The organism is Burkholderia sp. Ax-1720, from assembly GCF_011753035.1.
In the GTDB taxonomy this organism is placed as follows: Bacteria; Pseudomonadota; Gammaproteobacteria; order Burkholderiales; family Burkholderiaceae; genus Burkholderia; species Burkholderia gladioli.
Map to the genome: position 1 here is coordinate 1 of NZ_VWWK01000044.1, position 46,337 is coordinate 46,337.

The window sequence follows — 46,337 nt, forward strand, 5'->3', positions numbered from 1 at the left end:
GGCGGTGCAGCGCCGCGCCGCGACCCCCGACGAGATGGTGTGAACGGCCGCGCGCGCCCGCTCAGGCGCTGGTGCGCGGTGTCCAGCCCAGCTCGCGCCGGGCTTTCCGGTTGGAGACCTGCTCGTTGTCGTCGACGATGTTGAAGATGCCCGTCGCGTTGCCGCGCAGCGCCAGCAGCGCGGCGCGCGCCGCGTCCTCGACATGCACGGCCGGCGCGCCCGGCGCCGTGTCGGCGCCGGTATCGGGGCCGTACAGGCGCCCGTAGCGCAGCACCGTGCCGCGCAGCGGCGAGGTGGCCAGCACCGCATGTTCCAGGGCGACCACGCCGCCCACCGAGATGCGCCGCGCGCCTTCGGCGTCGGTGTCGAGCGGCTGCTCCTCGCGATACGGCTGCTCGCCCGGCGCGTAGGCCCAGGCGATGCTCTGCGCCACCATGCGGCGGCAGCCGGCCGTCAGCGCGGCCAGCACCAGGTTGAAGCTGCCCTGGCTGCGGATCCGCGCGTTGTCGACCACCGCCTGCGCCATGCGCGCCGGATCGAGATCGCGCGGCAGGTCGGTCAGCTGGTGGATCACCGCGTCGGGGGCGATGCGGCCCAGTTCGCGCGTGAGCGCGTCGACGTCGAACACGTCGACCACCACCGGCCGCGCGCCGAGGCTTTCCAGTTGCGCCGCGCGCTCGGCCCGGCGGGTGGCGCCATGCACCTCGTAGCCGGCCTCGACCAGCAGCGGCACCAGCACACGGCCGATCACGCCGGAGGCGCCGGCGACGAACAGTCTTTCACTCATGAGGGGACTCCCGAACGGTTGCCGGCCGCCGCCGGGATCGGGCGCGAAGCGCGCGAGGCGGCGAACCATCGGGACTAGCGTAAGGGCGGGCATGGCCTGTGCGATAGAGCCAATTTCGATCGAAACGGGCAGGACATGGTCCATGACGCGAAACCCGCCTTCGTGCTTCGTTGCACGCGCGGGAGCGATGTGCCAACCTTGACGGCCGGATCACGCGGCGCCCGGCGCCGCCCCTCAGGAGTGCACCGAATGCGCAATTCATGCCGGATCGAGACCAAGCTGCCGCAAAGCGGCATTTCCGTCTTTTCCAGCATCGCGGAGCTGGCCGCGAAACACGATGCCGTGAACCTCTGGCAGGGCGCGCCCTCGTTCCCGACCGACCCGGCGCTGCTCGCCATGGCCGGGCGCGCCATGCAGGCCGGCTTCAACCAGTACGCGCCGATGGCCGGCTATCCGCCGCTCAAGGCGGCGCTGGCCGAGAAGACCGAGCGGCTGCACGGCGCGCGTTATCGGGCCGACAGCGAGATCACCGTGACCGCCGGCGCGAGCGAGGCGATCTACGCCGCCATCACGGCGCTGGTGCATGCCGGCGACGAGGTGATCTTCTTCGAGCCCGCCTTCGAGGTCTACGAGCCTTCGATTCGCCTGCAGGGCGCCACCCCGGTGGCGATCGGCATCCACCTGGATACGCTCGCGATCGACTGGGACGAAGTGGCCGCCGCGATCACGCCGCGCACGCGGATGATCATCGTGAACACGCCGCACAACCCGACCGGCGCGCTGTTCGGCGCCGAGGACATCGCGCGGCTGATCGCGCTCACGCGCGACACCGACATCGTGATCCTGTCGGACGAGGTGTACGAGCACATGGTGTATGACGGACGCGAGCACCTGAGCCTGGCGCGCTACCCGGAGCTGGCCGAGCGCAGCGTGATCGCGCTCTCGCTGGGCAAGACCTATCACGCCACGGGCTGGCGCGTCGGGTATTGCCTGGCGCCCGCCGAGCTGAGCACCGAGATCCGCAAGGTGCACCAGTACGTGGTGTTCTCGGCACCGGCGCCGTTGCAGGCCGCGCTGGCCGAGCGGCTGGCCGAGCCGCGCAGCTATCTCGACCTGGCTGCCTTCTACCAGGCCAAGCGCGATCGGCTGGCGGCCGCGATGGCCGGCTCGCGGCTGGAACTGCTGCCTTGCGGCGGCAGCTTCTTCATGCTGGCGCGCTTCGATCATTTCTCCGAACTCGGCGACCAGGACTTCGTGTTCGAGCTGCTGCAGAAGCACGGCGTGGGCGCGATCCCGCTGGCCAGCTTCTACCAGGACCGGCGCGATACCGGCATCATTCGCCTGAGCTTCTGCAAGGACGACGCCACGCTCGACGAGGGCGGGCGCCGGCTCGCGGCGGTCTAGCCCCCATCATGGCGACGCGCCGCCCGGCGCTGCGTCAGCAGTTCATCAGGATCTTGCCGATCGCGTTGCGGCTTTCCAGGAAGCGATGCGCCTCGCCGCCTTCCGACAAGGCGTAGCGCGCGGCGATCACCGGGCGCACCTCGCCCGCGCGTATCTGCGCGAACAGCTCGGCGGCGCGCTCGCGACGGATCTCGGCGCTGGTCAGCACGTTCCATAGATCGCCGCCCGTCAGCGTCAGCGAGCGGTCCATCAGCAGGCGCGGATCGACCGGATCCGGGTCGCCCGCCGCCATCCCGTAGAACACCACCGTGCCGCCGATGCGCGCGGCCGCCAGGCTCGCGCCCAGCGTGCGGCCGACCGAGTCGTAGACCACGTCGGCACCGCGCCCGTCGCCCAGCGTGGCGAGTGCGGCCGGCCAGTCGTCGTAGCCGGCCACCACGTCGGCGCCGGCCTCGAGCACGGCCTGGCGTCGCGCGCCGCTCGAGGCGATGCCGAGCACCGTGGCGCCCAGGCACTTCAGCATCTGCGTCAGCAACAGGCCCACGCCGCCCGCCGCCGCGTGGACCACGGCCAGGTGGCCGCTCGCGACGCGGAAGCTGTCGCGCACCAGGTATTGCGCGGTCAGGCCCTGCAGCAGCGTGGCCGCCGCGATCTCGGCGCCGATGTCCTCGGGCAGCGGGATCAGGCGATCCACGTCGACCGCCACCAGTTCGGCGTTGGCATAAGGCATGTCGGCGAAACCGACGCGCGTGCCGCGCGGGAAACGCGTATCGCCCGCGGCGGCCGCTTCGATCACGCCCGCGCCTTCGTAGCCGAGGATCCAGGGCGCGCTGCCGCTCAGGTGGTAGTTGCCGTTGCGGCGATAGACGTCGGCGAAGTTCAGGCCGACGCTCTCGATGCGCACCAGCGCCTGGCCCGGCCCCGGCACGGGATCGGGACGCTCGCCCCACTGCAGGACTTCGGGGCCGCCGAATCGGTCGAAAAACAATGCGTGCATGGATGCGCCTCGTGGACGATGGACGGGCTGCGCGCCCGGCTGATGGAAACGGGTGCCGTCGTGCGGCTGCGAGAGCGTAGCGCATCGGCACGGTAGCGTCGATGCGCGCGGCACCGCGATGGTGCGCACGCGCACCATCGCGGGAGCGGCCCGGGGCGGCGGCGCTTGCGTGCTGGCGCCCGGCGGGCGGGTCGCTGGATAGGCGGCTTGGCAATTTCCCTTGTGGATACAAGAGCCTGGCGATGACCATATTCACCATCTGGGTAAATTGGTCTGGTGTTTGCTTGGAAACGACGGAAACAGCAGAAACAACAAGCAAGGCAACCGCATTACCTACGGGCGACACCACCATGGCCAATCCACGCGCAATCGTCGACCTGACGCACGAAGTCAGGCGCCTCGCCACCGGCAAGATCGGCGACATCAACGACATCAATCGCGAAACCACCTTCCTCGCGCTCAACGCGCTGATCGAGGCGGCGCGCGCCGGCGAGGCCGGCAAGGGGTTCGCCGTGGTGGCCAACCAGGTGAAGCATGTCTCGAAGCGGATCGGCGAGATCACCGACATCCTCAACAAGGAACTGGCCGGTTCGCTGACGCGGCTGACCGAGCTCGGCGACAGCATGATCGATCGCATGCACGCGCACGACGGGCAGCGTTGTGCCGATCTCGCGCTGAACATGATCGATATCGTCGACCGCAACCTCTATGAACGCTCCTGCGACGTGCGCTGGTGGGCCACCGATTCGGCGGTGGTGGATTGCGTGACCTACGACAGCGAGGAGATGAGCCGGCACGCGAGCGAGCGGCTGTCGGTGATCCTCGACAGTTATACGGTCTACAAGGATCTGTGGGTGGTGGACGCGCAAGGCACGGTGATCGCCAGCGGGCGCGGCGAGACGTATCCGGTGGTCGGGCAGCAGGTGGGCGGCGCGAAGTGGTTCGAGGCGGCGCTGGCCACCGGCAGCGGGGCCGATTACGTGGCGTTCGACGTGGAGGCCCTGCCGCAGTTGAGGAATGCGCAGGTGGCGACCTATGCCACCGCGATCCGCGAGGGCGGCGAGGCGAACGGGCAGGTGCTCGGGGCGCTGGTGATCTTCTTCGATTGGGCGCCGCAGGCCGCGGCGGTGGTCAAGGGCGTGAGGCTGAGCGAGGAAGAGTGGGCGAGGACGCGCTGCCTGATCGTGGACTCCTCGTTTCGGGTGATCGCGAGTTCGGATGGGGAAGGGGTGTTGCAGGAGACGTTCCGGTTGAAGACTCATGGCGAGGCGACGGGGTTTTATCGCGAGGCGGATGGCGGGACGGTGTCGTTCGCGGCGACGCCGGGGTATGAGACGTATCGGGGGTTGGGGTGGTTCGGGGTGGTGTGTCAGCGGGCGGTGGGGGCTGGGGCGGCTGAGTTGATTTGAGTGCAAGGTCGCTTGCCGGGTTGCTGGGCTGGGCGATGCCTGGATTCAGAGTGGATTGGGCAAGGCGTTGGCTGCGCAGAGCGGAGGCGTGTCGAGTAGTGCGGCCTTGGCGGCGAGCAGGCCGGCTTCGTCGGTTTCGAAGCGGCATAGCCAACTGTTCGTGGCTGCCGGGGTGTTGTAGACGGGGGCGTCGCCGTTGATGGTGCCGCGTTGCAGGTTTGCCATCGCACTGCTGCGGATTGGCCGCAGGGCAGCGTCGAGGATGACGTAGGCGGGTGGATTGGACGGTGGTGTGCTCTCGTCGTTCGAGATGCCGCTTTCCGGCAAGACGCCGCCCCGGATGACGACGCCTGAACCGTAGTCGCCGATCGAAAACCAGTTCGGAGGCAGATGAGCGCGAAGCGGTTTCAGGCCGCCCGCGGCTTCGAGCATCGGCTTGCTGATTGCGGTGAGCCAGTCGATCGTTTTCAGTTGTCCCTTGAGCGCTCGGACCGATAAGTCCGCGGGGAAACCGACATCGAGGCCGGGCATTGTCTGACTCGCCCAATACTCGGTGGCCTCGTTTTCCTCGCGCGCGGTGGGCGAGAGATTGGCGGCGATGCCGGCATGGCCGTGCGACGCCTCGAGCCATGTCGCGGCTTCGTGGAAAAGCTTCGCGAACGCATCGGGGCGCTCCTGTACGGCGAACACTGGCCACGAGAACCACAGGACATTGAGGCCGCGATTGCCGAGCGCTTCTTGCCATCGGCGCTGGCCGCCGATATGGAATTCCCACAAGCTTGCGTCGGTCGGGAGTTTGCCGCTCATGAAATCGAAGTCGAATCGATCTTCAGGGCCGAGGCGCGTCGCGGCAGCGCGCAGGGATTTCACCTTCGACATCGGCTGGGCGGCTTTGCCATTGCTCCACATGTAGCTGAGCTTCTCGCTGCCCATCGATATCACGAACTCGTCGAATGTTCGGGCGAGCGCTTCGCGGACGACCGGGTCGAATGCGTGTTCGAAATAGAGGCATGCGCGGACTACGAAGGCTGCGCCAATGCCGTCATGCGGACAGCGAGGTTCGAGGAGGGCGTTGGCGACCAATGCGCGGGATTGGTTCGCCTTGGCCCATTTCAGAAAATCCTGTGTCGGGTTTGCCATCGGGAAAGGGCTCGAATCCGGTTATAGAGGCGCGGGAAGTGGCGGAGTTACCGGCGGCATGCCGAACCTCTGCGTTGGCGGCCTCGAATTGAGGAGCGCCCGAAGTGAGCGTCCAAGTTCGGAAAGTGCGTCTGACACGACTGCCCTGACCGGATTTTCGCCTTTGTCGTCGTTGGAGCAGTCGCAGTTTTGTGGCCTTAGGACGACAAGCTTGTCTGGTGATCCGGCGATCGTGGCGTAATCTTCGGCCTGCCCGAGATCGGGAGCCTGTGGTGGAAACTTTACTTCGACGAGGCTTTTTATATTGTCCTGCGTAGGCGGCAATGAGCCATTCTTCACGATCACGACGTCCGGTCGACGGATGGCACCGGAGCCTGCCCGATAAGCCTTCTGCCCGCCGAGCCAGTATTTCGCGATCCAGCCGGGAAGGTAGGGATGAGCTTCGAGAGGAGGGTGGGAGCGCATGATGGGAGCGGGCGGTACCTGCGACATGTCGTAATTGACCTCGGCCTTATACGGACTTTGCCAGTCCATGCTTCGATCGACATCGCGGAGATTGCGAGACACGCATTGCTGTTTGAGGTGCTGACCGGATGCGCCTCTGTCTGGCTCGCGCGAACAGACACAGATCGCTTTGCATACCACTTTCTTGTCTATCGGATCGAGTCCCACCGTGCGAAGCTGGACCGACGTTGTTCGACCGCCTTGCGCTGTCGATCCTGAGGCGGAGCCGATTCCATATGCGCTTCCGCTCATTGGTCGCCTGCTCCTCCTCTGACTTGTGTCGATGGGGACGCGAAACGTAACGAGGCCGGCGATTCTGCTTCATGCCATTGGGTATAACCGTTTTCGTCTGTTCGTCCCGAGATCACGCTGCCGTCGGATGCGTGCAGTGTGTATGGATGGTTTGCAATCGATCGGCCGGTTGCCTCGTCCATGACATGGAATCGGCCCTGGTATAGCCCGGGGTTGTCGTTCACCGTTTGGTGGCTCACCGCGGGGCTTTTGACGCGCCACGGCTTTTGCGTGGGCTCCGCCGTGGCGCTTGCCTGGGATGCGATCAAACGCGCGCCGCAAGCGGTCCTGTCGCCTTCGAAGGCGGGCGGTTTCCCGTCCATGTCCATGCCGCGCGGCAGAATGTGGACGATGGGATAGACGCCATCGCACATGGGACAGAACACCATGTCGCCCAGCCTCGCGACGGGCTTGCCGTCGATGAGTTGAGCTTGGGAACAGTCAAGGACCCGGCCGCCGTGATCGGTGGTGTCGCCCTCGCGAATAAAAGCGCTCATGGCATTTTCCGGTTATGGAACGCCGCAACTCTACGCTCGATTGTTTGATTAATAGCGAGATAAGGGCGGGCGCGAGAAAATGCCGCAAGTTGGTGGGGGTGAGTGAGGTGGAGTGGGCAAGGTGCGATGAGAGATATGCGGTTGTGGAAGGGGGCAATCGCCGAACAGGTGGACATCGATAAAGCGGTGGGCACCATGCGCCTGCTGGTTGGCGGCGATCTCCAGTATTTCGTGGATTTCAGTCACTCGCACAATGCGCCCGTAAAAGAATGGATAGAGAAGCAATTGGCGGCCGGCTTGCTCAAGGCTCGTAAAACGAACTGGAATGACGTCACGCTGCCCGGTGAGGCGGAGGCCCACGCGCTGATGCTGGAAGAGCGCGAGCGATCGGCCAAGATCAGGCAAGAGGGCTACGCCCGTCGCGCGGCCGCCGTCACGGGCAAACAATCAATGGATGGACGAGCGCAATGATGCTGAACACGTTAACGATGACCGAGGCACAAGAGCAGGACGCGCGCGCCAAGGCGTTCTATCTGATCAAGAAGTGGACGAGCCTCACCTACCTGGAGCACGCCGTCCAGTTGTATCGGGATTTTCTCGACGCCTACGCCAAACGGATGGACTCGCCGAGCCCCAATCAGGACGAACTCGAGAAAGCTTACACATATGACTTTCTCGGCGCGTTGGTGCAGATGGATCAAGGTATTGATATCTTGCGCCGAGGCTTGGACAAGCGATCGGCCTACGGCGCGTTGATTGCCGGGAGCGCGGAAGTCGGCGATGTCTTGTTTGGGCGAACTGCAGATGAAGTTGGCAGAAAATACGATCCGTTTTTTCTGGTCTTGGGCTTGAAGAACAACACCTACAGCGACCCAGAATTTGCCAAAGGGTTGGTACACGGTGTCTGGATCCAGCAATTGATGTGCTACGCACTGGATTGCTCGATCGCATTTGGTTTTGAAGGGCTGATGGCCTACGAAACAGACACGGATACCGGAACTCGCGTGTTCGAGTATTGGACCTATGAATCCCTGTTTCAGGATGTACCGCTTCCAGCTTGGAAGTATTGGCCGCCGGGGCGTAAGTATCCAGCCGATCTTCCCGCATGCCCCGCCAAGAACGAATCCCGGGTCGGCGAAGTCGCGAGCGGCGAGGAAATCCCCATCGAGGGAATCTGGGAGCCATGGTTTCCGGCTGGCAAGGTTGGCTGCCCGAATTACTTCCTCAAGGGCAGTGTCGCCCACACGTATTTATTGGAAGGCACGAACGACGAGTACGAGGTACGCTGGCGCTTGCTATGGGAAGATACCCGCTATCGGGACGGTAGCATCCCTGAGGAAGAGTCGACCTACTTCCCCCAATCCGTCGCGCAGACGAGTTTGCGCGCCTTGCCCGGGGAAGCGTGTCCGCGTACTGGTCGTTGGCAAAGTCCGGCTGTGAAGGATTCGGTTCATGTCGAAGCGGGAGAGCCGATGCCAGGCCCTCAGCACACCTCATGGGGCATGGTCATTTGGCACTATGTGGATCCGCAACCGCAGGCCTGAATCTCTCCGGATGGTCGGAGTGTGGCAGTAACCGCGAAATTCTACGCACATAGCGCCCCAGCCTGAGAAACGTCACGCTTGCGTCCGCAACCTCCACACTTGCGGACGCAGCCACGATGACACTAGACGCGATTGACCTCGACCTCCTGCCTCTGACGGCGACGCATGTCTTCCCGAACGGCAAACGATCATTTGACTTAGACGGCAGACGTCGCCTGGTCGAGGCGTGCCTCCAACCCGATGCATCGCTGCCGGGCTTGCCCTCAAGGCCGGAGCGAACACAAAACAGTTGCGCAAATGGGTCGTTTTTTGCCGCGCGTAGACGCGAGGAGGCGACAGGAAAGGCGATGGGATCGGGGAAGAGCTTGCGAAGAGGGTAGGATCGGCGATAGAGAAGCAGTGCAAGGCTGCCGGCTACACGCAGATCCGAGTCGCGGATGCTCTAGATCTGGGGAAAGAGACGGTTTGCCGGCGCGAACGAGCCGGAAGTAAAACACGCCGTGGCGCGATTTGAACAGGTGCGGCAGCTTGTGCATCGGCGGATGGCTCACAAGATCGCTCACCGCGCGCGCAAAGACAAAGGCCCGCGTCTCTTTCGAGAGCGGGCCTTCGCGTAATGATGGTGGCGAATCAGGGATTCGAACCCCGGACCTGCGGATTATGATTCCGTCGCTCTAACCGACTGAGCTAATTCGCCAACAGAAGAAAGATTATGCAGAAGGCTCCGAATCCTGTCAACAACTTTGTCGAAGAATTTTCACGAAGCGGCCGGGACGCCCGCCCGGCCCGGCTTCTCCCAACCCCGCCTCAGTCCTGCGAGTAGATGTTGGAGCCCTTCGTCTCCTTGACGAACAGCAGCCCGATCACGAAGGTCACCAGCGCGATCACGATCGGATACCAGAGCCCCGAGTAGATGTTGCCCTTGGCCGCCACGATCGCGAACGCGGTGGCCGGCAGGAAGCCGCCGAACCAGCCGTTGCCGATGTGATAGGGCAGCGACATCGAGGTATAGCGGATCCGCGTCGGGAACATCTCCACCAGCATCGCCGCGATCGGCCCGTACACCATGGTCACGAAGATCACCAGGATGGTCAGCACCACGATCGCCATCGGCCAGTTGATCTGCGAGGGATCGGCCTTGGCCGGGTAGCCGGCGCCCTTGAGCGTCGCGGCCAGCGTCTTGTCGAACGCGCCGGCCTTCGCCTTGGCGTCCGCGGCCTTGCCGTCGTAGGTGTCCACCGCGATGTCGCCCACCTTGATCTGCGCGAGCGTGCCCGCCGGCGCGGCCACGTTCTCGTAGTTCAGGCCGGCTTTCGACAGGGCCGCCTTGGCGACGTCGCAGGAGGTCGTGAACTTCGCCGTGCCGACCGGGTTGAACTGGAACGAGCATTCGTCCGGGTTCGCGATCACGGTGATCGGCGCCTTCTGCGTGGCCGTTTCCAGTGCCGGATTCGTGTAGTGCGTGAGAGCCTTGAACAGCGGGAAGTAGGTCAGCGCGGCGATCAGGCAGCCGGCCAGGATGATCGGCTTGCGGCCGATCCGGTCCGACAGCGAGCCGAAGAACAGGAAGAAGGGCGTGCCGATCAAGAGCGCCACGGCGATCAGGATATTGGCCGTGGTGCCGTCCACCTTCAGCGTCTGCGTCAGGAAAAACAGCGCGTAGAACTGGCCCGTGTACCAGACCACCGCCTGGCCGGCGGTCAGCCCGACCAGCGCGAGGATCACGATCTTCAGGTTGCGCCATTGGCCGAAGGCTTCCGTGAGCGGTGCCTTCGAGGTCTTGCCCTCGGCCTTGATGCGCATGAACACCGGCGATTCGTTCAGCTGCATGCGAATCCAGACCGACACGGCCAGCAGCAGGATCGAGGCGATGAACGGGATGCGCCAGGCCCAGGCGCCGAAGCTCTCCTCGCCCACCAGGGTGCGCACGCCGACGATCACCAGCAGCGACAGGAACAGGCCGAGCGTCGCGGTGGTCTGGATCCAGGCGGTGTAGAAGCCGCGGCGGTTGGCCGGTGCATGCTCGGCCACGTAGGTGGCCGCGCCGCCGTATTCGCCGCCCAGCGCGAGCCCCTGCAGCAGCCGCATGGCGATGAAGATCACCGGCGCGGCGATGCCGATGGTGGCGTAGCCGGGCAGGAACCCGACCACGAAGGTCGAGATGCCCATGATCACGATCGTCATCAGGAAGGTGTACTTGCGGCCCACCATGTCGCCGAGCCGGCCGAACACGATCGCGCCGAACGGGCGCACCGCGAAACCGGCGGCGAAGCCGAGCAGGGTGAAGATGAAGGCGGCGGTCGGATTGACGCCGGAGAAGAAGCTCTTGCTGATGTAGGCCGCGAGGGAGCCGGCCAGATAGAAGTCGTACCACTCGAACACGGTGCCGAGCGAGGACGCGAAGATCACGCGTTTTTCGTCGCTCGTCATCGGCGAGTGCGAGATATGCCCGCCTACAGTCGCCATGAGTCGTCTCCTGAATCTTGATATCGGTGTCGGTTCGCCATCCTGACGAACTGGCGTCGATTATTGGCGGGCAAACTTACGGAGGTCTGACTGGAGCGGGGATCAGGGTTTGTCGGGAGTGCTTCCCGCTTGTTCGGCGAAAATTTGGCGAACGTCGACGATCGATGGCCGATGTTCCGGCAACATCGCTGACTGCGCCTTGCAGACCAGGCCGGCGGCGCTCGCCTCAGGGTTATTCCGGGGCGGCCTCGCGCAGTGCGAAGCTGACGCGCACCAGCGTGCCGGCCAGGTGCGGCGTGTCCTGGTAGACGTGATCGTCGATCGCCAGCGCGCCGCCGTGCTGGGTGACGATCTCGCGCACGATGGCCAGGCCCAGCCCGCTGCCCTCGCCGTCGCGGCCGAGGATCCGGTAGAAGCGTTCGAGCACGCGGCCGCGTTCGTGGGCCGGAATGCCGGGGCCGGTGTCTTCCACCTCGATATGCGCGACGCCCGCCTGGCCGGCGCCGGCATTGTCGAAGGCACGCACCACGGCGCCCGTCGCGTCGAGCCGCACGCCGGGCTCGACATGCAGGCGCACGGTGATCCGGCCGCCCTCGGGCGTATAGCGGATCGCGTTGTCAATCAGGTTGCCGAGCATCTCGCGCAGCATCACGGCATGGCCGTCGATGATGGGCGCCGGCGCTTGAACGTCCTGGTCGTCCGGCCCTTCGTAGCCGAGGTCCATGCGCCTGGCGAAGGCGGCCTGCACCCAGTCGCGCACGGTCACGCGCGCCAGCGCGGCGAGATCGACCGGCTCGAAGCTCAGGCCGCTCGCGCGGTTCTCGGCGCGCGCCAGCGCCAGCAACTGGGTGACCAGGCGCGCGGCCTGCCCGGAGCTGGTGGCGATCTGCTCCAGCGAGCGCGCGACTTCGTCCGGCACCTCGTGACGCAGCGCGAATTCGGCCTGGGTGCGCAGCCCGGCCAGCGGCGTCTTCATCTGGTGAGCGGCATCGGCGATGAAGCGCTTCTGCAGCGCGATGTTCTGTTCGAGCCGGCCGAGCAGGTCGTTGAACGAGGTGACCAGCGGCTCGATCTCGGGCGGCGCGCGCTGCGGATCGACGGGCGAGAGATCGTCGGGGCGGCGGTTGCGGATATGGGCCTGCAGCGCGGTCAGCGGCGCGAGCCCGCGCGATAGCCCGAACCAGACCAGCACGATGGCCAGCGGCAGGATCACGAACTGCGGCAGGATCACGCCCTTGATGATGTCGTTGGCCAGTGCGTTGCGCTTGTCCAGCGTTTCGCCGACCTGTACCAGCACCGGCTGCGAGCCGCTCGAGCCGCCCAGCGCGACGGTGGTGTAGGCGACGCGGATGTCGTTGCCGCGAAGGAGGTCGTCGCGGAACAGCACCACGCCGGGCGGCGGCCGGTCGTCGTCGCGCGGCAGCGGCAGGTCGGCCTCGCCGGCCACCAGCTCGCCGCGCGTGCCGAGCACCTGGTAATAGACGCTGTCGACATTGTCGGCGCGCAGCAGGTCGAGCGTGGCCTTGGGCAGCACCAGCTCGGCCACCCCGTTGACGGGCGTGATCTGCCGCGCGAGCACATAGGCATCGGTTTCCAGCGCGCGGTCGAAGGGGCCGTTGGCGATGGTCTTGGCGACCAGGTAGGTGACGGCGATGCTCATCGGCCAGAGCAGCAGCAGCGGCGCGAGCATCCAGTCGAGGATCTCGCCGAACAGCGAGCGCGGGCGCGCCGTGTCGGCGGATTCGCCCTCGTCGGGCGGGGCAAACGGGTTTTCGTAGCGGGCGTCGCGTTCCGCGTCGCGCACGTCGGCCGGGCGGCGCGCGGCGTGCTTGCTGGTGCGGGCGGAACGAAGCGGCGTGGCCATGGCGGCGCGCTCGCGCGGCCCCTCAGCGCAGCGGCGAGGAGGGCGCCTGATGCTCCGGCGCGGCCGGCACCTCGGGCGCGACCGCGGCGCCCGATTCGGCCACGGCCTTCTCCAGGCAGTAGCCGAGGCCGCGCACGGTCAGGATCCGCACGCCGCTCGGCTCGATCTTCTTGCGCAGCCGGTGCACGTAGACCTCGATCGCGTTGTTGCTGACTTCCTCGCCCCACTCGCAGAGATGGTCGACCAATTGCTCCTTCGAGACCAGCCGGCCGACGCGCTGCAGCAGCACCTCGAGCAGGCCGAGCTCGCGCGCCGACAGGTCCAGCACGCGCTCGTTGGCGTAGGCGAGCCGGCCGACCTGGTCGAAGCTCAGCGAGCCGTGGCGGATCACGGTCGGGCCGCCGCCGGCGCCGCGCCGGGTGAGCGCCCGCACGCGCGCCTCGAGTTCGTTCAGGGCGAAGGGCTTGGCCATGTAGTCGTCGGCGCCCAGGTCGAGCCCCTTGACGCGCTCGTCGACGCTGTCGGCGGCGGTCAGGATCAGTACCGGCAGCACCGAGTTGCGTGCGCGCAGGCGCCGCAGCACGTCGAGACCGGGCATCTTCGGCAGGCCGAGGTCGAGGATCAACAGGTCGAAAGTCTGCATCGACAAGGCGGTGTCGGCCTCGACGCCGCTCTTGACGTGATCGACGGCATAGCCCGATTGGCGGAGTGATCGGGTCAGGCCGTCCGCGAGTATGCTGTCATCTTCGGCAATCAGGATTCGCATGGTGCGTGGCCGTCGGCCGGCGGCGCGCTGGAGAGGCGCCGGCGCGGGTGTCTCCGGAAGGTCTGGGTGGGCTTGTGCGGAACCCGCAACTCGGGCTTGCACAAACCACTGTTTTTTTATACAGTGTCTGCATTCGTGCACCTAACGGCTAGTTAGGCCCGGTGCCCCCCAATCAGACGCTGCTCATCATAGCAAAGGACGATTCATGGAAGATAGCAAGAAAGGCGCCGGGATGACCGCGGAAAAGAGCAAGGCGCTGGCGGCAGCGCTGGCCCAGATCGAGAAGCAGTTCGGCAAGGGCTCGATCATGAAGCTCGGCGATGCCGAGGCCAAGGAAGATATCCAGGTGGTCTCCACCGGCTCGCTCGGCCTCGATATCGCGCTCGGCGTCGGCGGCCTGCCGCGCGGCCGTGTCGTCGAAATCTACGGTCCGGAATCGTCGGGCAAGACCACCCTCACGCTGCAGGTGATCGCCGAGATGCAGAAGCTCGGCGGCACGGCGGCCTTCATCGACGCGGAACACGCGCTCGACGTCCAATATGCATCCAAGCTCGGCGTGAACGTGCCGGAGCTGCTGATCTCGCAGCCGGACACGGGCGAGCAGGCGCTCGAAATCACCGACGCGCTGGTGCGCTCGGGCTCGATCGACATGATCGTGATCGACTCGGTCGCGGCCCTGGTGCCGAAGGCCGAAATCGAAGGCGAAATGGGCGATTCGCTGCCGGGCCTGCAGGCTCGCCTGATGTCGCAGGCGCTGCGCAAGCTGACGGGCACGATCAAGCGCACGAACTGCCTGGTGATCTTCATCAACCAGATCCGCATGAAGATCGGCGTCATGTTCGGCAACCCGGAAACCACCACGGGCGGCAATGCGCTGAAGTTCTACGCCTCGGTGCGCCTCGATATCCGCCGGATCGGCTCGATCAAGAAGAACGACGAGGTGATCGGCAACGAAACCCGCGTCAAGGTCGTCAAGAACAAGGTCTCGCCGCCGTTCCGCGAATCGATCTTCGACATCCTCTACGGCGAGGGCATCTCGCGCCAGGGCGAAATCATCGATCTGGGCGTGCAAGCCAAGATCGTCGACAAGGCCGGCGCCTGGTACAGCTACAACGGCGACAAGATCGGCCAGGGCAAGGACAACGCGCGTGAATTCCTGCGCGAGAATCCGGACATCGCGCTCGAGATCGAGAACCGCATCCGCGAATCGCTCGGCGTGGCGGCCATGCCGCAGGAAGGCGCCGCCGGCCAGTCGGAAGCCGAGATCCTGGACGAAGAAGAGTGATGCGTCGAAGCCGGGGCTGCCCGGACGATTCGCCAGCCTCCTCGCCGCGCGAGCCTTGCGCGGGCGACGGCGGGCAGGCCGATCGACCCGGGCCGGCGCCGGTTTCGCGCGAAGGGCGGCCGGCAGGTCGCCCGGAAACGAGGGCATCGGACGATGCCCTCGTTTCGTTTCAGCGCACGCGGCGGGCAGCGGCCGATCCCGTGTACGCGAGCGACTCGGTCGATGCCGACGAATCCTTCGATGCGCATGACGTTGCGCGCGGCATCCGTGCCCGCAGCGTGCGTGCCGTGCGCGGGGAGGCGAGCAGGGCAGCGCCGGCTGTTTTTCCGGCTGATGCCGGCGCCTCATCGTCGCCTCGTCGACAGCCGACGGCCGGCCGGGTAGACGCAGCCGCCGGCCCGCGGCCCGCGGCTTCGCAAGCCCCCGTTACCGGCGGCCGCCCGGCATCGTCGAGCCGTCGCCGCGCCGCCCCTGATCCCTTCGAGGCGCCCACCGCGCCCACCCACTTCGAAAACGCCGACGGCGACCAGTATTCCCGCACCAGCGAGCACGCCACGCGCCGCAACCGGCGCCGCCCGCGCGGCCCGTTCGACGAGCGCGATGCCTCGACGGCTTCCTCCGGCCAGGCAACCGAACCGGCAGGCGAGTCGCGCCGTGCCGAGCGGGAGCGCCCGACCCGCTCACTGAAAGGCCGCGCGCTCGGTTATCTGTCGCGACGCGAGTACAGCCGCAGCGAACTCGCGCGCAAGCTCGCTCCCTATGTGGAGGAGGGCGACGATCCCGAAGCGCTGCTCGACGCGCTCGAGCGCGAGGGCTGGCTGTCCGACGCGCGTTTCACCGAAAGCCTGGTGCACCGGCGCGCCTCGCGCCTCGGTAGCGCGCGAATCCTCGGCGAGCTCAAGCGCCATGCCGTCGATTCGGAACTGGTCGAATCGGTCAGCGAGCAGTTGCGCGAAACCGAGTTCGGCCGGGCCCAGGCGGTTTGGCGCAAGAAGTTCGGCAGCCTGCCGGGCACGCCGGCCGAGCGCGCCAAACAGGCGCGCTTCCTGGCCGCGCGCGGCTTCACGAGCGCCACCATCGTCAAGCTGCTCAAGGGCGGCGAGGACGAATTCGGCGAGTTCTGAGGCTCGCCGGGGCGCCGCGCTCACGCGGGTCCGACCCGTGATGCTGCACTGCATCCGCTTGCCAATGCGGGTCACACCGGATATTCGTGGCATCGCGACAAATACCCAATATGCTAAAATCCTCCGGTTTTCCAACTCGGCTTCAACCTTCCGCATGCCGTCATTCGAGCCCGTGTCACGCCAGTTGCGCCAGCCAGGCGCAGTCCCGGCGATCACCGACCAGCGCGGCGGCCGGCGAGGTGTCGTCACCGTTCCATCGTGTCGGCCGCATTGCGCGGCGGGTTCGATGAAGGTCACGCAGCCGGGCGGACAGCCGATCCATGAACCCAGGCCCAGCATGACCTCCGATCGCGAACCCCATGTCGTCGACGCCGCCGCGTCGTCCGGCCGGGCATTCTGTTCCGGTCGCAGCGAAGCCGCCATTCCCGCCTGCCGAGCCCACCTCGCTCACCTCTCCCCCGTTTTTTCCCCGCGCATCACGCCCCGATCCCCGGATCGCGTGCTCGCCGTCGGCTCGCGTGCTGCGCGGGCGGCCGGCCGTGATGCGGCGCGAAGCGGCGTGGCGCGGTGCTCACGAGGCGGCGCGCGACGCACGGCGGGCCGGCCGTTCATCCCGACATGGCTCGGCGCGAGCCCACCCGTGCCCGACGGCGCGGGTAGCGCGCACGAATGATCGGAAACATCAGTAGAAAGAAGCGACTGTCAATCGACTTTTAATCCAACTCTCAGACTGAAGGAATCACGCATGAAGATTCACGAGTACCAGGGTAAGGAAATCCTGCGGAAATTCGGAGTCGCGGTCCCGCGCGGCAAGCCGGCGTTCTCGGTTGAAGATGCCGTCAAGGTGGCAGAAGAGCTGGGCGGCCCGGTGTGGGTCGTGAAGGCTCAGATTCACGCGGGTGGCCGTGGCAAGGGCGGCGGCGTGAAGGTGGCGAAGTCGATCGAGCAGGTTCGCGAGTACGCGAGCCAGATCCTCGGCATGCAGCTCGTCACGCACCAGACCGGCCCGGAAGGCCAGAAGGTCAACCGCCTGATGGTCGAGGAAGGCGCCGACATCAAGCAGGAACTGTATGTCAGCCTCGTCGTCGATCGCGTCTCGCAAAAGATCGTCCTGATGGGTTCGAGCGAAGGCGGCATGGACATCGAGGAAGTGGCCGAAAAGCATCCGGAGCTGATCCACCAGGTCATCGTCGAGCCGTCGACCGGTCTGCTCGATGCACAGGCCGACGACCTCGCCGCGAAGATCGGCGTGCCGGCTGCCTCGATTCCGCAAGCGCGCGCGATCCTGCAAGGCCTGTACAAGGCGTTCTGGGAAACCGACGCATCGCTGGCCGAAATCAACCCGCTGAACGTTTCCAGCGACGGCAAGGTCACCGCCCTCGACGCGAAGTTCAACTTCGACTCGAACGCGCTGTTCCGTCACCCGGAAATCGTCGCCTACCGCGATCTGGACGAAGAAGATCCGGCTGAAATCGAAGCCTCGAAGTTCGATCTCGCCTACATCTCGCTGGACGGCAACATCGGCTGCCTGGTGAACGGCGCCGGCCTGGCGATGGCCACCATGGACACCATCAAGCTGTTCGGCGGCGAACCGGCGAACTTCCTGGACGTCGGCGGTGGCGCGACGACCGAGAAGGTCACGGAAGCGTTCAAGCTGATGCTGAAGAACCCGGACCTGAAGGCAATCCTGGTCAACATCTTCGGCGGCATCATGCGCTGCGACGTGATCGCCGAAGGCGTGATCGCCGGCTCGAAGGCCGTGAACCTCGGCGTGCCGCTGGTGGTGCGCATGAAGGGCACCAACGAAGACCTGGGCAAGAAGATGCTGGCCGAGTCGGGCCTGCCGATCATCTCGGCGGACAGCATGGAAGAAGCCGCGCAGAAGGTCGTCGCGGCAGCTGCCGGCAAGTAAGCATCGTTGCATTGAACACGCATGGCGGCGCGATCAAACGCGACGCCTATCGAACAGAGGTCAATACATGTCGATTCTGATCAACAAAGACACCAAGGTCATCACGCAGGGCATTACCGGCAAGACTGGCCAGTTCCACACGCGCGCCTGCCGCGAGTACGCGAACGGCCGTGAGGCGTTCGTCGCGGGCGTGAACCCGAAGAAGGCCGGCGAGGATTTCGAAGGCATTCCGATCTACGCGAGCGTCAAGGAAGCGAAGCAGGAAACCGGCGCGACCGTCTCGGTCATCTACGTGCCGCCGGCAGGCGCGGCCGCCGCGATCTGGGAAGCCGTCGAGGCCGACCTCGATCTGGCGATCTGCATCACCGAAGGCATTCCGGTTCGCGACATGATCGAAGTGAAGGACCGCATGCGTCGCGAAGGCCGCAAGACGCTGCTGCTCGGGCCGAACTGCCCGGGCACGATCACGCCGGACGAACTGAAGATCGGCATCATGCCGGGTCACATCCACCGCAAGGGCCGCATCGGCGTCGTGTCGCGTTCGGGCACGCTGACCTATGAAGCGGTTGCCCAGCTCACGGCACTGGGCCTCGGCCAGTCGTCGGCGGTCGGTATCGGCGGCGATCCGATCAACGGCCTGAAGCACATCGACGTGATGCGCATGTTCAACGACGATCCGGACACGGATGCGGTCGTCATGATCGGCGAAATCGGCGGCCCGGACGAAGCGACGGCAGCCGAGTGGATCAAGGACAACATGAAGAAGCCGGTGGTCGGCTTCATCGCCGGCGTCACGGCGCCCCCGGGCAAGCGCATGGGCCACGCCGGCGCGCTGATCTCGGGCGGTGCCGATACGGCCGAAGCCAAGCTGGAAATCATGGATGCGTGCGGCATCAAGGTCACGCGCAATCCTTCGGAAATGGGTCGCCTGCTCAAGGCAGCGATCTAAGCGAGCACGCGGGATTCGTCCCGCCGTGTCGAAACGCCGGCCTCGCGCCGGCGTTTTTTTTGTTAGTCTGCAAGGCTTGTGTAATTTGGACGCGGCGCGTGGGGCCCTCGCATGACCGGCCCGGCGATGGCCCGCGTCGTCGCGCGTGCCGCCGGTTCGCACCCGGTACGCTCCTCGCCCTCGCGGGCCCTCTGTCTCCAGCCTTCATCCATGTTCGAATTCCTCGCCACGCTCAACTGGGCCGCCGTCGTGCAGATCGTCATCATCGATCTGCTGCTCGGCGGCGACAACGCGGTCGTGATCGCGCTCGCCTGCCGCAACCTGCCCGACAACCAGCGCCTGCGCGGCGTGATCTGGGGCACCGTCGGCGCGATCGTGCTGCGCGTGGTGCTGATCAGCTTCGCGGTGCTGCTGCTCGACATCCCGTTCCTGAAGCTCGCGGGCGGCTTGCTGCTGCTCTGGATCGGCGCCAAGCTGATCGCGCCGGCCGAGGAAGGGCACGACGGCATCCAGGGCGCCGACCGACTGTGGGCGGCGGTGCGCACCATCATCGTGGCCGACGCGGTGATGAGCATCGACAACGTGATCGCGATCGCCGGCGCGGCCGAACGCGCCGATCCGCAGCACCGGCTCGCGCTGGTGATCTTCGGGCTGGTGGTCAGCATCCCGGTGATCGTCTGGGGCAGCACCCTGGTACTGAAGTTGCTCGACCGCTTCCCCGTCATCGTGATCCTCGGCGCCGCGCTGCTCGGCTGGATCGGCGGCGGGCTCATCATCGGCGATCCCGCGCTCGACCGCTGGCCGCAGCTCGACGCGCCGGCCCTGGTGCATGGCGCGAGCATCGCCGGCGCGCTGCTGGTGGTGGCGATCGGGCTCTGGTGGAAGCGGCGCCGCGCCGCCAAGGCGCACTGAGCGCGAGCCCTCGCGCGCCGCATGCGTGGCGCTGCCGCAGCCATCCGGCATAGGTCTTCCGGCCGACTGCCCGGCGCGCGACGTGCTGGCTAGGATCGACAGGTCTGCCCAAGCGGCAGGCCTGTTTCGTATCCGGAGCCCCTCATGTTCGAAGCCTTGTCCCTTGCCCTGTTCCAGCAGTTGTCGCGGCGCCTCTGCGCCAGGCGGATCCGCCCGCGCTCGCGTGGCCTTGCACGAACGAGAGAGGGCCCGGGCGGCTTCACGCTGATCGAATTGATGATCGTGCTGGCCATCGTCGGCGTGGTGGCCGCCTATGCGATTCCCGCGTACCAGGATTACCTGGCCCGCAGCCGCGTGGGCGAGGGCATCGCGCTGGCCGCCTCGGCGCGGCTGGCGGTGGCCGAGAACGCGGCGAGCGGCACGGCCTTCTCGGGCGGTTACGCCTCGCCGCCCGCCACGCGCAATGTCGAATCGATCGAGGTGGACGACACGTCCGGCCAGATCCGCATCGCCTACTCCACGCGCGTCGCCCCGGCCGGCTCGAATACGCTGGTGCTGGTGCCTTCGGCGCCCGACAATGCCGAGGCGCCCACGGGACGCGTGGAACTCGCGCAGGGCACGGTGCAGGCCGGCTCGATCACCTGGGAGTGTTTCGCCGCGGGCAAGGGCGCCTCCTCCCTGCCCGCGCCGGGTTCGGGGCCGGTACCGGCCGAGGCGCCGACGCTGGCCGGCAAGTTCGCGCCGCCCGAGTGTCGTGCCTGAATGGCTGGCCTGAAGGGTTGTTTGAGCGGCTTGCCCTGAGCGGGCCGACGGTCGGGAAATGGGGGCGGACCTGTGTTCCGCCCGCCGCCGGCTGTCGATGTATCGACAGATCCGCACGCGGGCGACTCAGCGGGGGAAATTTTTTGTATAGTGCGCCGGTTGCTGACATCCGGTTCGCTCATGCCTTCTTCCGTCCTGCGTTCTTTATCGCTGATTGCGCTAGCCGTTGCCCTGATCCTGCCGTACGCGGTCACCAACCATACCTATCCGATCCCGACGTTCTATTCCGAATTCACGGCGTTCGGCCTGTACGCGCTGCTCGGTGTGATCGTTACGCTGATGCTGCGCGGCGAGCGAGCGGTCCGGCCGTTCGCCGCGCCGCGCGCCTGGAGCGCGCCGCTCGCGTTCGGCGCGGTGCTGATCGCGCAGACCGTGCTGCTGCCGCTGTCGCAGCCGTCGATGAACTGGCTCGCGCTCGGTTACCTGCTGGCGGCGCTGGTCGCGATGCAGTCGGGTTACCTGCTCGGCCGGATCCACTCGGTCGAGACCGTCACGCGCATGATGGCCGGCGCGCTGATCGTGGGCGGCGTGTTCGCGGTCGGCTGCCAGGTGGTCCAGTTGCTGCACCTCGAGCACACGTTCTCGCCCTTCGTGGTCAGCTACGGCGTGCTCGCCGATCGCCGGCCCTACGGCAACATGGCCCAGGCGAACCATCTCGCCACCTATATCGCCTTCGCGCTGGCCAGCACGCTCTACCTCGCGCAGTCGCGGCGGCTGCCGGCCTGGGGTTGGCTGCCGCTGTCGATCCTGTTGTCGGCGGGGCTGGCCTTCACCGTTTCGCGCGGGCCCTGGCTGCAGGTGGCGGTGATGGTGGTTGCGGGGCTGTGGGCGGCGCTCGCCGCCGCCCGGCGCGGGCAGGGGCGCGGCGCGGCCTGGCTTTATCCGCTCGCGCTGGCGGCCGTGTTCGTGATCGTCAATATCGTGGTGCGCTGGGCCAACGTCCACTATCACCTCGGACTCGCCGAATCGGCGGCCGAGCGCATGCGCGATGCCGGACAGATCGCGCCGCGCCTGGCACTGTGGAAATACGGGCTGACCATGTTCCGCGAGCATCCCTGGCTCGGCGTGGGCTGGGGCGAGTTCCCGCTGCACCAGTTCGAGCTGGTGCGCACGCTCGGCGGCGTCGAGATCGCGAACAATTCACACGACATCTTCATCGACCTGCTGGCCAAGTCGGGCGTACTCGGGCTCGGCGTGCTGCTGGTCGCGCTGCTGCTGTGGCTGGTGCGCGCGCTGCGCGTGCCGCACACGGTCGAGCGGATCTACGGGCTCGCCCTGATCGGCGTGCTGCTGATGCATGCGCTGGTCGAGTATCCGCAGCAATACACCTTCTTCACGCTGCCCGCGATGTTCGTGATCGGGCTGCTCGAGACGCAGCCGCTGCGCATGCTGCCGGGGCGCATCGCGCATGGCGTGTTCGCGATCGTGTCGGTGGCTGCCTTGCTGGCGCTGTACCCGGTGCTGCGCGACTACCAGCGTGCCGAGGTGCTGTACTACGGCTCGAATCCGGCCGAGCAGTATCGCGCCGCGCCGTCCTTCCTGTTCGGCGCCTGGGGCGAATACGGCGCGGCCACGCTGATGCCGATCTCGCGCGATGACCTTCCCGCGAAGCTGGCCGCGCATCAACGCGCGCTCGCGCTGCTGCCGGGCGAGACGGTGCTGCGCCGCTACGCGGTGCTCGAGGCGCTGGACGGCCGCGAGGGCGATGCGCTCGACACCGTCGCGCGCCTGAAGATCTTCGCGGAGGAACTGCACGACTGGCCGACGCAACTGGCGGCGCTCTACAAGCTCGTCGACGCGCAGCCGTCGCTCACCGGGTTCCGGCAATCGCTGGTGTCGCGCTACGGCAAGCCGGCCGGCGCGGCCAGCGAGGACGAGGACGACAGCGACGATTCCGACGACTGAGTCCATGGCTGGCGGTCGAAGGTGGCGCGCGACGCTCCAATCGACCCAGGGCAAGCCGAAGCGGCCCGCACCCATCACCCCGGCGGTGACAGGTGCGGGCCGCTTCGTTTCCGCCGGCGAGCGCCATCGCGAAACCTTCCGTTGCCGAGACATCGAAGCGCATTGCACCGCTTTCCGGCACGATTCCTACAAACATCGTCAACTTGGCCGCCGATTCGGTCCCCTCGGCCGAAGCTGTCGCTTCGCTTCGGTTATGCTGACGATCGGCAATTCGCAGCGCCGACATTCATAACCTGGGAGGATCACGATGAAGATTCGTACTGGCCGTGCCGTGGCAGCCGGCATCCTGATCGGCCTGTCGCTGACGGCGACGGGCGCTTACGCGCAACTGGGCGACATGCTCAAGCAGGCCGGCGGTTCGGCCACGCAGAATTCCGGCGGCCTGGCCGGCAATCTCGGTGGCCTGGGCGGGGCACTCGGCGGCGGTGGTTCGTCGCTGATGCCGTCCAGCCTCGGCAACGTGGCCGGCGTGCTGCAGTTCTGCATCCAGAACCAGTATCTGGGCAGCGGCGGCGCGAGCTCGGTGAAGGACCAGTTGCTGGGCAAGCTCGGCGGCAATCCGCAGTCGGATAGCGGCTTCACAAGCGGCAGCAACGGCATCCTCGACGGCGGCAACGGCAAGACGCTGGACCTGAGCGGCGGCGGCCTCAAGCAGCAGTTGACCAAACAGATCTGCGACAAGGTGCTGACGCAAGCCAAGTCGATGCTGTAAGCTCGACAGGCGCGGCAAGGCATCACGCCGCCACGAACAGACCACGCGGCGCCGATGCGCGCGAGCCGGTCCGGCAACCCGGGCAGCCTCGCGTGCATCGGCGCCGCTCTGCCGATCGCGACCGACCAACGCGACGCAAATACCCGGGGAAGCCACGCCATGATCCGCCACGCGAAGACGCTCGCCGTGCCGCTCGTTGCCCTGCAACTGGCCGGCTGCGCGATGTTCCTGCCGCACGACAATACGCTGTCCTGCACGATTCCCGTTGCCGTCTATCCCGACGATGCGCGTCCCATCGACCGCGAGGTGACGGTGCTCGTGCGCGCGCTGATCACCGCCTCGGGCGAACCCGAGAACGTCACCATTACCACCAGCAGCCGCAATGCCGCCGCCGATCGCGCCGCCGTGGCGGCCATGTCGCGTGCGCGTTGCACGCAGAAGGCCGCCTATGGCGGCAAGCCCTCGCCGTTCACGCTGACGCAGCCGTTCGTATTCGAGCCCGGCGTGGGGCAGCCGAAGTAGGGCGAGGCGGCCCGGGCGCACATCGCGATTCCGACGATCGTTCTCGAAATCGAGATCGGGAAAATCGAATGGGCAATCCCATTCCTGAAAGTCGCCGGAAAGCGATTGCATGGAAATTCGAAGATCGTTGCCGCCGATTATTAAACCTGTAATCAAGTCGGATCGATGAAGCCGCTAATGCGTTGTAGCGCGGCGACATCGGTAATCGTCTCGAAAGTTCCGATCTTTAGAATCGCCCCCGAAGCAGAAAGAGAAGCGCATTACCACTCCACCAAGCATCAGCGCTCCATTCGGGGATTACATGAAAATAGCAAGGACGCTCGTCCCGGCATTGCTGGCCATGTCGGCAGGCGCGGCATATGCACAGAGCAGTGTCACGCTGTATGGCACGATCGACGAGGGCTTCGATTACATCAGCAACGAAGCGGGTCATTCGAATTACACGCTGTCGAGCAATATCCGGCAACTCGGTGATCGCTGGGGATTGAAGGGCAGCGAGGATCTCGGCGGCGGCCTGCATGCGGTATTTCGGCTCGAGAACGATTTCGGCCTCAATAATGGCGCCCTGGTCCAGAGCGGCGTGATATTCGGCCGGCAGGCCTATGTCGGCCTTTCATCGGATCGACTCGGCACGATCACGCTGGGCCGGCAATACGATTCCGTGGTCGATTACGTCGCGCCGCTGAGCGCGGCCGGCAGTTGGGGCGGCGGCCTGTTCGGGCATCCCTTCGACGCCGACAACCTCGACCAGAGCTTCAGTATCAACAACGCGGTCAAGTACACCAGCGCCGAGTATTCGGGCGTGCAGTTCGGCGGCCTGTACGGCTTCAGCAACCAGGCCGGCCAGTTCGCAGGCAATCGCGCCTGGAGCGTCGGCGCGCGCTATAGCGGCGGCCCGCTCACGGCGGCGGCGGCCTACATGAACGTCGACGGGGAAGACCTGAATGCGTCGGGCGCGGTGGTGGGCTCGATCTACCACGCGGGCACGCAGCGGGTGGCCGCCGCGGGCGCCAGCTATGTGTTCGGCGCGGCCACGCTGGGCCTGGTGTATACGCACACGAATCTCTACGCGGCGCCGCGCGACGGCCTGCTGCGTGACATCAGGTTCGACAACGTGGAATTCAACGCGAAGTATGACTTCAGCTCGGCCTGGTACGTGGCGATGATGTACCTGTACACGAATGCATCGATCGAGGTGCTGCGCAGCAACAACCATCCGCACCTCAACGAGATCGGCGCGACGGCGGGGTATCACCTCTCGCGGCGCACCGAGGTCTATGTGCAGGGGCTGTATCAGCACACCTCGGGGAACCAGCCCGCGTCGATCGCCGACCTCACCGACTCTTCCTCGCGCAACCAGACGGTGGCGCGCGTGGGCATCCGCACGGCGTTCTGATCGCCGGGCTGGACGAACGAATGGCGCCGCTTGCGGCGCCATTCGTCCATCAACGGCCTGTCAGCCCTCCACCTTCCAATCCCCCGACTTCCCGCCTTTCTTCTCGACCACCCCCACCTCGCCGATCACCATCCCGCGATCGACCGCCTTGCACATGTCGTAGACGGTCAGCAGGCCGACCTGCACGGCGGTCAGCGCTTCCATCTCCACGCCGGTGCGCCCGAGCGTCTCGACCTGGGCCGTGCAGCGCACGCCGGGCAGGGCCTCGTCGAATTCGAAGTCGACCGCCACGCGCGTGAGCGCCAGCGGGTGGCACAGCGGAATCAGGTCCGACGTGCGCTTGGCGCCCTGGATCGCCGCGATGCGCGCCACGCCGATCACGTCGCCTTTCTTCGCGCGGCCGTCGCGGATCAGCGCGAGCGTGTCGGGCTGCATCCGGATCGCGCCGCGCGCGATCGCGATGCGTCGCGTTTCCTGTTTGTCGCCGACATCGACCATGTGCGCATGGCCGGCCGCGTCGAAGTGGGTGAGTCCTGGCATGAGTCGCTCCTGAGCTGGGCGCCCATCATAGCAGCGCGCGCCGCGAGGCCTGGGCGCCAGTACAATGTCAGCCGATATCGCCAACCCAGATTCCGGGATTCAGACCCGAACCCACGTCCGAGTCCGCCGCGTTCGATGCCGTCCATGCCGCGTGTCCGATCCCTGCTCGCCGTCTCGCTGTCGGCCGTGCTCGCCCTGCCGCCGGGCAGTCACGCGCAATCGTCGCGGCCTGCCCAGGCGGCTTCGTCGCCGGTCGTGGCCGCCTCGCCCGCGGCCGGCGCCGCGCGCCTGCCGGGCGTGCTCGACGGCATTTCCACGGCGCCCGCCATCCCCGATGAAATCGCGCCGGGCGTATTCGGCACCTACGGCGGCGAGCGCGCACGGCTGGCGGGCACGCCCGGCGCGCCGGCGCCCAGCCTGCGCAGCCCGCTGCAGAGCCAGCAACTGCCCAACCTCGGCGACGGCTCCGGCGGCGCGCTGACTCCGCAGGCCGAACGCCGGCTCGGCGAGCGCGTGATGCGCGAGGTGCGGCGCGATCCCGACTATCTCGACGACTGGCTGGTGCGCGACTACCTGAACTCGGTCGCGGCCCGGCTCTCGGCCGCCGCCGCGGCCCAGTTCATCGGCGGCGATCGTCCCGACTTCGACCTGTTCCCGATGCGCGACGCGCAGATCAACGCGTTCTCGCTGCCCGGCGGTTTCATCGGCGTGAACAGCGGGCTGGTGATCATGACGCGCACCGAATCCGAACTCGCCTCGGTGCTGGGCCATGAAATGGGCCACGTGCTGCAACGGCATATCGCGCGCATGCTCGGCGCCAGCGAGAAGACCGGCTACGCGGCGCTGGCCTCGATGCTGATCGGCGTGCTGGCCGGCGTGCTGGCGCGCAGCGGCGATCTCGGCAGCGCGATCGCGCTGGGCGGGCAAGCCTACGTGGTTGACAACCAGCTGCGCTTCTCGCGCGGCGCCGAACGCGAAGCGGATCGCGTCGGCTTCCAGTTGCTGACGGCGGCCGGCTACGATCCCTACGGCATGCCGGGCTTCTTCGAGCGCCTCGATCGCTCGACCCTGGGCGACGCCGGCGTGCCCGAGTACGTGCGCACCCATCCGCTCACCATCGACCGGCTCGCCGACATGGACGACCGCGCGCGTCGCGTACCCTATCGCCAGCCGCGCCAGGCGCCGGAATACGTGTTCGCGCGGGCGCGGCTGCGGATCCTGCAGAACCGCTCGCCGTCCGACGTCGCCAACGAGGTGCGCCGCATGCGCAGCGAGATCGACGACCGGATCGCGCCGAGCGTGGCGGCGAACTGGTACGGCATCGCGCTGGGGCAACTGCAGCTCGGCAACTTCGGCGAGGCGGACGCGGCGCTGGCGAGCGCGCGCGAGCGTTTCGCCCGCATCCAGCAGGACGAGGGCGCGACCGCGTCGAGCACGCCGAGCCTGGACGTGCTGGGCGCCGAGATCGCGCGCCGCGCCGGCCGCACCGACGAGGCGCTGCGGCTCGCGCAACTGGCGCAGCAGCGCTGGCCGGGTTCGCACGCGGCGATCATCGCGCATCTGCAGGCGCTGCTGGCGGCCGGGCGATTCCGCGAGGCGCAGCGCATGGCGCGCACGCAGGCCGAATCGGATCCGCGCCAGCCCGACTGGTGGAGCTACCTGGCCCAGGCGGCGCAGGGCAGCGGCGACGCGATCACGCGGCGGCGCGCGCTGGCGGAAAAGCTCGCGCTCGACGGCGCCTGGCCCTCGGCGATCCGCCAACTGCGCGATGCGCGCGACGACAAGGCGGTGAGCTTCTACGAGCAGTCGATCATCACGGCGCGGCTGCACGACTTCGAGCAGCGCTACAAGGAAGAGCAGAACGACAAGGAGGACGAGCGCGGCTAGACGTGCCGCGCTCGAGGCGGATTCCGGCTCAGCCGGCGGCGCGCGCGGCCGGGCTCGCGACGAAGGCGAAGCGGGCCGGCACCTCGTCGCGGCTGATCGAGGCCAGCGAGAGATCGACGCCGGGCCGCCAGTGGAAGCGGCCGCCCGTGCCTTGTTCGTCGAGCGTGGCGTGATCGGCGAACAGGCCGAGGTCGTGGTCGTGCAGGGCGGCCACGCGCGGCGGAGTCGACGCGTCGGAGAACAGCACGCCGCCCTGGTCGTCGAGCCAGGCGCCGGCCGGCTCGAAGGCCTGGCCGGTCTGGTCGGTCAGGCCCGGCACGCCGTGCTCGTCGGTCGCCAGGCGCACGATCCAGGGCGTGTAGGCCAGCTCGACGTAGACGCGCTGCGGCCCGTTCTGGAAGAACCATTGCCCTGCTTCGTCGCGCTCGTAGTTGCGCGCGATGAAGGCGATCAGCGCGGCATGGCGGATCGCGGTGCCGGGCGCGCCGGCGGCCTGGGCGGCCTCGTCGCGCATGCGCCAGTCGCCGCGGCGGTCGAGCAGCAGCCAGCCCGTGCAATGCGGGACGTTGGGCCATTTGGCCAGTGCCTGGCGAACGATGTCATCCATGGTCGAGGAAGCGGGAAACGAAGCCGAAGACGCGCAGCGGCAGCCAGTCGGCCTGGCCCGGGAAGGGCCCGGTCATGAAGCCGACGTGGCCGCCGTGCTCGGGCTGGTCCAGCTCGACCGCGCGCGACACGTCGGCCGGGCCGGGCAGCGCGGTGGCCGGCAGGAACGGGTCGTTGCGGGCGTTGAGGATCAGGGTGGGAATCTCGATGCCGGGCAGCTTGGCCCGCACCGTGGCGCGCGTCCAGTAGTCGTCGGCGCCCGCGAAGCCGTGCAGCGGCGCGGTGACGATGTCGTCGAACTCGTGCATGGTGCGCGCGGCCAGCATCGCGCGCCGGTCGAAGATGCCGGGATGCTGGGCCAGCTTGGCGAGCCCCTTGAGCTTCAGCGTCTTCAGGAACGAGCGCGTGTAGACCATCGAGAAGCCCTGCGAGATGGCCCGGCCGCCGGCGTGCACGTCGAGCGGGGTCGACACCGCGGCGGCGGCCGCCACCAGCGAGCGGTTGCCGCGCCGCTCGCCGAGCCAGTGCAGCAGCACGTTGCCGCCGAGCGAGACGCCCACCGCGAACAGCGGGCCGCGATGCCGGGCGGCGAGCCGGCGCAGGATCCAGTCGACCTCGTCGGCGTCGGCCAGGTGGTAGAAGCGCGGCAGGCGGTTCAGCTCGCCGCTGCAACTGCGGAAATGCGGCACCACGCCGTGCCAGCCCAGGTCGCGCGCGGCCGCCATCAGCAGGCGCGCGTAGCGGGAATCGGAATTGCCCTCGAGCCCGTGGAACATCACCACCAGCGGCGCCTCGGGCGAGGGCTCGCCGCCGGCGAGGCCGCCGGGCGGGTGGGTGACCCAATCGAGATCGATGAAGTCGCCGTCGGGCGTGTCCCAGCGCTCGCGCCGGTAGCTCACCTCGGGGCGGCGGCCGAACAGCGCCGGGAAGATCGTCTGGGCGTGATTGGAGGGCAGCCAGCGCGGGGCCACGTAGCGCAGCAGCTCGGCGGCGGGCTGCGCGAGCCCGGTGAGCGGCGACGGCGGTGTATCGGTACTCATCGCGCGCGTGCCGGCCTCAGTGCAGCGGGCCCTGGCCGTGGCGGATCTTGGCGGCGAACTGGCTGGCGGCCTGGTCGGGGATCGGGCTGGCGTGGATATGGGCGATCCGCCATTCGCCGCGCTCGTGGATCATCACGTAGGTGGCGAACACCATGTCGGGCTCGCTGCCGCCATCGGCGTACTGATGGGCTTCCGCGACCGTGTAGACCACCGTGCCGAGGCTGTCGTAGACGCGGATGTCGAGCGGCTCGATGGTCACCGGGCGTGCCGTCATGCGCTGCGCGAAGCCGCTGCGGATCTGCTCGAGGCCGTGCAGGTGCGCGCCGTCGGACCAGATGCAGCTCGCGAAATCCTCGTCGATCCACAGGACCATCAGGGCGTCGAGGTTCGCGTCGGCGACCGACTGGTAGTAGGCGTTCAGCGTGTCGGCGGCGGCTTCGAAGAGGCGGGCAAAACGTGGCATCGGGTTTATCTCTCGCGCAAGGCGCGCTATTACAAGGCAGCGGCCGCGAGGCCGCCTTCGCAAGTACCGCAATGACTGTCTCGAACGCGCGCCGGGCCGGGCCGCGGCCCGGCTCCCCTCAGCGCTGGCCGACCAGCATGCCGCGCAGGTCGGCGAAGACCTGCTCCGGGCTCAGCTCGCGCAGGCAGTTCAGGTGGCCGAGCGGGCATTCGCGCTGGAAGCAGGGGCTGCATTCGAGCTGCAGCCATTGTACCTTTGCCAGATCCGAGAGCGGCGGAGTGTGGCGCGGATCGGTCGAGCCATAAAGCGCGACCAGCGGGCGTCGCAGCGCGGCGGCCACGTGCATCAGGCCCGAATCGTTGGTGACCACCGCGTTGGCGCGCGCGATCAGCGCGCAGGCCTCGGACAGCGAGGTCTGCCCGCACAGGTTGCGCACGCCGGGGGCCTGATCGGCGATCGCCTGGGCGGCCGGCGCATCCTTGGGCGAGCCCAGCGCGATCATCTGCGTATAGGGGAAGGATTGGCCGACGATCCTCGCCAGCGCCGCGAAATGCTCGGGTGGCCAGCGCTTGGCCGGGCCGTACTCGGCGCCGGGGCAGAACACGATCAGCGGCTTGCGCGTGTCCAGGTGGAAGCGCGTCGAGACGCGCGCGCTCTCGTTGAGGTCGGCCTCCAGGCGCGGCATCGGCAGGGACTTGAGCGCCTCGTCGAGCTTCGCGCCGGGCGCGTAGGCCAGCGCGGCGTAGAACGGCACCATCGGCGGACGCGAATCGCGTGCCTTGGGCGGGTTCGCGTGGCGCACGTTGAGCAGCGCGTAGCGCGACTCGCCGGTGTAGCCGATGCGCAGCGGGATCCCGGCCAGCCAGGGGATCAGTGCCGATTTCAGCGAATTCGGCAGCACGTAGGCGGCGTCGTAGCCGACCTCGCGCAGGTCGCTGGCCAGTTGCCAGCGGCGCAGCATCTGCAGCTTGCCGTGGGCCAGGTCGGTGGCGTGCACCTCGTGGATCTCGGGCATGCGCTCGAGCACGGGTGCGACCCAGCTCGGCGCGAGCGCGTCGATCACGATGCGGGGGTGCAGTTTCTTCAGCAGCGCGAAAAGCGGCTGCGCCATCAATGCGTCACCGATCCAGTTCGGTGCGATTACCAACGCGCGACGCATCAGGTCGATATCCGGTGTCTTGTTGAAACGCGGCGCCGGGGCGCCGCGCTCGGGTTGCGGGGGGGAAACGGTGGCGGCGGGGCGGCGCTAACTGCAGGGCAGCGACGCGCCAGGCGCGCAGGCGGCGCGGGCGCGATGCTGCCGCGCGTCGCTTCGTGCCCGATGCGGTACCGAGTTGCCTGCCGCTCGTGCTGCAAGCTCGGCCGCGCCGGGCGGACCGCTCAGTGGCCGTGGACGACTTCGCCGTCGCGCAGCTTGTAGCGCGTGCCGCAATAGGGGCAGCGCGCCTCGCCGTGCGTGATGTCGATGAACACGCGCGGATGCGCGCTCCAGCGCGTCATCGCCGGGTTCGGGCAGTAGGCCGGCAGATCCTTGGCCGACAGTTCGACGAGCGGTCGTTCCTTGATTTCACTCATGGGGCGGTCTCTTGTTGCAATAAGGGGGCGAGCGCGGCGCGCATCTCGCCGTTGCCCGACACGATAGCGAAAAAACCGGCGGCGCGGCGCGTTCGCGCGCAAGCCGGGTCGATCGCCGGCCGTGGCGGGCCGCGCAGGACCGGCATTTTAACGTCTTTTGCATCGGCAACGGTCTGCTCGGCGGGGTCCGGCGCTATAATCATCGGCACCATTCAACACCAGCAACACGGGAGGCAACGCGGCCGCGCGCGCCCCCGGTTCCTCGCGCCGCCCGGCGCCGTCCCATGCTCGCTCGCCTGTCCGCCTCCGATCGCTTCTCCTTCGTCCAGGGGGCGCGCGACTACGCGCCGACGCTCACCGCGATGCTGTCCTGGGGTCTCGTTACCGGTATCGCGATGAGCAAGTCGGTGCTGACCACCAACCAGGCGGTCTGGATGTCGCTGCTGGTCTACGGCGGCTCCTCGCAACTGGCGGTGCTGCCGCTGCTGGCCGCCAAGCTGCCGCTCTGGACGCTCCTCTTGACCGCCGCGATGGTCAACCTGCGCTTCGTGATCTTCAGCGCCGGCATGGCCCCGCACTTCTCCTACCTGCCGATGTGGCGGCGCGCGCTGATCGGCTATTTCAACGGCGACGTCATCTACCTGCTGTTCATCCGGCAGGGTTTCGCCAACGGCCAGGTGCCGGGCAAGGAAGCCTATTTCTGGGGCATGGCGATCGTCAGCTGGCTGTCCTGGCAGGCCTCCTCGCTGGCCGGCATCGCGCTGGCCAGCGTGGTGCCCGACCAATGGGGGCTGGGGCTGGCCGGCACGCTCGCGCTGATCCCGATCATGGTCTCGGCGGTGGCCAACCGCTCGACGCTGGCCGCCGTGGTGGTGGCCGGCATCGTCGCGCTGCTGGCGATCGAGCTGCCCTACCGGCTCGGCCTGCCGCTCGCGGTGCTGGCCGCGCTGGCCGCCGGCACGCTGGCCGACGTCTTCATCGAGCGGGCCGACTGGCGCCGCCTGCGCGCCGAGGTGCGGCCCCGCGATGCGCTCGACGCGAGCGAGGCCGGCCGCGACGGCGAGGGCGGCGCGCGATGAGCGACACCGCCCTGGTCTGGTGGACCATCGCCGGCATGACCGTGGTCACCGCGCTCACCCGCGCGCTGTTCCTGATCGGCGGCGAGCGCACCATGCTGCCCGAGCGTGCCCAGCGCGCGCTGCGCTACGCGCCGGCCGCGGCGCTGGTGGCGGTGGTGCTGCCCGACGTGCTGGAGACGCCGGCCGGCATCTCCTTCTCGCTGGCCAATCACGACTTCTACGCGGCCGCCGCGGGCCTGGCCTGGTTCCTGTGGCGGCGCAGCATGATCGGCACGATCGTGGTCGGCATGCTGGTGTCGACCGCGCTGCGCCTGATCATTTGACCCTTCGCCTCGAAGCCTTTCGATGCTGCACAGCAACATCGAAAGGCTTCGGCCAAATAGGGGGAATTCGCCGCGCGGCGGGGCAGGCCGCGGGATGGATCGGCTAGAATGGCCCTTTCCGGAAATCTCGAGCGTGTCGCACGGCCCAGCCCGGCCGTCAGGCGCCTGTCGACGGCAGCCCGCGCGCGATTTTTCAGCAACGCCTTCCTCATCAACCTTCAATCAGTCCCATGAGCCAAGTTAAGCGTCTTACCGACCTGATCGCCGAGGGCAAGGTCTCCGGCCAACGCGTCTTCATCCGCGCCGATCTGAACGTGCCCCAGGACGACCAAGGCAACATCACCGAGGACACGCGCGTGCGCGCCTCGGTGCCGGCGATCCGGGCCGCGCTCGACGCCGGCGCCGCGGTGATGGTCACCTCGCACCTGGGCCGGCCGACCGAGGGCGAGTTCAAGCCCGAGGATTCGCTGGCGCCGGTCGCCAAGCGCCTGGGCGAGCTGCTCGGCCGCGAGGTGCCGCTGGTGGCGAACTGGGTCGAGAACGGCGTGAAGGTCGCGCCGGGCGAGGTGGTGCTGCTCGAGAACTGCCGCGTCAACAAGGGCGAGAAGAAGAACGACGACGCGCTGGCGCAGAAGATGGCCGCGCTCTGCGATATCTACGTCAACGACGCGTTCGGCACCGCGCACCGCGCGGAAGCCACCACCCACGGCATCGCCAAGTACGCCGGCATCGCCTGCGCGGGCCCGCTGCTGGCCGCCGAGCTCGACGCGCTGGGCAAGGCGCTGGGCAACCCGAAGCGCCCGCTGGTGGCGATCGTGGCCGGCTCCAAGGTGTCGACCAAGCTGACCATCCTGGAGTCGCTGGCCGAGAAGGTCGACCAGCTGATCGTCGGCGGCGGCATCGCCAACACCTTCATGCTGGCCGCGGGCCTGGCGATCGGCAAGTCGCTGGCCGAGCCGGACCTGGTGGCCGAGGCCAAGGCCATCATCGACGCGGCGCGCGAGCGCGGCGCCTCGGTGCCGATCCCCTCGGACGTGGTGACGGCCAAGGAATTCGCGCCCACCGCGAAGGCCACCGTCAAGAAGGTCAACGAGATCGAGGCCGACGACCTGATCCTCGACATCGGCCCGGACACGGCGCGCGCGCTGGCCGGCCAGCTCGAGAAGGCCGGCACGGTGGTCTGGAACGGCCCGGTGGGCGTGTTCGAGTTCGACCAGTTCGGCAACGGCACCAAGACGCTCGCCGAGGCGATCGCCAACTCCCCCGCGTTCTCGATCGCGGGCGGCGGCGACACCCTGGCGGCCATCGCCAAGTACGGCATCCACGACAAGGTCAGCTACATCTCGACGGGCGGCGGCGCCTTCCTCGAGTTCCTGGAAGGGAAGACGCTGCCGGCGGTGGAAGTGCTGGAAACGCGCGCGGCCTGATGGCGGCGCACGGTCGCGCGAAGACGCGCCGGCAGGCGGGCGGGGCGGCGCGGGCACGCCCCGGCTCGCACGCCGGCGGGCGGCAAGGCCCCGGGGCCGGCCGCCCGGCCGCGATGGAAAAGGACATGCAGAACAAAGCGACGCCGGCCGACGAAGCCGGCGCCCATACCGGAGCACCGGCCGCTGGGCCCGGCGGCTCCGGCTCTCGCAGCAGTATCTCCAGCGCATCCACCCAGACCATCAAGAGGAGTTTCATGCTTCGCGCCACCAAGATAGTCGCCACGATCGGCCCGGCTTCCAGTTCGCCCGAGATTCTGCTGCAGATGATCCAGGCCGGCCTCGACGTCGTGCGTCTCAACTTTTCGCACGGCACGGCCGACGATCACCGCCAGCGCGCCGAGATGGTGCGCGAGGCCGCGCGCAAGGTCGGCCGCGAGATCGCGATCATGGCCGACCTGCAGGGCCCGAAGATCCGCGTCGGCAAGTTCGAGGAAGGCAAGACCACGCTGAACCCGGGCCAGCCCTTCATCCTCGACGCCACCTGCGAGCTCGGCAACGACCAGCGCGTCGGCCTCGACTACAAGGACCTGCCGCGCGACCTGAAGACCGGCGACGTGCTGCTGCTCAACGACGGCCTGATCGTGCTGACCGTCGAGCGCGTGCTCGGCGACGAGATCCACACCATCGTCAAGGTGGGCGGCGAGCTGTCGAACAACAAGGGCATCAACCGCCAGGGCGGCGGGCTGTCGGCGCCGGCGCTGACCGCCAAGGACATGGAGGACATCCGCACCGCCATGTCGCTGGGCGCGGACATGGTGGCCGTGTCCTTCCCGAAGAACGCCACCGACATGGAAATGGCGCGCCAGCTCGCCAACATCGCGGGCGCCCCGTACGGCATCAAGCCGAAGATGATCGCCAAGATCGAGCGTGCCGAGGCGATTCCCGCGCTGCAGGACATCCTCGACGCCTCGGACGGCATCATGGTGGCGCGCGGCGACCTGGCCGTGGAAGTCGGCAACGCGGCCGTGCCGGCGCTGCAGAAGCGCATGATCCGCATGGCGCGCGAGTCGAACAAGCTGGTGATCACCGCCACCCAGATGATGGAGTCGATGATCCACGCGCCGGTGCCCACTCGCGCCGAGGTCTCGGACGTGGCCAATGCCGTGCTGGACGGCACCGACGCGGTGATGCTGTCGGCCGAATCGGCCGCCGGCAAGTACCCGGTGGTGACCATCGAGACCATGGCCGCGATCTGCGTCGAGGCAGAGAAGTCGGAAACCGTCGAGCTCGACAAGGATTTCCTCGACCGCACCTTCACCCGCATCGACCAGTCGATCGCGATGGGCGCGCTGTTCACGGCCCATCACCTGGGCGCCAAGGCGATCATCGCGCTGACCGAATCGGGTTCGACGGCGCTGTGGATGTCGCGCCACATCACCCACGTGCCGATCTTCGCGCTCACGCCGCGGGTCGGCAGCGAGCGCGCGATGGCGCTGTTCCGCAACGTCACGCCGCTGCACGTCGACTTCAACAGCGATCGCGACTCGGCCATGCAGGCCGCCGTGGAGATCGTGATCCGCCAGGGTTACGTGGTGCGCGGCGACATGGTGGTGCTGACCGTCGGCGAGCCGATGGGGCAGGCCGGCGGCACCAACACGCTGAAGATCGTGCGGGTCGGCGAGAGCTTCTGATTCGTCCCTGACCCTGTATGAATGCCCGGTTGGCCGGGCACGGGAAATGCCGCGCGGCGGGCTCGATGCCCCCGCGCGGCTTTTTTTTGCATTTTTTCGTGGTACATGAAACGGAAGTCGTAACAAATTGCGGAATCCGCCCGGAAACGGAACTAAACGCAGGGCGCTTCGCGATAAAATGTCGCCCACTCGACGCTCGGCCGCAGGCGCCGCCCCGTGAATTCGCCCGGGACAGGCAGCCGCCGCCAACCAGGGCGCACCGGTTTTCATTCATGGAGTACCACAATGCCTCTCGTATCAATGCGTCAACTGCTGGACCACGCAGCGGAACACGGTTATGGCCTGCCGGCATTCAACGTGAACAACCTGGAGCAGGTGCAGGCGATCATGGCGGCGGCCGACGAGGTCAACGCGCCGGTGATCATGCAGGCCTCGGCCGGCGCCCGGAAGTACGCCGGCGAAGCCTTCCTGCGCCACCTGATCGAATCGGCGGTCGAGTCCTACCCGCATATCCCGGTGGTGATGCACCAGGATCACGGCCAGTCGCCGGCGGTCTGCCTGGCGGCGATCCGCAGCGGCTTCACCAGCGTGATGATGGACGGCTCGCTGCAGGCCGACGGCAAGACGGTCGCCTCCTACGAGTACAACGTCGAGGTGTCGCGCAAGGTCGTCGAGATGGCGCACTCGATCGGCGTGACGGTCGAGGCCGAACTGGGCGTGCTCGGTTCGCTCGAGACCATGAAGGGTGACAAGGAAGACGGCCACGGCGCCGAAGGCACCATGACGCGAGAGCAACTGCTGACCGATCCGGAGCAGGCCGCCGACTTCGTCAAGCAGACCCAGTGCGACGCGCTGGCGATCGCGATCGGCACCTCGCACGGCGCCTACAAGTTCTCCAAGAAGCCCACCGGCGACATCCTGTCGATCGAGCGCATCAAGGAAATCCACGCGCGCATCCCGAACACGCACCTGGTGATGCACGGTTCGTCGTCGGTGCCGCAGGAGCTGCTGGCGGAAATCCGCGAATTCGGCGGCGACATGAAGGAAACCTACGGCGTGCCGGTCGAGGAGATCCAGGAAGGCATCAAGCACGGCGTGCGCAAGATCAACATCGACACCGACCTGCGCCTGGCGATCACCGGCGCGATCCGTCGCTACCTGTTCGAGAACCCGTCGAAGTTCGATCCGCGCGACTACCTGAAGCCCGCGCGCGAAGCCGCCAAGAAGGTGTGTATCGCCCGCTACCAGGCCTTCGGCTGCGAAGGCCAGGCCGGCAAGATCAAGCCGGTTTCGCTCGACAAGATCGCCGAGCGCTACAAGGCCGGCGAACTCGCCCAGCTCGTGCGCTAACATATCGGTTTGCCGCCCGGTGGTTCCGGGCGGTGCCGGCCGGAAGTCCAGCCGCCGTTCCCGCCTGTCGACGGGGAACGGCGTTTCCCTTTTTGTTTGGCCCCATTTTCTGCGAAACGACGATGTCTACCCTTTACGAATCCACGCTCCGTTCGCTGCCGCTCCTCGGTCGCGGCAAGGTCCGCGACAACTACGCGGTCGGCACCGACAAGCTGCTGATCGTCACCACCGACCGTCTGTCGGCGTTCGACGTGATCATGGGCGAGCCGATTCCGAACAAGGGTCGCGTGCTGAACCAGATGGCCAATTTCTGGTTCGACAAGCTCTCGCACATCGTCCCGAACCACCTGACGGGCGACGCCCCGGAATCGGTGGTGGCGGCCGACGAGGTCGAGCAGGTGGCCGGCCGCGGCGTGGTGGTCAAGCGCCTGGAGCCGATCCTGGTCGAGGCGGTGGTGCGCGGCTACCTGGCCGGCAGCGGCTGGAAGGACTACCAGGCGAGCGGCGCGGTGTGCGGCGTCGAGCTGCCGGCGGGCCTGCAGAATGCGCAGAAGCTGCCCGAGCCGATCTTCACGCCGGCCGCCAAGGCCGAGATGGGCCACCATGACGAGAACATCAGCTACGAGGAATGCGAGCGCCGCATCGGCACCGAGCTGAGCGCCACCATCCGCGACATCTCGATTCGCCTGTACAAGGAAGCGGCCGACTACGCCGCCACGCGCGGCATCATCATCGCCGACACCAAGTTCGAGTTCGGCCTCGACGAGCACGGCAAGCTGTACCTGATGGACGAGGCGCTGACCGCCGATTCCTCGCGCTTCTGGCCGGCCGACGAATACCAGGTCGGCACCAACCCGCCGTCCTTCGACAAGCAGTTCGTGCGCGACTGGCTCGAGACGCAGGACTGGAAGAAGGAACCGCCCGCGCCGAAGCTGCCCGACGAGGTGGTCGTCCGCACCAGCGCCAAGTACCAGGAAGCGCTCGAGCGCATCACCGGCCAGACGCTGGCCTGAGCGCGCCGCGAGCGCCGTTCGTCGATAACGAAGGAAACGTCCCACGATGAGTGAAGTCCAGACCGCCCACACGCACAGCGCGCCCCTGATCGGCGTGCTGATGGGTTCCAGTTCCGATTGGGACGTGATGAAGCATGCCGTCGCGATCCTGCAGGAATTCGACGTGCCCTACGAGGCCAAGGTCGTGTCCGCGCACCGCATGCCCGACGAGATGTTCGACTACGCGGAGAAGGCGCGCGAGCGCGGCCTGCGCGCGATCATCGCCGGCGCGGGCGGTGCCGCCCACCTGCCGGGCATGCTGGCCGCCAAGACCACCGTGCCGGTGCTGGGCGTGCCGGTCGCCAGCAAGTACCTGAAGGGCGTCGATTCGCTGCACTCGATCGTGCAGATGCCCAAGGGCGTGCCGGTGGCGACCTTCGCGATCGGCGAGGCCGGCGCAGCCAACGCGGGCCTGTTCGCGGTCTCGCTGCTGGCCGGCACCTCGACCGACTACGCGAACCGCCTCGCCGCGTTCCGCGTGCGCCAGAACGAAGCCGCGCACGCGATGGTGCTGCCGCCGCTGTAAGCGGCGCGGCCCCGAAGTCTTTCCGGCATCACCCCGGCGGCGGGCAGCGAACCCCACGATGCCCGCCGCGACCGATCACTGACATGACTGCACACTCCACTCCGGTTTCACCGATCCTGCCCGGCGCCTGGCTCGGCATGGTCGGCGGCGGCCAGCTCGGCCGCATGTTCTGCTTCGCGGCCCAATCGATGGGCTATCGCGTCGCCGTGCTCGACCCCGACGCGAGCAGCCCCGCCGGCGCGGTGGCCGATCGCCACCTGCGCGCCGCCTACGACGACGAGGCGGCGCTGGCCGAGCTCGCCGGGCTCTGCGAGGCGGTGTCGACCGAATTCGAGAACGTGCCGGCCGCCAGCCTCGATTTCCTGGCCCGCAGCACCTTCGTCGCGCCGGCCGGCCGCTGCGTGGCGATCGCGCAGGACCGGATCGCGGAGAAGCGCTTCATCGCCGCCTCGGGCGTGCCGGTCGCGCCGCACGTGGTGATCGAATCGGCCGAGGCGCTCGCCGCGCTGGCCGACGCCGAGCTGGACGCGGTGCTGCCCGGCATCCTCAAGACGGCGCGCATGGGCTACGACGGCAAGGGCCAGGTGCGCGTGGCGAACGCCGCCGAGGCACGCGCCGCGTTCGCCTCGCTGCGCGGCGTGCCCTGCGTGCTGGAAAAACGCCTGCCGCTCAAGTACGAGGTGTCGGCGCTGATCGCGCGCGGCGCCGACGGCCGCTCGGCCGTGTTCCCGCTCGCGCAGAACACCCATCATCACGGCATCCTGTCGCTCACCGTGGTGCCGGCGCCGGCCGCCGATGCCGCGCTCGCGGCCGCGGCCCGGCAGGCGGCGGTGCGCATCGCCGATTCGCTCGACTACGTGGGCGTGCTGTGCGTGGAATTCTTCATCCTCGAGGACGGCTCGATGGTCGCCAACGAGATGGCGCCGCGCCCGCACAACTCGGGGCATTACACCGTCGATGCCTGCTCGGCCAGCCAGTTCGAGCAGCAGGTGCGCGCCATGGCGCGGCTGCCGCTGGGCAACCCGCGCCAGCATTCGCCGGCCGTCATGCTCAACGTGCTCGGCGATATCTGGTTCGCCGATGCCGCGGGCGAGAGCGAGCCGGTCACGCCGCCCTGGGACCAGGTGGCCGCGATGCCGGCCGCCCATCTGCACCTGTACGGCAAGGAAGAAGCGCGCGTGGGCCGCAAGATGGGCCATGTGAACTTCACGGCCGCCACGCTCGACGAGGCGCTCGAGGCCGCGCAGGCTTGCGCGAGCCTGCTGCGCATCCCGCTCGACTGAGGAGCCCGCCATCATGAGCCCGGACCTCCGTTCGACCGCCGCCTGGCCGATGCCGCCCGACGCCGCGATCGAGGAAGCCGCCGCCAAGCTCGCGGCCGGCCAACTGGTCGCGTTCCCGACCGAAACCGTTTATGGGCTCGGCGCCGATGCCGAGAGCCCCGAGGCGGTGGCGCGGATCTACGCGGCCAAGGGCCGGCCCTCGAATCATCCGGTGATCGTGCATCTGCCGCCCGGCGGCGATCCGGGCTACTGGGTCGAATCGCTGCCCGCCGACGCGCAAAAGCTGATCGACGCGTTCTGGCCGGGGCCGCTCACGCTGATCCTCAAACGCGCCGCGCATATCCCCGACGCGGTCAGCGGCGGCCAGGATTCGGTGGCGCTGCGCTGTCCCTCGCATCCGGTCGCGCAGCGCCTGCTGGCCGCCTTCAGCGCGCTGCGCGGCGGCCACGGCGGCGTGGCCGGCCCCTCGGCGAACCGCTTCGGCCATGTCAGCCCGACCACCGCGCAGCATGTGCGCGAGGAGTTCGGCGACAGCGTGCACGTGCTCGACGGCGGCGCGGCCGAGGTCGGCATCGAATCGACGATTCTCGACCTGTCGCGCGGTTTTCCGGCGCTGCTGCGGCCCGGCCATGTCACGCCGCAGCAGATCGCCGCCGTGCTCGGCACCGTGCCGCGCCTGCCCGACGGCAGCGACGCCACGGCGCCGCGTGCATCCGGCACGCTGAAGGCGCATTACGCGCCGCGCACGCCGCTGGCGCTGCTGCCGTTCGATCGCCTGGAGCTGCTGCTCGATGCGGCCGCCGAGGCGGGCGAGCCGGTCGCGCTGGTCGCGCGGGCCTCGAGCGCGCGCGATTGGTCCACCGCGATCGGCGTGCACTTCGTCGCCGCACCCGAGGATCCCCAGGCCTATGCGCGCGAGTTGTACAGCCTGCTGCGCGCGCTCGATCGGGCGCAGGTCGCGCGCATCCTGATCGAGCAGTTGCCGGATACGGCCGAATGGGTCGCCGTCAACGACCGGCTCGGGCGTGCCGCCGCGGCATTCGAGCAGGGCGCCGACGAGGCGCACTGAGTTTCCGCCTCGGGGCGCGCCAGCGCCTCGTCTCGCTGCTGCCGTTGCGCGCGGGTTTCGCCCGCCGCGCCGGCAGATCTCCCGTCTCTTCCCCACGTCGCGCGGATGCGGCTCGCCTCGAGCCGCCGCGCCGATTCTTTCCCGCTCGATCTACCGCCGCCTTCGCGGACGTCCGCGTGCCGCCTGAGCGGTTCGGCGATTCCATGCTTGACACGCCGGAACGATCATTCCATGATTTGTGGAACGATCGTTCCGGCGCCTGATGTGCGAGATCCCGGATCGATCCTTTCCCCCATCGTTTAGAAAGGAGTCGTCATGTCCATCCGTTCCGATTCCGGCGCCGCCCGGCCGATCTTCGCCATCGCCGGCGCCACCGGACGAGTCGGCGCCGAGCTGACGCGCCTGCTGGCCGAGGATCCGGTCGAGCTGCTCGCGCTCACGCGCCGTCCCGAAGCCGCCGTGCTGCCGGCCGGCGTGCGTGCCGTGGGCGTCGATTTCGAGCGACCGGCCAGCCTGCCCGCGACCTTGCAGGGCGTCGAGCGCCTGTTCGTCGCGCAAGGCAGCTCGCCGAACCAGGTCGCCAGCGAGATCGCGCTGATCGACGCCGCGGTGGCGGCCGGCGTGCGCCATGTGGTGAAGCTCTCGGCGATGGGGCCGGCCACGCGCCTGTATCCGATGGCCTGGCACATGCCGATCGAGGCGCATCTGGCGCGCCAGCCGATCGCCTCGACAGTGCTGCGGCCGTCCGCCTTCACCTCGCTGCTGCTGCGCGCCGGCCCGCTGGTGGCGGCGGGCGAGTGGGGCGGCGCGGTGGGCAGCGGGCGCACCAATTTCATCGATACCCGCGACGTGGCCGCGGCCGCGCGCGCGGCGCTGTTCGAGGAAGTCGACGGGGAATCGCAGCTCGCCTACCACCTGACGGGGCCGCGGGCCTGGAGCGTCGACGAGATCGCGCGGGAGCTCTCCGGCCTGCTCGATCGCCCGGTCGCCTATGCGCAGCGCTCGCTGGCCGAGCAGCACGCGCTGCTGCTGGCCGGCGGCCTGCCGCCCTTTGTCGCGGACCTGCTGGTCGGGCTGGACCGGCTGATGCGCGCCTCGGGCATCGGCGAAACCACGAGCACGGTGGAGGAACTGACGGGACGTCCGCCGCGTTCGCTGACGGACTGGCTGCGCGAGAACCTGGATCGCTTCCGCCGGCCGGCGGCGTGATTGCGGCGCATCAAGGAAAAACGCCCGGCGCATCGCGCGCCGGGCGTTCTGTTTCCGCTGCCGGGCCGCCCGCATGCAGCGAGCGGGCGGCCGGGGCGGGCTGGCCTTACTTGGTGACGCCGGCCGCCGCGATCTGCTGCTCGACGAACTGCGCGACCAGCGCATGCAGGCGCGTGGTCGGGTGCACCGTGTCGGCGAACATGTAGGTCTGGTCGGCGTTGGCCACCGTGTAGGTCTGCGGCGAGCAGAACAGCGAGGAAGCGAAGCCGCTCGGATCGGCCACCCCGGCCTTCGCGGCGGCCGCGGCCATGGCGGTCAGGTTGCAGGCCGTGCCGGTATTGCCGACCGTGAAGCCGTTGGCCTGGAAGTTCGCGCCGATGCCGTCCTGCCAGGTGAATACGTCCATCACCTTGACCTTGCTGGTGTCGACCTGCAGCGCGGCGAGCGTGGCGTTCAGCGTCTGGTTGAACAGGCCCGAGAGCTGGGTCAGCGCGGCCTGGGTGGCGGCGCCGCCGGCCACCGCCAGCGGCGTGGTGCCGATGTCGGGCATGTTGGCGACGAACACGTGGCTGGCGCCGGAGTTGGCGATCTGCGCGATGATCTGGCCGAATTGCTGGGCCGCCAGGCCGACCGCCTGCGCCGCCGCGAGCTGGGCGGCCTGGGTGTTGCCGGCCGCGGCCGCGACCTGCGCCTGGAACAGGATGTCGTTGGCGCCGCCGTTGACCAGCACGATCTGGTTGGCGTTGAAGCTGCCGTGCGCCTGCAGGTACTGCTGCACCTGGGTGGAGATCGGCGTGGTGGTGGCCTGGGCGAAATCGGCGTTCGGCACCGAGGCGTCGGCGTGGCCGAGGCCCGGCTGCAGCGTCACGCGTGAGCCGCCCTGGGCGTAGCCCAGGCCGCCGGTGGCCTGCAGCGGAACCCCGAAGCCGCCTTCGTAGGCGGGCTTGAGCGTGTCGCCGAAGTATTCGGCCACCTTCTGGGTCCAGACCTCGCCCGGATTGGTGGTGAAGCGCCCGCCGCCGAAGCCGAGCAGGATCTGCGGCGAATAGGTGCCAGCATCGGACAGGCTGTCGCCGAACGAGACGATCTGCTTCTGCACGCCGGCCGGCGGGGCGGCGGGCGCGGCGTTGTCGTCACCGCCGCCGCAGGCGGCGAGCAGCGCGAACGCCGCGCTCGCGATCGCGAGCTGCGCGCTGCGCTTCAGACGGCTCGGCAGGCGGGGCGTGGCGGTGTGGTTCGGCTTCATGCATGCATCTCCTCGTAGATATGGCCAGTTTGTTTATGCGTCGTCGGACGCGTGGTGCCCGATGTCCGGCGGCACGGCGGCAGGTCGCCCCATGTCGTCCGGCCCCCTTCGGGCCGCGGCCGTCGCGGGTCGCAACGTGCCGGTAACCTGCGCATGATAAGCGCTTGCCCACTCGGGCGGCCCGAAAATCGCGCGCCACTTGTTGCGCGGGCCGTCGACGCGGATCGCATCGGTCGCCATCGAGCGCCATTCGTGGAAGGTCGCGACCAGCGGGTTGTTCGAATTCAGCGGCTCGACGATGCCGTAGACGGGCGGATCGCGCGGATCCTCCTCGACGTAGCTGCCGAACAGGCGGTCCCAGATCACCAGCACGCCGGCGTAGTTGCGGTCGATGTAGCGCGGGTTGCGCGCGTGGTGCGAGCGATGGATCGAGGGCGTGTTGAGGAAGGTCTCGAGCCAGCCGAGCTTGGGGATCGCCTGGGTGTGGACGAAGAACTGGAAGGCCAGGTTGATCAGCACGATGCCGACGATCTGCTGCGGCGGGAAGCCCAGGAAGGCCAGCGGCAGCCAGAACAGCCACATGCCGGCGATCGGGTACATCAGGCTCTGGCGGAACGCGGTCGAGAAGTTCAGGCGCTCGGACGAGTGATGCACCACGTGCGCGGCCCACAGCCAGCGCACCCGGTGGCTGGCGCGGTGGAACACGTAGTAGAGCAGGTCCTGCGCGATGAACAGGACCGCGAAGGAAAGCCAGCCGGCCTGCCAGTCCAGCAGCCGGTAGTGCGCGTAACAGAATGCGTAGATCGGGATCACCACCAGCCAGACGAGCTTGTCGGCGCCCTGGTGCATCAGCGCGAGCGCGGCGTTGCAGAGCGTGTCGCGCCAGGCGTAGATGTGATCGTTCGGTCGCGTGCGGGCCAGGTGCCACGCTTCCCAACCGATGCAGAGCAGGAACACGGGCGCCAGCGCGAGCAGCAGCAATTCGACATTGAATTGCATGGGCGTCTCCCCCTTTCGAGTCTGGTCGGCCATCGCCCCGGCTCGTCACGGTCCGGCCGGGTGGGATGGAGAGGAAAAGAGTACGCAATCGCCGCGCCCGGCGCGACAAGTTCAGTAGAGGGAGTGTTCGGGGGAGGGTTTGCCCGCAAGCCCCGCCGGGCCGGGCTCGGAGGCCGGGCGGCGGGATCGGGCGGTGCGGTGCGGGGGGCCGCCTGGGCCGCCCCGCCCGGATTAGCCGCGGCTTGCGGGAGCGGCCCGCAAGGGCGGCTTGGCGGGCAGGCTTATTCGGCGGCTCACTCGGCGGCTTGCCCCGGGCCCGAGTAGACCCATTCGAGCAGCGCGTCGTGCGCGGCGCGCGCCGCGCTCGCGCGCGGATCGTTGATGAAGCTGACCACCACGTAGCTGTTGCCGTCGGCCGAGGCCACGTAGCCGGCGATGGCGCGCACGTCGCGCAGCGTGCCGGTCTTGATGTGGGCATTGCCGAGCACGGGCTGGTTGGTCAGGCGCCGCGCCATGGTGCCGTCCACCCCGACGATCGGCAGCGATTCGACGAAGGGCTGGGCCACCGGGCTGGCATTGGCGGCCTGCAGCAGCGCGGCGAGCGTGCGCGCGCTGACGTGCTCGTCGCGCGACAGGCCCGAGCCGTTGTCGAGCTGCAGCTCGGGCGCGGCGATCCCGCTCTTGTGGAGGAAGGACTGGATCACCTGCGCGGATTGCTCGGGCGTGGCCGGCGGCTTGCCGACGATCGCGCCGAGCGACAGGAACAGGTTGCGCGCCATCACGTTGTTGCTGTTCTTGTTGATGTCGTAGACGATGCTCGACAGCACCGGGCCGTGATGGGTCGCGACCGGGCGCGCGGTGGTCGGCACCTTGCCCTCGACGATCGGTCCCGCGAAGCTGCCGCCCGTCGAGCGCCACAGCGCCAGGAAGCCCTGCGAGAAGAACTGCGAATGATCGAGCACGGCGATGTTGCTGGTGACCGGCCCGCATTGCGGCGGGAAGCGGCCCACGAAGCTGGCCGTCAGCATGCCGCCGGCGTCGGTCGACAGGCGCGGGCGCGCCGCCGCCGAGGCCATCGCGCAGGAGCCGCCGGCCTCGCTCACCTGGTTGTCGATGCTCAGGTTGGCCAGCGGCGGCAGCACGTCGATCGCGACGTTGCCGCTGTCGGTCGGCGCGACCGTGAAGGACAGCGCCTTGAAGGCGTAGAGCAGCGGGTCGGGGCCGACGTTGTAGGGCGCCTGGGTCTCGTCGTCGAAGGCGGGCAGGTCGCGCGTGGCGCTGGCGAAGAAGCTCTTGTCGAGCACCAGCGAGCCGTCCACGTTGACGATGCCGGCGCGCCGGATCCGGTTGACCAGGTCGATCAATTCTTCGGGCACCAGCTTCGGGTCGCCGGTGCCCTTGATGTAGAGGTTGCCGTGCAGCGTGCCGGACGGATCGAGCGTGCCGTCGGCATAGGCGCTGGTGCGGTAGCGGTAGTCGGCCCCCAGCAGCGACAGGCCCGAGTAGGTGGTGACCAGCTTCATGGTGGAGGCCGGCAGCATCGGCCGCTCGGCGTTCCAGGCCACCGCCGGCGCGCGCGCGCCGATCTTCTCGACCACCACGCTGATGCTGGAGGCCGGCACGTGGGCGCGCTGCAGGCCGGCCAGCACCGAGGCCGGCAGGATGCCGCGCGCGGCCGCCACGGTGGCGGCCGGCGCCGCGGCG

At 68.1% G+C, this 46,337-nt stretch carries 44 protein-coding genes, 1 tRNA gene and 1 pseudogene; 27 read left to right on the plus strand and 19 right to left on the minus strand.

Translation table 11 applies throughout. The features are described from left to right. Positions 1-61 precede the first annotated feature (61 nt). A complete protein-coding gene (locus F3J18_RS15550; RefSeq protein WP_166913265.1) occupies positions 62-787 on the minus strand; it encodes an NAD(P)-dependent oxidoreductase in 726 nt (241 codons plus the stop codon). A gap of 249 nt (positions 788-1,036) precedes the next feature. Between F3J18_RS15550 and F3J18_RS15555 the strand changes: the two genes are divergently transcribed. Beyond that, entirely contained in the window at positions 1,037-2,191 is a 1,155-nt protein-coding gene (locus tag F3J18_RS15555) for a methionine aminotransferase (protein ID WP_025096940.1), read from the plus strand. 34 nt (positions 2,192-2,225) lie between these two features. On the opposite strand, the gene F3J18_RS15560 is transcribed toward F3J18_RS15555, so the two are convergent. Next, positions 2,226-3,188: a quinone oxidoreductase gene (locus tag F3J18_RS15560; protein ID WP_166913266.1), complete on the minus strand. Its 963-nt coding sequence runs from the start codon at positions 3,186-3,188 to the stop codon at positions 2,226-2,228. Positions 3,189-3,538: 350 nt separating this feature from the next. Here F3J18_RS15560 and F3J18_RS38535 point away from each other — a divergent pair, with 350 nt between their 5' ends. Further along, positions 3,539-4,597: a methyl-accepting chemotaxis protein gene (locus F3J18_RS38535; RefSeq protein WP_025096942.1), complete on the plus strand. Its 1,059-nt coding sequence runs from the start codon at positions 3,539-3,541 to the stop codon at positions 4,595-4,597. A 45-nt stretch (positions 4,598-4,642) separates the two neighbouring features. On the opposite strand, the gene F3J18_RS15570 is transcribed toward F3J18_RS38535, so the two are convergent. The 3 genes from F3J18_RS15570 to F3J18_RS15580 form a co-directional block, all read right to left on the minus strand. After that, positions 4,643-5,737 (minus strand): type VI immunity family protein, encoded by a 1,095-nt coding sequence (locus F3J18_RS15570; RefSeq protein WP_166913267.1) that lies wholly within the window; start codon positions 5,735-5,737, stop codon positions 4,643-4,645. 21 nt (positions 5,738-5,758) lie between these two features. Continuing rightward, on the minus strand, positions 5,759-6,271 hold the full coding sequence (locus F3J18_RS15575; protein ID WP_345891746.1) for a VRR-NUC domain-containing protein: 513 nt from the start codon (positions 6,269-6,271) through the stop codon (positions 5,759-5,761). Between the two features lie 218 nt (positions 6,272-6,489). Further along, positions 6,490-7,029, minus strand: a complete 540-nt coding sequence (locus F3J18_RS15580; protein WP_166913269.1) for a PAAR domain-containing protein — start codon at positions 7,027-7,029, stop codon at positions 6,490-6,492. A gap of 135 nt (positions 7,030-7,164) precedes the next feature. Here F3J18_RS15580 and F3J18_RS15585 point away from each other — a divergent pair, with 135 nt between their 5' ends. The 3 genes and pseudogenes from F3J18_RS15585 to F3J18_RS38175 all read left to right on the plus strand — a co-directional run. After that, the gene (locus F3J18_RS15585) at positions 7,165-7,500 is read left to right on the plus strand and encodes a hypothetical protein (RefSeq protein WP_240154674.1); all 336 of its coding nucleotides are present in this window, start codon (positions 7,165-7,167) and stop codon (positions 7,498-7,500) included. Further along, entirely contained in the window at positions 7,497-8,573 is a 1,077-nt protein-coding gene (locus F3J18_RS15590) for an Imm72 family immunity protein (RefSeq protein WP_166913270.1), read from the plus strand. Before F3J18_RS15585 ends, F3J18_RS15590 begins: the two co-directional genes overlap by 4 nt. Before the next feature lie 116 nt (positions 8,574-8,689). After that, positions 8,690-8,877 (plus strand): annotated as a pseudogene (locus tag F3J18_RS38175) (IS66 family insertion sequence element accessory protein TnpB); the annotation flags it as partial. A 316-nt stretch (positions 8,878-9,193) separates the two neighbouring features. On the opposite strand, the gene F3J18_RS15595 reads toward F3J18_RS38175, so the two are convergent. The 4 genes from F3J18_RS15595 to F3J18_RS15610 all read right to left on the minus strand — a co-directional run bounded on the left by F3J18_RS15595 (position 9,194) and on the right by F3J18_RS15610 (position 13,669). Next, positions 9,194-9,270 (minus strand) — tRNA-Met (locus tag F3J18_RS15595). A gap of 110 nt (positions 9,271-9,380) precedes the next feature. After that, positions 9,381-11,039, minus strand: a complete 1,659-nt coding sequence (locus F3J18_RS15600; protein WP_166913271.1) for an MFS transporter — start codon at positions 11,037-11,039, stop codon at positions 9,381-9,383. Positions 11,040-11,271: 232 nt separating this feature from the next. Next, entirely contained in the window at positions 11,272-12,903 is a 1,632-nt protein-coding gene (locus F3J18_RS15605) for a sensor histidine kinase (RefSeq protein ID WP_025096948.1), read from the minus strand. A gap of 22 nt (positions 12,904-12,925) precedes the next feature. Continuing rightward, positions 12,926-13,669: a response regulator transcription factor gene (locus tag F3J18_RS15610; RefSeq protein ID WP_013699268.1), complete on the minus strand. Its 744-nt coding sequence runs from the start codon at positions 13,667-13,669 to the stop codon at positions 12,926-12,928. A 205-nt stretch (positions 13,670-13,874) separates the two neighbouring features. Between F3J18_RS15610 and recA the strand changes: the two genes are divergently transcribed. The 11 genes from recA (at position 13,875) to F3J18_RS15665 (ending at position 25,268) form a co-directional block, all read left to right on the plus strand. Beyond that, on the plus strand, positions 13,875-14,954 hold the full coding sequence (gene recA / locus F3J18_RS15615; RefSeq protein ID WP_013699267.1) for a recombinase RecA: 1,080 nt from the start codon (positions 13,875-13,877) through the stop codon (positions 14,952-14,954). After that, positions 14,954-16,078 (plus strand): recombination regulator RecX, encoded by a 1,125-nt coding sequence (recX, locus tag F3J18_RS15620; protein ID WP_166913272.1) that lies wholly within the window; start codon positions 14,954-14,956, stop codon positions 16,076-16,078. Before recA ends, recX begins: the two co-directional genes overlap by 1 nt. 40 nt (positions 16,079-16,118) lie before the next feature. Next, entirely contained in the window at positions 16,119-16,751 is a 633-nt protein-coding gene (locus F3J18_RS15625; protein ID WP_166913273.1) for a hypothetical protein, read from the plus strand. Between the two features lie 57 nt (positions 16,752-16,808). Then, positions 16,809-17,990, plus strand: a complete 1,182-nt coding sequence (sucC, locus tag F3J18_RS15630) for an ADP-forming succinate--CoA ligase subunit beta (RefSeq protein ID WP_308015976.1) — start codon at positions 16,809-16,811, stop codon at positions 17,988-17,990. 67 nt (positions 17,991-18,057) lie between these two features. Further along, entirely contained in the window at positions 18,058-18,939 is an 882-nt protein-coding gene (sucD, locus tag F3J18_RS15635; protein ID WP_013699263.1) for a succinate--CoA ligase subunit alpha, read from the plus strand. 210 nt (positions 18,940-19,149) lie between these two features. Continuing rightward, a complete protein-coding gene (locus F3J18_RS15640; RefSeq protein ID WP_025096950.1) occupies positions 19,150-19,851 on the plus strand; it encodes a TerC family protein in 702 nt (233 codons plus the stop codon). Positions 19,852-19,995: 144 nt separating this feature from the next. Further along, complete coding sequence (locus F3J18_RS15645) at positions 19,996-20,613, plus strand: pilin (protein WP_025096951.1); 618 nt, start codon at positions 19,996-19,998, stop codon at positions 20,611-20,613. A 180-nt stretch (positions 20,614-20,793) separates the two neighbouring features. Beyond that, complete coding sequence (locus F3J18_RS15650) at positions 20,794-22,578, plus strand: Wzy polymerase domain-containing protein (RefSeq protein WP_166913274.1); 1,785 nt, start codon at positions 20,794-20,796, stop codon at positions 22,576-22,578. A gap of 307 nt (positions 22,579-22,885) precedes the next feature. Next, entirely contained in the window at positions 22,886-23,350 is a 465-nt protein-coding gene (locus F3J18_RS15655; protein WP_025096953.1) for a DUF2501 domain-containing protein, read from the plus strand. Positions 23,351-23,509: 159 nt separating this feature from the next. Continuing rightward, positions 23,510-23,872: a TonB family protein gene (locus F3J18_RS15660; protein ID WP_017918743.1), complete on the plus strand. Its 363-nt coding sequence runs from the start codon at positions 23,510-23,512 to the stop codon at positions 23,870-23,872. Between the two features lie 301 nt (positions 23,873-24,173). Continuing rightward, the gene (locus F3J18_RS15665; RefSeq protein WP_166913275.1) at positions 24,174-25,268 is read left to right on the plus strand and encodes a porin; all 1,095 of its coding nucleotides are present in this window, start codon (positions 24,174-24,176) and stop codon (positions 25,266-25,268) included. 60 nt (positions 25,269-25,328) lie between these two features. Here F3J18_RS15665 and moaC read toward each other — a convergent pair whose 3' ends face one another. Continuing rightward, a complete protein-coding gene (gene moaC / locus F3J18_RS15670) occupies positions 25,329-25,808 on the minus strand; it encodes a cyclic pyranopterin monophosphate synthase MoaC (protein ID WP_166913276.1) in 480 nt (159 codons plus the stop codon). Positions 25,809-25,952: 144 nt separating this feature from the next. Here moaC and F3J18_RS15675 point away from each other — a divergent pair, with 144 nt between their 5' ends. Next, positions 25,953-27,695, plus strand: a complete 1,743-nt coding sequence (locus tag F3J18_RS15675; RefSeq protein WP_025096956.1) for a M48 family metalloprotease — start codon at positions 25,953-25,955, stop codon at positions 27,693-27,695. A gap of 28 nt (positions 27,696-27,723) precedes the next feature. Here the strand turns inward: F3J18_RS15675 and F3J18_RS15680 are convergent, their stop codons facing one another. The 6 genes from F3J18_RS15680 to F3J18_RS15705 form a co-directional block, all read right to left on the minus strand. Then, on the minus strand, positions 27,724-28,302 hold the full coding sequence (locus tag F3J18_RS15680; RefSeq protein ID WP_166913277.1) for a DUF2946 family protein: 579 nt from the start codon (positions 28,300-28,302) through the stop codon (positions 27,724-27,726). Next, a complete protein-coding gene (locus tag F3J18_RS15685; RefSeq protein ID WP_025096958.1) occupies positions 28,295-29,341 on the minus strand; it encodes an alpha/beta fold hydrolase in 1,047 nt (348 codons plus the stop codon). Before F3J18_RS15685 ends, F3J18_RS15680 begins: the two co-directional genes overlap by 8 nt. A gap of 16 nt (positions 29,342-29,357) precedes the next feature. Beyond that, the gene (locus F3J18_RS15690; protein WP_013699252.1) at positions 29,358-29,804 is read right to left on the minus strand and encodes a nuclear transport factor 2 family protein; all 447 of its coding nucleotides are present in this window, start codon (positions 29,802-29,804) and stop codon (positions 29,358-29,360) included. 118 nt (positions 29,805-29,922) lie between these two features. Continuing rightward, complete coding sequence (gene waaF, locus F3J18_RS15695) at positions 29,923-30,963, minus strand: lipopolysaccharide heptosyltransferase II (protein ID WP_166913278.1); 1,041 nt, start codon at positions 30,961-30,963, stop codon at positions 29,923-29,925. A 221-nt stretch (positions 30,964-31,184) separates the two neighbouring features. Continuing rightward, the gene (locus F3J18_RS15700; protein WP_013699250.1) at positions 31,185-31,379 is read right to left on the minus strand and encodes a zinc-finger domain-containing protein; all 195 of its coding nucleotides are present in this window, start codon (positions 31,377-31,379) and stop codon (positions 31,185-31,187) included. Further along, entirely contained in the window at positions 31,376-31,591 is a 216-nt protein-coding gene (locus F3J18_RS15705; RefSeq protein ID WP_124076505.1) for a hypothetical protein, read from the minus strand. Before F3J18_RS15705 ends, F3J18_RS15700 begins: the two co-directional genes overlap by 4 nt. 72 nt (positions 31,592-31,663) lie before the next feature. Between F3J18_RS15705 and F3J18_RS15710 the strand changes: the two genes are divergently transcribed. From F3J18_RS15710 to F3J18_RS15755, 10 genes are all read left to right on the plus strand, one after another. Continuing rightward, positions 31,664-32,458: an AzlC family ABC transporter permease gene (locus tag F3J18_RS15710; RefSeq protein ID WP_166913279.1), complete on the plus strand. Its 795-nt coding sequence runs from the start codon at positions 31,664-31,666 to the stop codon at positions 32,456-32,458. Further along, a complete protein-coding gene (locus F3J18_RS15715; RefSeq protein WP_013699248.1) occupies positions 32,455-32,781 on the plus strand; it encodes an AzlD domain-containing protein in 327 nt (108 codons plus the stop codon). The genes F3J18_RS15710 and F3J18_RS15715 overlap by 4 nt, the downstream gene beginning before the upstream one ends. Before the next feature lie 230 nt (positions 32,782-33,011). Next, entirely contained in the window at positions 33,012-34,208 is a 1,197-nt protein-coding gene (locus tag F3J18_RS15720) for a phosphoglycerate kinase (RefSeq protein ID WP_166913280.1), read from the plus strand. Positions 34,209-34,462: 254 nt separating this feature from the next. Beyond that, positions 34,463-35,899, plus strand: coding sequence for a pyruvate kinase (gene pyk / locus F3J18_RS15725; protein WP_166913281.1), 1,437 nt, complete (start codon positions 34,463-34,465; stop codon positions 35,897-35,899). A 285-nt stretch (positions 35,900-36,184) separates the two neighbouring features. Next, the gene (gene fba / locus F3J18_RS15730; protein WP_013699245.1) at positions 36,185-37,249 is read left to right on the plus strand and encodes a class II fructose-bisphosphate aldolase; all 1,065 of its coding nucleotides are present in this window, start codon (positions 36,185-36,187) and stop codon (positions 37,247-37,249) included. A 122-nt stretch (positions 37,250-37,371) separates the two neighbouring features. Further along, positions 37,372-38,262: a phosphoribosylaminoimidazolesuccinocarboxamide synthase gene (locus tag F3J18_RS15735; RefSeq protein WP_025096963.1), complete on the plus strand. Its 891-nt coding sequence runs from the start codon at positions 37,372-37,374 to the stop codon at positions 38,260-38,262. Positions 38,263-38,308: 46 nt separating this feature from the next. Then, positions 38,309-38,827, plus strand: a complete 519-nt coding sequence (purE, locus tag F3J18_RS15740) for a 5-(carboxyamino)imidazole ribonucleotide mutase (RefSeq protein WP_025096964.1) — start codon at positions 38,309-38,311, stop codon at positions 38,825-38,827. An 83-nt stretch (positions 38,828-38,910) separates the two neighbouring features. Continuing rightward, positions 38,911-40,110 (plus strand): 5-(carboxyamino)imidazole ribonucleotide synthase, encoded by a 1,200-nt coding sequence (locus F3J18_RS15745; protein WP_025096965.1) that lies wholly within the window; start codon positions 38,911-38,913, stop codon positions 40,108-40,110. Between the two features lie 13 nt (positions 40,111-40,123). Further along, positions 40,124-41,179 (plus strand): L-threonylcarbamoyladenylate synthase, encoded by a 1,056-nt coding sequence (locus F3J18_RS15750; protein WP_166913282.1) that lies wholly within the window; start codon positions 40,124-40,126, stop codon positions 41,177-41,179. Positions 41,180-41,494: 315 nt separating this feature from the next. After that, positions 41,495-42,388, plus strand: coding sequence for an NAD(P)H-binding protein (locus F3J18_RS15755; RefSeq protein WP_166913283.1), 894 nt, complete (start codon positions 41,495-41,497; stop codon positions 42,386-42,388). A 106-nt stretch (positions 42,389-42,494) separates the two neighbouring features. On the opposite strand, the gene F3J18_RS15760 is transcribed toward F3J18_RS15755, so the two are convergent. From F3J18_RS15760 to dacB, 3 genes are all read right to left on the minus strand, one after another. Next, a complete protein-coding gene (locus tag F3J18_RS15760; RefSeq protein ID WP_025096968.1) occupies positions 42,495-43,634 on the minus strand; it encodes an SGNH/GDSL hydrolase family protein in 1,140 nt (379 codons plus the stop codon). 33 nt (positions 43,635-43,667) lie between these two features. Further along, positions 43,668-44,633, minus strand: a complete 966-nt coding sequence (locus F3J18_RS15765; protein WP_166913284.1) for a sterol desaturase family protein — start codon at positions 44,631-44,633, stop codon at positions 43,668-43,670. A gap of 293 nt (positions 44,634-44,926) precedes the next feature. Then, positions 44,927-46,337 (minus strand): D-alanyl-D-alanine carboxypeptidase/D-alanyl-D-alanine-endopeptidase (gene dacB, locus F3J18_RS15770; RefSeq protein WP_166913285.1); only part of this gene is annotated, 1,411 nt, incomplete at its 5' end.

Coding starts and splice junctions, on each gene's coding strand:
- F3J18_RS15550 (WP_166913265.1), bottom strand. CDS start 787: ATGAGTGAAAGACTGTTCGTCGCCGGCGCCTCCGGCGTGATCGGCCGT.
- F3J18_RS15555 (WP_025096940.1), top strand. CDS start 1,037: ATGCGCAATTCATGCCGGATCGAGACCAAGCTGCCGCAAAGCGGCATT.
- F3J18_RS15560 (WP_166913266.1), bottom strand. CDS start 3,188: ATGCACGCATTGTTTTTCGACCGATTCGGCGGCCCCGAAGTCCTGCAG.
- F3J18_RS38535 (WP_025096942.1), top strand. CDS start 3,539: ATGGCCAATCCACGCGCAATCGTCGACCTGACGCACGAAGTCAGGCGC.
- F3J18_RS15570 (WP_166913267.1), bottom strand. CDS start 5,737: ATGGCAAACCCGACACAGGATTTTCTGAAATGGGCCAAGGCGAACCAA.
- F3J18_RS15575 (WP_345891746.1), bottom strand. CDS start 6,271: ATGGACTGGCAAAGTCCGTATAAGGCCGAGGTCAATTACGACATGTCG.
- F3J18_RS15580 (WP_166913269.1), bottom strand. CDS start 7,029: ATGAGCGCTTTTATTCGCGAGGGCGACACCACCGATCACGGCGGCCGG.
- F3J18_RS15585 (WP_240154674.1), top strand. CDS start 7,165: ATGCGGTTGTGGAAGGGGGCAATCGCCGAACAGGTGGACATCGATAAA.
- F3J18_RS15590 (WP_166913270.1), top strand. CDS start 7,497: ATGATGCTGAACACGTTAACGATGACCGAGGCACAAGAGCAGGACGCG.
- F3J18_RS15600 (WP_166913271.1), bottom strand. CDS start 11,039: ATGGCGACTGTAGGCGGGCATATCTCGCACTCGCCGATGACGAGCGAC.
- F3J18_RS15605 (WP_025096948.1), bottom strand. CDS start 12,903: ATGGCCACGCCGCTTCGTTCCGCCCGCACCAGCAAGCACGCCGCGCGC.
- F3J18_RS15610 (WP_013699268.1), bottom strand. CDS start 13,669: ATGCGAATCCTGATTGCCGAAGATGACAGCATACTCGCGGACGGCCTG.
- recA (WP_013699267.1), top strand. CDS start 13,875: ATGGAAGATAGCAAGAAAGGCGCCGGGATGACCGCGGAAAAGAGCAAG.
- recX (WP_166913272.1), top strand. CDS start 14,954: ATGCGTCGAAGCCGGGGCTGCCCGGACGATTCGCCAGCCTCCTCGCCG.
- F3J18_RS15625 (WP_166913273.1), top strand. CDS start 16,119: ATGCTGCACTGCATCCGCTTGCCAATGCGGGTCACACCGGATATTCGT.
- sucD (WP_013699263.1), top strand. CDS start 18,058: ATGTCGATTCTGATCAACAAAGACACCAAGGTCATCACGCAGGGCATT.
- F3J18_RS15640 (WP_025096950.1), top strand. CDS start 19,150: ATGTTCGAATTCCTCGCCACGCTCAACTGGGCCGCCGTCGTGCAGATC.
- F3J18_RS15645 (WP_025096951.1), top strand. CDS start 19,996: ATGTTCGAAGCCTTGTCCCTTGCCCTGTTCCAGCAGTTGTCGCGGCGC.
- F3J18_RS15650 (WP_166913274.1), top strand. CDS start 20,794: ATGCCTTCTTCCGTCCTGCGTTCTTTATCGCTGATTGCGCTAGCCGTT.
- F3J18_RS15655 (WP_025096953.1), top strand. CDS start 22,886: ATGAAGATTCGTACTGGCCGTGCCGTGGCAGCCGGCATCCTGATCGGC.
- F3J18_RS15660 (WP_017918743.1), top strand. CDS start 23,510: ATGATCCGCCACGCGAAGACGCTCGCCGTGCCGCTCGTTGCCCTGCAA.
- F3J18_RS15665 (WP_166913275.1), top strand. CDS start 24,174: ATGAAAATAGCAAGGACGCTCGTCCCGGCATTGCTGGCCATGTCGGCA.
- moaC (WP_166913276.1), bottom strand. CDS start 25,808: ATGCCAGGACTCACCCACTTCGACGCGGCCGGCCATGCGCACATGGTC.
- F3J18_RS15675 (WP_025096956.1), top strand. CDS start 25,953: ATGCCGCGTGTCCGATCCCTGCTCGCCGTCTCGCTGTCGGCCGTGCTC.
- F3J18_RS15680 (WP_166913277.1), bottom strand. CDS start 28,302: ATGGATGACATCGTTCGCCAGGCACTGGCCAAATGGCCCAACGTCCCG.
- F3J18_RS15685 (WP_025096958.1), bottom strand. CDS start 29,341: ATGAGTACCGATACACCGCCGTCGCCGCTCACCGGGCTCGCGCAGCCC.
- F3J18_RS15690 (WP_013699252.1), bottom strand. CDS start 29,804: ATGCCACGTTTTGCCCGCCTCTTCGAAGCCGCCGCCGACACGCTGAAC.
- waaF (WP_166913278.1), bottom strand. CDS start 30,963: ATGCGTCGCGCGTTGGTAATCGCACCGAACTGGATCGGTGACGCATTG.
- F3J18_RS15700 (WP_013699250.1), bottom strand. CDS start 31,379: ATGAGTGAAATCAAGGAACGACCGCTCGTCGAACTGTCGGCCAAGGAT.
- F3J18_RS15705 (WP_124076505.1), bottom strand. CDS start 31,591: ATGGTGCCGATGATTATAGCGCCGGACCCCGCCGAGCAGACCGTTGCC.
- F3J18_RS15710 (WP_166913279.1), top strand. CDS start 31,664: ATGCTCGCTCGCCTGTCCGCCTCCGATCGCTTCTCCTTCGTCCAGGGG.
- F3J18_RS15715 (WP_013699248.1), top strand. CDS start 32,455: ATGAGCGACACCGCCCTGGTCTGGTGGACCATCGCCGGCATGACCGTG.
- F3J18_RS15720 (WP_166913280.1), top strand. CDS start 33,012: ATGAGCCAAGTTAAGCGTCTTACCGACCTGATCGCCGAGGGCAAGGTC.
- pyk (WP_166913281.1), top strand. CDS start 34,463: ATGCTTCGCGCCACCAAGATAGTCGCCACGATCGGCCCGGCTTCCAGT.
- fba (WP_013699245.1), top strand. CDS start 36,185: ATGCCTCTCGTATCAATGCGTCAACTGCTGGACCACGCAGCGGAACAC.
- F3J18_RS15735 (WP_025096963.1), top strand. CDS start 37,372: ATGTCTACCCTTTACGAATCCACGCTCCGTTCGCTGCCGCTCCTCGGT.
- purE (WP_025096964.1), top strand. CDS start 38,309: ATGAGTGAAGTCCAGACCGCCCACACGCACAGCGCGCCCCTGATCGGC.
- F3J18_RS15745 (WP_025096965.1), top strand. CDS start 38,911: ATGACTGCACACTCCACTCCGGTTTCACCGATCCTGCCCGGCGCCTGG.
- F3J18_RS15750 (WP_166913282.1), top strand. CDS start 40,124: ATGAGCCCGGACCTCCGTTCGACCGCCGCCTGGCCGATGCCGCCCGAC.
- F3J18_RS15755 (WP_166913283.1), top strand. CDS start 41,495: ATGTCCATCCGTTCCGATTCCGGCGCCGCCCGGCCGATCTTCGCCATC.
- F3J18_RS15760 (WP_025096968.1), bottom strand. CDS start 43,634: ATGAAGCCGAACCACACCGCCACGCCCCGCCTGCCGAGCCGTCTGAAG.
- F3J18_RS15765 (WP_166913284.1), bottom strand. CDS start 44,633: ATGCAATTCAATGTCGAATTGCTGCTGCTCGCGCTGGCGCCCGTGTTC.